This is a genomic window from Pseudoalteromonas sp. NZS127_1, from assembly GCF_015864295.1.
Taxonomy (GTDB): domain Bacteria; phylum Pseudomonadota; class Gammaproteobacteria; order Enterobacterales; family Alteromonadaceae; genus Pseudoalteromonas; species Pseudoalteromonas arctica.
Genome location: NZ_JADYXO010000008.1, coordinates 115,344 through 173,014, shown reverse-complemented (window position 1 = coordinate 173,014; position 57,671 = coordinate 115,344). Strand labels below are relative to the sequence as shown.

General features: G+C 38.3%; 51 protein-coding genes and 1 pseudogene (2 of these 52 cut by a window edge). 24 read left to right on the top strand and 28 right to left on the bottom strand.

Annotation, left to right across the window (positions count from 1 at the left end):
• From I6F50_RS09855 to I6F50_RS09845, 3 genes are all read right to left on the bottom strand, one after another.
• A protein-coding gene (locus tag I6F50_RS09855; protein WP_165728950.1) for an SDR family oxidoreductase crosses the window boundary here: on the bottom strand, nucleotides 1-348 show its start. The gene continues 393 nt to the left of window position 1, outside the view; the window shows 348 of its 741 coding nt (coding positions 1-348); the start codon lies at nucleotides 346-348; its stop codon lies beyond the left edge, outside the window.
• A gap of 10 nt (nucleotides 349-358) precedes the next feature.
• A complete protein-coding gene (locus I6F50_RS09850) occupies nucleotides 359-1,270 on the bottom strand; it encodes a haloalkane dehalogenase (protein ID WP_110924242.1) in 912 nt (303 codons plus the stop codon).
• Between the two features lie 67 nt (nucleotides 1,271-1,337).
• Complete coding sequence (locus I6F50_RS09845) at nucleotides 1,338-1,718, bottom strand: hypothetical protein (protein ID WP_165728949.1); 381 nt, start codon at nucleotides 1,716-1,718, stop codon at nucleotides 1,338-1,340.
• Nucleotides 1,719-1,871: 153 nt separating this feature from the next.
• Here I6F50_RS09845 and I6F50_RS09840 point away from each other — a divergent pair, with 153 nt between their 5' ends.
• The 4 genes from I6F50_RS09840 to I6F50_RS09825 all read left to right on the top strand — a co-directional run bounded on the left by I6F50_RS09840 (nucleotide 1,872) and on the right by I6F50_RS09825 (nucleotide 4,764).
• Complete coding sequence (locus I6F50_RS09840) at nucleotides 1,872-2,480, top strand: TetR/AcrR family transcriptional regulator (RefSeq protein ID WP_197160426.1); 609 nt, start codon at nucleotides 1,872-1,874, stop codon at nucleotides 2,478-2,480.
• 80 nt (nucleotides 2,481-2,560) lie between these two features.
• Nucleotides 2,561-2,992: a hypothetical protein gene (locus I6F50_RS09835; RefSeq protein ID WP_165728947.1), complete on the top strand. Its 432-nt coding sequence runs from the start codon at nucleotides 2,561-2,563 to the stop codon at nucleotides 2,990-2,992.
• Between the two features lie 81 nt (nucleotides 2,993-3,073).
• Nucleotides 3,074-3,454 carry an MmcQ/YjbR family DNA-binding protein gene (locus tag I6F50_RS09830; protein ID WP_165728946.1) on the top strand — a complete coding sequence of 127 codons (381 nt, stop codon included), beginning with the start codon at nucleotides 3,074-3,076 and terminating at the stop codon, nucleotides 3,452-3,454.
• 56 nt (nucleotides 3,455-3,510) lie between these two features.
• Nucleotides 3,511-4,764, top strand: coding sequence for a winged helix-turn-helix domain-containing protein (locus I6F50_RS09825; RefSeq protein ID WP_197142318.1), 1,254 nt, complete (start codon nucleotides 3,511-3,513; stop codon nucleotides 4,762-4,764).
• A 469-nt stretch (nucleotides 4,765-5,233) separates the two neighbouring features.
• Here the strand turns inward: I6F50_RS09825 and I6F50_RS09820 are convergent, their stop codons facing one another.
• Together I6F50_RS09820 and I6F50_RS09815 are read right to left on the bottom strand one after the other, a co-directional pair.
• The gene (locus tag I6F50_RS09820; RefSeq protein WP_165741147.1) at nucleotides 5,234-6,817 is read right to left on the bottom strand and encodes a sulfotransferase; all 1,584 of its coding nucleotides are present in this window, start codon (nucleotides 6,815-6,817) and stop codon (nucleotides 5,234-5,236) included.
• An 87-nt stretch (nucleotides 6,818-6,904) separates the two neighbouring features.
• Nucleotides 6,905-9,322 (bottom strand): TonB-dependent receptor, encoded by a 2,418-nt coding sequence (locus I6F50_RS09815; RefSeq protein WP_197176113.1) that lies wholly within the window; start codon nucleotides 9,320-9,322, stop codon nucleotides 6,905-6,907.
• A gap of 477 nt (nucleotides 9,323-9,799) precedes the next feature.
• Between I6F50_RS09815 and I6F50_RS09810 the strand changes: the two genes are divergently transcribed.
• Both I6F50_RS09810 and I6F50_RS09805 read left to right on the top strand, forming a co-directional pair.
• Entirely contained in the window at nucleotides 9,800-10,894 is a 1,095-nt protein-coding gene (locus tag I6F50_RS09810; RefSeq protein WP_166421440.1) for an NADH:flavin oxidoreductase/NADH oxidase, read from the top strand.
• A gap of 74 nt (nucleotides 10,895-10,968) precedes the next feature.
• Nucleotides 10,969-12,165, top strand: coding sequence for an MFS transporter (locus I6F50_RS09805; protein WP_197176111.1), 1,197 nt, complete (start codon nucleotides 10,969-10,971; stop codon nucleotides 12,163-12,165).
• Nucleotides 12,166-12,238: 73 nt separating this feature from the next.
• Here I6F50_RS09805 and I6F50_RS09800 read toward each other — a convergent pair whose 3' ends face one another.
• From I6F50_RS09800 to I6F50_RS09785, 4 genes are all read right to left on the bottom strand, one after another.
• The gene (locus I6F50_RS09800; protein ID WP_165740019.1) at nucleotides 12,239-13,102 is read right to left on the bottom strand and encodes a DMT family transporter; all 864 of its coding nucleotides are present in this window, start codon (nucleotides 13,100-13,102) and stop codon (nucleotides 12,239-12,241) included.
• Between the two features lie 232 nt (nucleotides 13,103-13,334).
• Nucleotides 13,335-14,078: a FadR/GntR family transcriptional regulator gene (locus I6F50_RS09795; protein ID WP_024591884.1), complete on the bottom strand. Its 744-nt coding sequence runs from the start codon at nucleotides 14,076-14,078 to the stop codon at nucleotides 13,335-13,337.
• A gap of 443 nt (nucleotides 14,079-14,521) precedes the next feature.
• Nucleotides 14,522-15,508 carry a Gfo/Idh/MocA family protein gene (locus I6F50_RS09790; protein WP_165740017.1) on the bottom strand — a complete coding sequence of 329 codons (987 nt, stop codon included), beginning with the start codon at nucleotides 15,506-15,508 and terminating at the stop codon, nucleotides 14,522-14,524.
• Nucleotides 15,509-15,546: 38 nt separating this feature from the next.
• Nucleotides 15,547-16,557 (bottom strand): AraC family transcriptional regulator, encoded by a 1,011-nt coding sequence (locus I6F50_RS09785; RefSeq protein ID WP_165740015.1) that lies wholly within the window; start codon nucleotides 16,555-16,557, stop codon nucleotides 15,547-15,549.
• 102 nt (nucleotides 16,558-16,659) lie between these two features.
• On the opposite strand from I6F50_RS09785, the gene I6F50_RS09780 reads away from it, so the two are divergent.
• Complete coding sequence (locus I6F50_RS09780) at nucleotides 16,660-18,264, top strand: GMC family oxidoreductase (RefSeq protein WP_165740013.1); 1,605 nt, start codon at nucleotides 16,660-16,662, stop codon at nucleotides 18,262-18,264.
• A 13-nt stretch (nucleotides 18,265-18,277) separates the two neighbouring features.
• Here I6F50_RS09780 and I6F50_RS09775 read toward each other — a convergent pair whose 3' ends face one another.
• From I6F50_RS09775 to I6F50_RS09760, 4 genes are all read right to left on the bottom strand, one after another.
• The gene (locus I6F50_RS09775) at nucleotides 18,278-19,093 is read right to left on the bottom strand and encodes a class I SAM-dependent methyltransferase (RefSeq protein WP_165740012.1); all 816 of its coding nucleotides are present in this window, start codon (nucleotides 19,091-19,093) and stop codon (nucleotides 18,278-18,280) included.
• A gap of 3 nt (nucleotides 19,094-19,096) precedes the next feature.
• Nucleotides 19,097-19,495 carry a hypothetical protein gene (locus I6F50_RS09770; RefSeq protein ID WP_165740010.1) on the bottom strand — a complete coding sequence of 133 codons (399 nt, stop codon included), beginning with the start codon at nucleotides 19,493-19,495 and terminating at the stop codon, nucleotides 19,097-19,099.
• A gap of 532 nt (nucleotides 19,496-20,027) precedes the next feature.
• Nucleotides 20,028-20,447, bottom strand: a complete 420-nt coding sequence (locus I6F50_RS09765; RefSeq protein WP_165729525.1) for a DUF3429 domain-containing protein — start codon at nucleotides 20,445-20,447, stop codon at nucleotides 20,028-20,030.
• Between the two features lie 288 nt (nucleotides 20,448-20,735).
• Nucleotides 20,736-21,173: a PACE efflux transporter gene (locus I6F50_RS09760; RefSeq protein WP_197176110.1), complete on the bottom strand. Its 438-nt coding sequence runs from the start codon at nucleotides 21,171-21,173 to the stop codon at nucleotides 20,736-20,738.
• 364 nt (nucleotides 21,174-21,537) lie between these two features.
• Between I6F50_RS09760 and ahpC the strand changes: the two genes are divergently transcribed.
• Both ahpC and ahpF read left to right on the top strand, forming a co-directional pair.
• Nucleotides 21,538-22,107 (top strand): alkyl hydroperoxide reductase subunit C, encoded by a 570-nt coding sequence (gene ahpC / locus I6F50_RS09755; protein WP_007581822.1) that lies wholly within the window; start codon nucleotides 21,538-21,540, stop codon nucleotides 22,105-22,107.
• 154 nt (nucleotides 22,108-22,261) lie between these two features.
• The gene (gene ahpF, locus I6F50_RS09750; protein ID WP_197176101.1) at nucleotides 22,262-23,836 is read left to right on the top strand and encodes an alkyl hydroperoxide reductase subunit F; all 1,575 of its coding nucleotides are present in this window, start codon (nucleotides 22,262-22,264) and stop codon (nucleotides 23,834-23,836) included.
• 130 nt (nucleotides 23,837-23,966) lie between these two features.
• On the opposite strand, the gene I6F50_RS09745 is transcribed toward ahpF, so the two are convergent.
• The 4 genes from I6F50_RS09745 to I6F50_RS09730 form a co-directional block, all read right to left on the bottom strand.
• Complete coding sequence (locus tag I6F50_RS09745) at nucleotides 23,967-24,227, bottom strand: hypothetical protein (protein WP_197160429.1); 261 nt, start codon at nucleotides 24,225-24,227, stop codon at nucleotides 23,967-23,969.
• A gap of 40 nt (nucleotides 24,228-24,267) precedes the next feature.
• A complete protein-coding gene (locus I6F50_RS09740) occupies nucleotides 24,268-26,289 on the bottom strand; it encodes an ATP-binding protein (RefSeq protein ID WP_197160431.1) in 2,022 nt (673 codons plus the stop codon).
• 209 nt (nucleotides 26,290-26,498) lie between these two features.
• Complete coding sequence (locus I6F50_RS09735) at nucleotides 26,499-26,720, bottom strand: penicillin-binding protein (protein WP_165729518.1); 222 nt, start codon at nucleotides 26,718-26,720, stop codon at nucleotides 26,499-26,501.
• A 15-nt stretch (nucleotides 26,721-26,735) separates the two neighbouring features.
• On the bottom strand, nucleotides 26,736-27,506 hold the full coding sequence (locus I6F50_RS09730; RefSeq protein WP_197160433.1) for an undecaprenyl-diphosphate phosphatase: 771 nt from the start codon (nucleotides 27,504-27,506) through the stop codon (nucleotides 26,736-26,738).
• 235 nt (nucleotides 27,507-27,741) lie between these two features.
• Between I6F50_RS09730 and I6F50_RS09725 the strand changes: the two genes are divergently transcribed.
• Genes I6F50_RS09725 through I6F50_RS09715 form a run of 3 tightly spaced genes read left to right on the top strand, consistent with a single transcriptional unit; the run spans nucleotide 27,742 to nucleotide 29,863 of the window.
• Nucleotides 27,742-28,029 carry a hypothetical protein gene (locus I6F50_RS09725; protein WP_024591874.1) on the top strand — a complete coding sequence of 96 codons (288 nt, stop codon included), beginning with the start codon at nucleotides 27,742-27,744 and terminating at the stop codon, nucleotides 28,027-28,029.
• Entirely contained in the window at nucleotides 28,026-29,621 is a 1,596-nt protein-coding gene (locus I6F50_RS09720; RefSeq protein WP_197160435.1) for a PepSY domain-containing protein, read from the top strand. Before I6F50_RS09725 ends, I6F50_RS09720 begins: the two co-directional genes overlap by 4 nt.
• Nucleotides 29,618-29,863, top strand: a complete 246-nt coding sequence (locus I6F50_RS09715; RefSeq protein WP_007581829.1) for a hypothetical protein — start codon at nucleotides 29,618-29,620, stop codon at nucleotides 29,861-29,863. The genes I6F50_RS09720 and I6F50_RS09715 overlap by 4 nt, the downstream gene beginning before the upstream one ends.
• 9 nt (nucleotides 29,864-29,872) lie before the next feature.
• On the opposite strand, the pseudogene I6F50_RS20305 reads toward I6F50_RS09715, so the two are convergent.
• Nucleotides 29,873-30,007: pseudogene (locus tag I6F50_RS20305) on the bottom strand (DUF6363 domain-containing protein); the annotation flags it as partial.
• Between the two features lie 366 nt (nucleotides 30,008-30,373).
• Here I6F50_RS20305 and I6F50_RS09710 point away from each other — a divergent pair.
• Nucleotides 30,374-31,246: an SMP-30/gluconolactonase/LRE family protein gene (locus I6F50_RS09710; RefSeq protein WP_197160436.1), complete on the top strand. Its 873-nt coding sequence runs from the start codon at nucleotides 30,374-30,376 to the stop codon at nucleotides 31,244-31,246.
• A gap of 34 nt (nucleotides 31,247-31,280) precedes the next feature.
• Here I6F50_RS09710 and I6F50_RS09705 read toward each other — a convergent pair whose 3' ends face one another.
• The 3 genes from I6F50_RS09705 to I6F50_RS09695 all read right to left on the bottom strand — a co-directional run bounded on the left by I6F50_RS09705 (nucleotide 31,281) and on the right by I6F50_RS09695 (nucleotide 34,280).
• Nucleotides 31,281-31,736: an NfeD family protein gene (locus tag I6F50_RS09705; RefSeq protein ID WP_197176099.1), complete on the bottom strand. Its 456-nt coding sequence runs from the start codon at nucleotides 31,734-31,736 to the stop codon at nucleotides 31,281-31,283.
• A 21-nt stretch (nucleotides 31,737-31,757) separates the two neighbouring features.
• Nucleotides 31,758-32,711, bottom strand: a complete 954-nt coding sequence (locus tag I6F50_RS09700; protein WP_166377104.1) for a slipin family protein — start codon at nucleotides 32,709-32,711, stop codon at nucleotides 31,758-31,760.
• A gap of 117 nt (nucleotides 32,712-32,828) precedes the next feature.
• Complete coding sequence (locus tag I6F50_RS09695; RefSeq protein ID WP_197139306.1) at nucleotides 32,829-34,280, bottom strand: diguanylate cyclase; 1,452 nt, start codon at nucleotides 34,278-34,280, stop codon at nucleotides 32,829-32,831.
• A 383-nt stretch (nucleotides 34,281-34,663) separates the two neighbouring features.
• Here I6F50_RS09695 and I6F50_RS09690 point away from each other — a divergent pair, with 383 nt between their 5' ends.
• Nucleotides 34,664-35,557, top strand: a complete 894-nt coding sequence (locus I6F50_RS09690; protein WP_007581834.1) for a cation diffusion facilitator family transporter — start codon at nucleotides 34,664-34,666, stop codon at nucleotides 35,555-35,557.
• 89 nt (nucleotides 35,558-35,646) lie between these two features.
• Here I6F50_RS09690 and I6F50_RS09685 read toward each other — a convergent pair whose 3' ends face one another.
• Entirely contained in the window at nucleotides 35,647-40,146 is a 4,500-nt protein-coding gene (locus tag I6F50_RS09685; protein WP_197176096.1) for an EAL domain-containing protein, read from the bottom strand.
• A 166-nt stretch (nucleotides 40,147-40,312) separates the two neighbouring features.
• On the opposite strand from I6F50_RS09685, the gene I6F50_RS09680 reads away from it, so the two are divergent.
• From I6F50_RS09680 to I6F50_RS09670, 3 genes are all read left to right on the top strand, one after another.
• The gene (locus I6F50_RS09680; RefSeq protein ID WP_197160439.1) at nucleotides 40,313-40,864 is read left to right on the top strand and encodes a hydrolase; all 552 of its coding nucleotides are present in this window, start codon (nucleotides 40,313-40,315) and stop codon (nucleotides 40,862-40,864) included.
• 148 nt (nucleotides 40,865-41,012) lie between these two features.
• Nucleotides 41,013-42,479 (top strand): methyl-accepting chemotaxis protein, encoded by a 1,467-nt coding sequence (locus I6F50_RS09675; protein ID WP_165728422.1) that lies wholly within the window; start codon nucleotides 41,013-41,015, stop codon nucleotides 42,477-42,479.
• Entirely contained in the window at nucleotides 42,463-42,987 is a 525-nt protein-coding gene (locus I6F50_RS09670) for a DUF6436 domain-containing protein (RefSeq protein ID WP_007581838.1), read from the top strand. Before I6F50_RS09675 ends, I6F50_RS09670 begins: the two co-directional genes overlap by 17 nt.
• Before the next feature lie 60 nt (nucleotides 42,988-43,047).
• On the opposite strand, the gene I6F50_RS09665 is transcribed toward I6F50_RS09670, so the two are convergent.
• Nucleotides 43,048-43,605: a TMEM165/GDT1 family protein gene (locus I6F50_RS09665; RefSeq protein WP_076924201.1), complete on the bottom strand. Its 558-nt coding sequence runs from the start codon at nucleotides 43,603-43,605 to the stop codon at nucleotides 43,048-43,050.
• A gap of 538 nt (nucleotides 43,606-44,143) precedes the next feature.
• Between I6F50_RS09665 and I6F50_RS09660 the strand changes: the two genes are divergently transcribed.
• Both I6F50_RS09660 and I6F50_RS09655 read left to right on the top strand, forming a co-directional pair.
• Nucleotides 44,144-44,293 carry a hypothetical protein gene (locus I6F50_RS09660; RefSeq protein WP_197160504.1) on the top strand — a complete coding sequence of 50 codons (150 nt, stop codon included), beginning with the start codon at nucleotides 44,144-44,146 and terminating at the stop codon, nucleotides 44,291-44,293.
• A gap of 462 nt (nucleotides 44,294-44,755) precedes the next feature.
• Nucleotides 44,756-44,950, top strand: coding sequence for a (2Fe-2S)-binding protein (locus I6F50_RS09655; RefSeq protein ID WP_002960627.1), 195 nt, complete (start codon nucleotides 44,756-44,758; stop codon nucleotides 44,948-44,950).
• Nucleotides 44,951-45,015: 65 nt separating this feature from the next.
• On the opposite strand, the gene bfr (I6F50_RS09650) is transcribed toward I6F50_RS09655, so the two are convergent.
• The 5 genes from bfr (I6F50_RS09650) to I6F50_RS09630 all read right to left on the bottom strand — a co-directional run bounded on the left by bfr (I6F50_RS09650) (nucleotide 45,016) and on the right by I6F50_RS09630 (nucleotide 50,646).
• Nucleotides 45,016-45,480, bottom strand: coding sequence for a bacterioferritin (bfr, locus tag I6F50_RS09650; protein WP_024593101.1), 465 nt, complete (start codon nucleotides 45,478-45,480; stop codon nucleotides 45,016-45,018).
• 12 nt (nucleotides 45,481-45,492) lie between these two features.
• A complete protein-coding gene (gene bfr / locus I6F50_RS09645; RefSeq protein WP_002958985.1) occupies nucleotides 45,493-45,963 on the bottom strand; it encodes a bacterioferritin in 471 nt (156 codons plus the stop codon).
• Between the two features lie 462 nt (nucleotides 45,964-46,425).
• Nucleotides 46,426-48,570 (bottom strand): TonB-dependent receptor, encoded by a 2,145-nt coding sequence (locus I6F50_RS09640; RefSeq protein ID WP_197160440.1) that lies wholly within the window; start codon nucleotides 48,568-48,570, stop codon nucleotides 46,426-46,428.
• Nucleotides 48,571-48,642: 72 nt separating this feature from the next.
• Entirely contained in the window at nucleotides 48,643-49,713 is a 1,071-nt protein-coding gene (locus tag I6F50_RS09635) for a PepSY domain-containing protein (protein ID WP_165728418.1), read from the bottom strand.
• 57 nt (nucleotides 49,714-49,770) lie between these two features.
• Entirely contained in the window at nucleotides 49,771-50,646 is an 876-nt protein-coding gene (locus I6F50_RS09630) for a cation diffusion facilitator family transporter (protein ID WP_165728417.1), read from the bottom strand.
• A 252-nt stretch (nucleotides 50,647-50,898) separates the two neighbouring features.
• On the opposite strand from I6F50_RS09630, the gene I6F50_RS09625 reads away from it, so the two are divergent.
• The 5 genes from I6F50_RS09625 to I6F50_RS09605 all read left to right on the top strand — a co-directional run.
• A complete protein-coding gene (locus tag I6F50_RS09625) occupies nucleotides 50,899-55,662 on the top strand; it encodes a PAS domain-containing protein (RefSeq protein ID WP_197160442.1) in 4,764 nt (1,587 codons plus the stop codon).
• A gap of 12 nt (nucleotides 55,663-55,674) precedes the next feature.
• The gene (locus I6F50_RS09620) at nucleotides 55,675-56,157 is read left to right on the top strand and encodes a GNAT family N-acetyltransferase (RefSeq protein ID WP_197119907.1); all 483 of its coding nucleotides are present in this window, start codon (nucleotides 55,675-55,677) and stop codon (nucleotides 56,155-56,157) included.
• Between the two features lie 80 nt (nucleotides 56,158-56,237).
• Nucleotides 56,238-56,744, top strand: coding sequence for a hypothetical protein (locus tag I6F50_RS09615; protein WP_197160444.1), 507 nt, complete (start codon nucleotides 56,238-56,240; stop codon nucleotides 56,742-56,744).
• Between the two features lie 14 nt (nucleotides 56,745-56,758).
• Nucleotides 56,759-57,370 (top strand): superoxide dismutase, encoded by a 612-nt coding sequence (locus tag I6F50_RS09610; RefSeq protein WP_197176094.1) that lies wholly within the window; start codon nucleotides 56,759-56,761, stop codon nucleotides 57,368-57,370.
• A gap of 75 nt (nucleotides 57,371-57,445) precedes the next feature.
• On the top strand, nucleotides 57,446-57,671 hold the start of the coding sequence (locus tag I6F50_RS09605; RefSeq protein WP_165728412.1) for a DNA-3-methyladenine glycosylase 2 family protein. 1,127 nt of this gene lie beyond the right edge of the window; 226 of the gene's 1,353 nt are visible here — the first part of the coding sequence; it begins with the start codon at nucleotides 57,446-57,448; the stop codon falls past the right edge of the window.

Genomic DNA, 57,671 nt, shown 5'->3' with positions numbered 1-57,671 from the left:
GATATTAATGTCGACCATGCGATCCCATTCATCAACCTTAACCTCAGCCATCGGAGCAATTGACATCAAGCCGGCATTATTGACCATGACATCTAAGCGTCCAAAAGTCTCAATCGCCTTGTCGACAAGCATTTTAACCTGATCGGATTTGGTGACATCCATCGTGACATATTCAGCTTCGCCACCCTCAGCACGAATATCATTTACGATAGCTGCTAGTTTTTCACTACGACGCGCACCCAATACGACTTTAGCACCTTTTTGAGCCAGAAAACGCGCAGTTGCTTCACCTAAACCACTGCTTGCACCCGTTATAACAATCACTTTATTTTCTATATTTGTATTCATTGGATATAGCCTATTTATTATTCATTTCTAAGTGAACAAGCGCTTTTTCTGCAATTTCAACACCGTATTCTTGAACAAAGTGTCCTGCTTCTGCAATTTTTAAGGGCTCAGGGCAGCCTTTAATAAAGCTTCTTAAGTACTCCATTGGGCCTTCGCCTAAAGCTGTATCTTTCATGCCTATCGCCATGAAACTTTGACCGTTCCAGTCTTTTGACCAAAACTCTCTTGCGCGTTTTCCGTGCTCAACACCATCCATCGTTGGCTCGACAGGCACCATGGCGGGAAAGCGTCTTACGCCTGCTTTATAGCTGTTATCTGGAAATGGCGCATCGTAAGCTATAACATCCATCACAGATACGGCTGGCCCTGCGTCACAGGCAAATAAACCACCGACTGGTATTTCAGGGGCATTTGCGCAGAAATCTCGCCACTGATAAAACCCTTCAGGGGCGGTTTCACCCACCGATATTGCCGTGTTCATAACAATCAAATTTTTGAATCGATCTTGCATATCCATTGGGATTGTTAACCCTAGAATTCCGCCCCAGTCTTGACAGACCAACGTAATATTTTTCAGATCAAGGCGTTCAATTAATCGCATTAAACTATCACGGTGAAAATCAAAGGTATAAACCGATTCATCAACGGGTTTATCTGAACGACCAAAGCCAAACAAATCAGGCGCAACAACACGATGACCAGCGCCCGTAAATATAGGAAGCATTTTTCTATATAAGTAGCTCCATGAAGGCTCACCGTGTAAACATAAAAAAGTGTTTTCAGATGAGGAATCACCCTCGTCGATGTAGGCCATGCGTAAAGACTCAAAACCAGCTAAATCATCAATGTAGTTAGGTTGGTAAGGAAAGGCCGGTAATACAGAGAATCTTTCTTCTGGTGTTCTTAATGCTTTAATCGTCATAATATTTCTCCTGAAAAGTAGTTTATTTAAGTTAATGTTATCAATGCTAAAATTATTAATTTATAAGTTACTGAGTTTTGCCTAAAAATAGGGATTTAAAGGGCTGCTCGGATGCTCGCATACTGCCAATGATGTAAACAAAGGCGGTAATAAGATCCATGACAGAAATATAGACAAAGATCTTTGGTGCCAAGCCTAATGAAGCGGCATATGTAACAATGATAAAGCCGACCATTCTTACCAATCCGTTCCAAACAATAAGAGGGGCACGGGTTTTAATGTCTGAAGTAGCCCAAAGTAACGCAGCGCCCATAAGCATAAAAGATACGCCCAATACCACCGTGATAATTAACGTGTCTGCTTGAGGTGCCATCAGCGCTGAAATAATCATGCCTAGTGCGATTGGAAAGTTGAATAGAGCAGTAATTTGTACGAATTTTTTAAACATTTTTAGTTCACTTATTTTATACTTATGAAGCGATCGCTTCAGAATTGAGTTAATTGTGAAGTGATCACTTTGTAATGTCAATAGGGCGAATTGACATTTTGAAGTGACTGCTTCAAAATAGAGTTAATTAATATTATTTTTAAGGGCCACAGAGTGAAAGCAGGACGAAAAAGAGCGTTTGATAAAGAAGTCGTTTTAGATAAAGCGATGCGGTTATTTTGGGCCAATGGGTTCTCGGGTACTTCTGTTGCTAATCTTTCTTCTGAACTTGGCATTAATACGTCGAGTTTGTACGGAACGTTTGTCAATAAAGAGCAATTGTTCAAAGATGCTTTGGCACATTATCAAAAACAATATGTAGAAGTTAACTACAGACACCTAGTAGAGCCCTCAGATGCAACATTAAAAGCGCGGTTACAAGCTTGTTTCTATGGACTTATTGAGCTATTCACCAGCGATGAAACGCCCCGTGGATGTTTGCTTGTAAAGAGTGTTAATGAATCAGATAGTGTTGCGTTTCCAGAAGATGCGGTTGTTTATATGAAGAAATTAGGAACAGAAACTCAGCAAACATTGACAGGTTTATTCGCGTCTGGCATTGCGAAGACGGATATGCCCCAAGGCCAAACAGCTCAAAAACTGACTAACTATCTTTTATCAGTAAGTTATGGGCTGGCTGTTCAAGCAAAAGTAGGTCTGGTTGAAGAAGAATTAAAGTCAGTCCTTGATCATGCTTTGAATTCTATTTTTGGTTACTCTTAGTTCAATAATTTAGATTGTTGCATGCATTACAGAATCTATCTTTTAATTAGCCATAAAAAATCAGAATAGACACGATATTTATGAATAACACATTAAAATTTAAGCAATTTATCGTCGTTATGTTACTAACGAGTATTTGGATCCACGTTGCCGAGGTAGCAAGAGCTATTTTAGTCGCGTTTCCTATGATGGAGGCCTTCTATGCCGGAAAGTTAGTCGTTGGACCAATGGCTGTCAGTAATGCATTGATATGGGGAATATGGGACACGATACTGGCGAGTACCTTGGTATTTATTTACTGGTTGTGCGCTCAAAGCTTTGGTCAGAATGTAAAATCGATCGTTATATCAGCCACTGTTACTTGCATGGCAACGCTGGGTGTTTTTTGGATAGGGTCTGTAAACTCAGGATTAGGAACGTGGGAAATGGCAGTTACTTTGGTCCCAATCGCATGGTTTGAAATGCTTATTGGCGTATTTTTAGCCAGTAGGTTATATGCGCGTTATCGCTAAAATATAAAGCGAGCTCATATATTTATAAGTCCATATAATGGGCTCTATAGCCAATAGACTATACAAACGAAGATCGACAATATGAACTATAAAGAATTTAATGATTTCTGTCGCGCATTAGAAGCAACCTCATATGTGGTCCAATGGCATAACTCTCATGTATGGAAAGTCGGCGGAAAGGTTTTTGCTATCGGCGGATTGGGAGGAGGGTTGGGAGAAGGTGATAAACCAGCCTTTATTTTTAAAACATCTGAACTGAATTTTCATTTTCTCAGTGAAATACCTGGCTATAAGCCTGCACCGTATTTTGCTTCTCGTGGAATGAAATGGATACAACACTACGAAAGCAACGATGATACTGATAACGACTTATCATATTACCTTAAAGAGTCTTATCGGCTTGTTTCATTAGGCCTGACAAAGAAAAAACAAAAAGAGCTCGGTTTAAACCAAACCCCTTAAAATAGGTTTAGGTTTACACGTTGCACGGATACTCGTTAATTATCTCTTAGGAAAATATGATTAAAATTAAACACCCTCAAGAGCTAGCGCGTTTACGCCGCCTTGCCCTGTCAGCACAAGGTTTGCTACAAACACAAGCTTTTGGCAGTGGTTTGGCTGGTGCGTGTAATGCAATTAACCATATTGGTTACGTACAGATTGATGCTATTTCGGTGGTAGAGCGTGCTCATCATCATATTCTTAACTCTAGAGTACCTAATTTCAAACCCGCTATGACCAATCAGTTATTACTCAATAAAGACATTTTTGAGTACTGGTCTCACGCTGCCGCTTTTTTACCGATTAAAGATTTTCGCTTCTCATTACCTTACAAACACGCGATTAAAAATGGTCAAATTCATTGGCATAAAGAGCGTGATAGCAAGCTGATGCAAGAATTATTAACTCGCATACGTATCGACGGTCCGTTGCGATCTCGAGATTTAGAGTCAAATGCTACAAAGCGTGCAGGTTGGTGGGATTGGAAACCTGCGAAAAAGGCACTTGAACAGTTGTATATGGAAGGTGACCTGATGGTTAGTAACCGAGAAGGTTTCCAAAAAACGTATGATCTAACTGAACGGGTATTACCTTCTGAGGTAAACTTAAAAATGCCCAGTATGGATGAGTTGGCCACGCACATTGTCGATCAACAGTTCCGCTGCTTGGGGGTTACCTCACTTAAAGGCTTGACTTATTTACGTCGAGATAACGAATTGCGCAACGCAGTGAAAAACTTGGTAGATGAACGATTAGTGCAAAACATTTTACAACAAGTGCAAATGAGTAGCGGTGAAATATTGTTAGTGGAAACCGAGGCGATTGAACGGCCCCTTCCCCGTCTGAATAACCGAATGTTGATCCTTTCGCCATTCGATAATAGTGTCATTCAACGTGATCGGCTCAAGTTGCTTTTTCAATATAACTATCAACTAGAATGTTATGTTCCTGCAGTGAAACGACAGTATGGTTACTTTTGCTTACCGCTACTTTATCGCGGTGAATTTGTTGGTCGTATGGATTGTAAAGTGCATAGAAAAACATCTCATTTAGAGATTAAATCACTACATTTTGAGCAACATAACTTTGAGCAGCATAACTTTGATCAAGCGTCAGTCATTACTGCCTTTGTAGACGCCATTATACCATTTTGTAGTTTTCAGAAATGTGACTCCGTTTCTTTAATTGAAGTCTACCCGAAACCGTTAAATGAAAAGTTACAAAGTGCATTAAAATCTATTATTAACGTTAATATAGGTCCCATAATATGAGTGCGCTGTTTGTCCTTGTTGTAAATCAACGTCTATCAAGGTTATAAGTGCAGTAACACTTTGTTCGTTTGACTCATTTACACTTTTAATCAAGCAGTGATAATGGGGTCGCGTCTTGCCTTTTGCCACTTTCAGTTTATGGCACTTTCTGGCCACTCGACAACATAAACGCGGTAAGTCGTGTTGTTGCTAGTCAATTCATCATTTTTGTCGGATGACGTGGCTTCGCCACTTATCCGACCTACGTCAAAAGGTAGGTTGGTTAAGCCGAAGGCGCCACCCAACAGAGTTTCAGATTTACGCCTTGAAGGTTCGCTATTGGCACTCTCTATTCACTCGACAACATAAAATATTGATAATAATTGGCCAGGTGTTTTACTGTGTCGGATGGCGCTTCGCTTATCCGACCTACACTTGCACAAGCGGGTTATTCTTGGTTCACACACCTAACTCCTAAGCTATAAAACCTTTACTCAAAACTGATATTTTGCTTTAAAAAGTAATCTTCAATTTCATCAGTATTCGGCTTAAACGCTTTCCAGCGGCCAATTGCTTTATTGTTAAGTGGTTGGCGTACTTGCACCTTGCTTGCGGTAGAAACCGGTGCGGTGTTTAAGTGAAAGTCTATACACTGTTCTTGCCATTCGAGGTTACAAAAGCTCACTAAGTCTTTTATTTGCTGCTCGGGCTGTGCGACTAACTCTTCGTATTTTACTAATTTTATATTGCTGTGCAGGGCGCTAAAGTGCTGCATTAGTTTGTAAAAACGGCTGTAAAATTTAGCGGTGTCGAGTAAATCGAGCGAGTACGCGTAGTAGGGGTTATTAATGGTGAATAACTGGCGATAGTTGCCAATACAGGTGTCCATTGGGTCGCGCAGCATACAAATTATTTTGGCGTTTGGCAGTGCTTTGGTTATTAAGTCGATATAAAAAAAGTTAAACGGGAGTTTATCTATAAAGTGCTTATGGCTGCCTGTTATTACGCGTGTTGCGTTTAAATAGGTTGACCCAAGTTGATTAAAATCAAGCTCGTAGGCTTTACTGAGCGTTTGAGTGTCGAGCACGTGAGGTGTTTGTGTTTGGCTTAGCTTTTTAACGCTTAGGCCAAAGTCTTGTAATTCACCGGCTGATTGCACGTCGCTGTGGCTCGATAAAATACGCTCAACTAATGTGGTGCCAGAGCGGGGCATACCTAATACAAAAATAGGTTCGGCCGTTGGGTTACCCTGTGTTAGCGCTTGTGTGTGCTGTTCACTTAAGCGTTTAATATGTTCAAATAACTCAGTTGAGCTTTTATGATCAAACGGCTGCACAGCACGTTTTGCTACTTTACCTTGCTCTAACGCGTTAAAAGCCTCTGAATATTCACCAGTATCTTGATACTCTTTTGCGAGTGCATGGCCTATATGCAATTTTGCATCGGGGTGTGTTACTTGCTCAAACACGTTTTTTAAGCGTTCAATATGGTTGTTTTGCTTACTTACTTTAGTTAAATCACTTAATGCAAAATGACTTTGATGATGCAGCGGGTTAAGCGCTATGGCATTTTCAAAAGCGTGTTGGGCTTTATCAAATAGCCCTAAAAACTTAGCGCTTACACCGTAGTTATAATAAAACGGGGATTGAGCTTTGTTAGCCGCTGTAGCCAGTTTAATAGCGCGCTCAAAGTAGTTAAGTGCGTGTTCGTGAATGCCTGCTTGAGTAAGTGCAACGCCAAGTGTGTCGGCATCAAGGGCTTTAGTTATTTGTTTTAATGGCACCGATAGTGCGGTGTTTTTTGCTTTTTGTAATTCGCCAGTAAGTGCGTAACATTTAGCAAGTTGCGCGGTGTATTCAATACTTTGGCCAAGGGTAAGAGCTTTTTCGATGAGCTTTATTGCTTTGTGTATTTGCCCAACAGTTAAATTAACCATAGCTAACAAAAAATACCCATCAGCAAAGTCTGGTTTGAGTGTAACTAACTCCACTAGGGCTTTGTGTGCTTGCTCTATTTTACCTTGGTTTAGGGAGTGTATTGCGCTTTGATGAAGTTGCTTTAAATTTGGCTGCATGGTTTTGGTAATTATTATTTTGTAAAAGAAAATAAAAAGGCTCAAATAAATTTGAGCCTTAAAACATTGTTTAAAAATTACTATAAATTATATTTCAAATTTGTAGTTAAATTTAACACCTACCGTAAGCGGGCGATTAATGTAATGGCCGTAGTTACGTTGTATGTCGGCGCCATTAGCTGATGTTATATCTGCATCTGAGCGACGAACGGATGTAACCGCGTATTTGTTGAATAGGTTATCAACATATAGCGTAGTTGACCATGCATCAGCCGTTAATTTAGCTGATATATTACTCAAACTGTAACCTGGTAGTGTTTCGCCGTTATCACGAAGTCCTACTCTTGAAAGCACGTCGCTTTGCGCGGTTAAACCGTAGTTAATATCAAGCGTTTTGTCGTTAAACACGTCTGTTTGATAGTTTACACCCATCGAAAATTGGTTTTCAGGTGAGCCAGGCAAACGGTCGCCGTCTTCTGCGCCACCGGTACCATCGGCATTAAACAAAAATGGTGCGTCTGATGTTAGTTCTGCTTTTGTGTAAGCGTACGTAGCGTAAACCGAAAACGAGTCAGATAAAATAGCGCGGGTTGAAATTTCTACCCCTTTTGCATTAGCGCTACCTGCGTTTGAAAGGTACGTTAATTGACCTATATCTGTAGCGCCCGTAATTTGTGCATCATCCCAATCTACGTTAAATAACGCGGCGTTAAAGTGTAGTTGGCTTCTAAACCATGTACTTTTAAAGCCTAGCTCGTAGTTTGTTGTGGTGTCGGCTTCATACAATAATTCGTCAGGTTTACCACAACCTGTTTGTTGATCCTCAATAATTGGATCAGGGCAAGACACTAACCCATTTGAGCCGCCAATTCTAAAGCCTTCACTTACTGTTACATAACCCATTACTGAGTCAGTGAACTGGTATTTAGCATTAAATTTAAATAAGTTACCGTTATCGCCTGCTTCGTCTTTTTCGTATGCAACGGTGGTTACATCAGGATCTACTCCACCATACAATGTATTTGCTAGCGGGAAGTCAAAAGCCGCTTGCGACTCTATATCGTATTTGTAAAAACGGGCACCAATGGTCATATCTAATTTGTCGGTAACTTGGTAGCCAACTTCACCAAATAGTGCAGACTCAGTGACGGTACTTTTTGTAAGCTCTAAGTATTCTAATGAGTCAGGTCTTAGCTGCTCGCCACCAAAGTTATCGATAGCGAATTGGTCAAACCCAGGCGTAAACTCTCGGCTTGACGCTTCGGTTTCTGTTTTGTTGTAAAAGCCACCCACAATCCAGTTAAAGTCGCTGTCGCCTTGCGACACTAAGCGAATTTCTTGAGTGAAGGTATCTTCTTCGTCAATTTCACGGGTAAACGTTGAAAACGAAGGAAACTCTTCATAACCGTAATCAAGACGAATAAGTAAGTCTGTTTGGTCGCGTTGGCCGTCGGCATCAAAGCTCGAAATACCGGTTGCTGATACGAGCTCTGCAAAACCTAGGTCGGCTTTTAGTTCAAGGCTTAGTAATTGATCTTTTTTCTCGCGAGGCTCTTCAAAGCGATAAGCCGATTCGTATTTACCTATTACGTCGCTTAAGCCGTTGTTTGCATTAAGGCTGTTGTAATGAACAATCGAGCGACCTTCGCTGTCTTGGTTTTGGTAAAAGTAGTTAAGCGTACCTTCAAACGATTCATTTGGTTTAAAGCGAACAGAAATACGACCAGTAGTGGTGGTTTCGCCGTTGGCGTCTTTTACATTTTTAAGGTTGTTATTAACTGCTGAGCTATCGCTCCAATCTGGATCTGGCAACGATACGCCTGGCTCGCGTACTACGTAACCGTAATCGATAAAACCTGGATCTTCATATACGTTTAAGCTGGCGCGTACTGCTAATTTATCTTCGATAATAGGAAGGTTAAATATAAAACCGCCTTCGCCACCTAAAGAGTCACTTTCTTTTGTTTGAAATAGGTCGCCGTATACTTCAAGCGATGTAAAATCAAGCTCAGGCTGTTTAAGCATGTAGCGAATTGCACCGCCTAATGTGCCTGCACCATAAAGGGTGCCTTGTGGCCCAATTAATACTTCAACACGCTCAATATCTACTAGGCGCATATCTACCGAAACAGGAATTTCGTTAATGTAAGTAGATACTGTGCCGCCATCTGATGATGGACCAGATGAATTAGTATTTAAACCACGAACAATAATAGGCGAGCCTGAGCGGCCACCTTGATCAGTAATTGTTAAACCAGGTACCCAGCGTGCTACATCCGCAAGCTCATTGATATTTTGATCTTTCATAATATCTGCATCAAGGGCTGTAATATTTAGCGGTGCATTTTGCACAGAGCCGCTGCGCCTTGTTGCTGTAACTTCGATTACTTCGAGTGATTTGTTTTTAGCTGCAACTTCTTCTTGAGCAAGTGCGGCATTAGGCAATAAAAATACGCTAGAAACAGCGCTCGAAATAGCCAAGGTTAACAAGCTTGGTTTAAACATAAAAAGTGATCCCCAGTTCAAATGTTTTACATTAGTAAATTAAGTTAAGCAGTTTATCAGGGAGTGAAGTAGCTTGGAATATCTAAATTGAATTTTAATTCACTTTTGTAGAATAAATATGGTTTGTATGTGGGGTTTTTATTTAGTTAATAGGCAATATAAGCAATAGCTTAGTGCTATTAGGTACAGTTAGGTTAAAAATCACACCCTTGTTTAAAGGTAAATAGTCATTCATTTTTTAAAGATGGCTTTATGACGCGCTCGTTAAACAAATTATTACATTAAAATTGATAGTTTATAATGTCATTAGTTATGCTTTTATCAGCACTATTAAAGTGTGTTTTTATCCCCATTAAGAGTGGTAGTCGTATTTATAAGTAACTGTGTAAGTTATTGAGTGAGCGTGTTTGATTGCCGCTTCGTATACTCTTTTTTGTTTTGTCCGCACTTTTTTGTGCGTGTTTTTAAGGATTAACAATGAGCCAACTATTTTCGCCTTTATCACTTGGGCAAGTAACGTTAGATAACCGTATTATTATTGCACCCATGTGCCAGTACTCAGCAAACAATGGCGCTGCTAGCGATTGGCACACTATTCATTTGGGCCAATTGAGTTTGAGTGGTGCAGGATTGCTAATTTTAGAAGCAACAGCAGTAAACCCAGAAGGGCGTATTAGCTACGGCGATTTAGGGCTTTGGAATAACGAAACCCAGCAAGCCCTGGGCAAAAGCCTAAAAGCAGTAAGACAATATAGCCCTATGCCTATTGGTATTCAGTTGGCGCATGCTGGGCGCAAAGCATCAACTGAAAAACCATGGGACGGTGGCGATGCTATTGCACCTGATGACGTTAATGGCTGGCAAACGCTTGCACCTTCGGCAGTTGCGTACGACGATAGCAGCCCAGTGCCAAAAGCAATGAGCCAATCTGACATAGATTCACTAATTAAAGATTTTGTAAGTGCAGCTAAACGCGCTGATGAACTCGGCCTTGATTTAATCGAGCTACATGGTGCGCACGGTTACCTGTTACACCAGTTTTTGTCGCCACTTTCAAACAAGCGCGATGACAACTACGGTGGTAGCCTAGAAAACAGAATGCGTTTATTGCTTGATGTGTTTAAAGCGGTAAGAGCGGTATTTCCTAGTGAAAAAGCGGTAGGTGTGCGTATTTCGGCAACTGATTGGGTTGAAGGCGGCTGGGATTTAGATCAATCGATAGTGCTTAGTAAAGCGCTTGATGAACTCGGCTGTGACTTTATTCATGTAAGTACTGCGGGTTTAAGTCCTGAGCAACAAATACCAGTAAAACCTAATTTTCAGGTACCGTTTGCAACAGCTATTAAAGAAGCTGTGAATATGCCTGTTATAGCGGTGGGTTTAATTACTGAGGCGCAACAAGCCGAGGATATTATTAGTGAGCAGCAAGCCGATGGTGTAGCGCTGGCGCGTGGCATTTTATATAACCCGCATTGGCCGTGGCATGCAGCTGCAGAGCTTGGCGCTACAGTAACTGCACCTAAACAGTATTTACGCTCAAGCCCACATGGGCAGCCATCACCAATTAAGTAAAACGAAGTTTTTTGTAAAAACCCAACCCGCGTTTGCTGGTTGGGTTTTATTATTTTTATAAAGTAGAGACACACATGACCCAACCAGGCGTTTCACCACAACCACTTCGCAATACTCTCGTTACTATTATTGCTTTGTGTTGCGGTCTTATTGTTGCCAATATTTACTACGCTCAACCTATTATTGAGTTGCTTGCCCCTGAAGTTGGATTAAGTGCGCACAGTGCTAGCCTTATCGTATCGCTTACACAAATAGGCTACGCTTTGGGGTTGTTTTTTTTAGTGCCATTAGCTGACTTAATTGAAAATAAGCGTTTAATGCTTATTACTTTAGCTGTGTCGTTTTTGAGTTTGGTGGGTACGGCACTTGCTGATTCACCTAATGTAATGCTTATTTTATGTTTAATGATAGGTATGAGCTCGGTTTCTGTTCAGGTGCTTATTCCGCTTGCTGCGCATTTATCGTCTGACGAGAAGCGCGGACAGGTTCTTGGCAATATTATGGCGGGTCTCCTGCTAGGTATTTTGCTGGCAAGACCTATATCGAGTTTAATAGCCGATCACTTTGGTTGGCGTGCTGTATTTTACTTTGCAGCAGGGTGTATGGTGTTTATTGCAGGCGTAATTTATTTTGCTATTCCAAGCAGGCAACCTACCCATAAAACAACGTATTTTAAGTTATTAAAATCGCTTAAACAGTTAATGATTAGCCAACCAGTGCTGCGCCAACGTTCACTTTTTCAAGCATTAATGTTTGCATCGTTCAGTTTATTTTGGACGAGCGTACCGGTTGTGCTTGCCCGTGAGTATGGTTTATCGCAATCAGAAATAGCACTGTTTGCACTTGTCGGTGCGGCAGGTGCTATAGCAGCCCCTATTGTTGGGCGTTTGGCCGACAAAGGCTATACACATCAGGTCTCTTTACTTGCAAAAGTTATAGCAGCTGGTTGCTTTTTACCCAGTTTGTTTGATTTACCTTACGGGATAGTAATTTTAGCGTTAACGGGTGTGTTTATTGATTTTGCTGTGCAAGCCAATATGGTACTTGGGCAACGCGCAGTTTACGCACTAGAGCCACAAAGCCGAGCACGTTTAAACGCTATTTACATGACCAGTATATTTGTAGGTGGTGCAGTGGGGTCGCTTATTGCCAGCCCGTTATATGAAGCAGGTGGTTGGACAGGTATTGCCCTGGTTGCTACGGGTATGCCGCTTATTTCGTTGATTGGGTATTTGGTTACAACTAACAAGCAAAGTAAGGCGGTAAGCTAATTACGTTGCTACAAAAAAGCCACTGCTTACGCGGTGGCTTTATTTTTTAGAATTAGTCGATTACAGTTTTTATTTAAGCAACCTGTTTTTTTGCGTTTGAAAACGAGCTACCAACAGATGCAACTATCACAAGTAAAATAGCTAGCCACTGCCATAAAGTAAGTAACTCACTTAAAATAATAAACCCTGCGAGCGAAGCTATTGCAGGCTCTAAACTCATCATTACGCTAAACCCTTGTGAAGGCATGTTACGCAGTGCAACCATTTCAAGTGTGTAAGGCAGTGCGCTTGATAAAATAGCAATACCAATACCCAGTGGGATAATTTCCCACGTAAACGCGGCGCTTTGCATAATGCCGCCGTATGGTACTAGCACTATAGCGGCAACGGTCATACCCAATGCGACAGTTGCTCCACCAGAGCTTTGTGTGCCCGTTTTTTTACCAAATAATATATAACCTGCCCAACATGCACCGGCACCAAGCGCAAGCGCTACACCCAATGGATCAAGGCTGTCTTGGCCGCTCATATCAGGAAGCAGAAGCAAAATACCGGCAATAGCACAGGCAACCCAAAATAAGTCACGTTTGCGGCGTGATGAAAATAAGGCAACAGCAAGCGGGCCTGTAAATTCAAGCGCTACACCAATGCCTAGTGGAATGCGTTCAATGGCGTAATAAAACAAAATGTTCATGCCGCCTAAACTTAAACCATACACAATTATAGGAATACGATTACCAGAAGTAGGTAAGTGTTTCCAAGGTTTAAACACTAAGCAAAGTATAAAGGCAGAAAAACCAAGCCTAAGGGCAGTTGTACCTTCAGGACCAACAATAGGAAAAAGCTGTTTTGCAAATGACGCGCCCGTTTGAATGGTCATCATAGCAAGCAGTACACACACTATAGCCAGTAAATAACTTTTTGAAGATGCTTGCATTTTAATCCTTGAGTTGAGTAACTCTATCAATTAGTTATGTAATGCAGGGAGTATAAAAGCTAAACCCGCCCGATATTAATGGCGGCATAGTATCTTTTTTTAAATTTATAGGTAAGTGTTTGCGACCAAAAATAGCGCAATTAAAAGTATATTAAATAGGGCGGGTAAATAAAGTAAGAGGTAAAGTTAGCAAACAGGCGTTTGCTAACTTTAATCAGTTGGTTAAAATGCCTTAGTGGGCACTTTTATTAACTAAGCCATCAAGCGAGTAGAGGCCTCGTTTTTCATCATTTTTGCGTTTAATTTCTTCAAGTGCGCGCGATTCTACGGCATCAAATAAAGCATTAATTAAGCGGTTAAAATGTTTGTGCATTGCGGTGCGCGCTGCATTTGCATCATGCGACTTTAGGGCTGTATAAATAGCGGTGTGTTCGTCCATAACGCACTCGTTATTGTTTTTACACACACTGCCATAGTCAGCAACAATTTGTGGGTTTGTTAAACGTAAATCCCACAAGTTAGACACTGCAAATTCAAGTGCTTTATTGCGCGTTGCTCTAGCTATAATTTCGTGGAACTCACGGTCGGCTTGCTCAACATAAAGGCCTTTTTCCATGGCAATTAATGTTTTATTTAGTTGCTCTAGTTCTTCTTCTGTAATGCTTTGAGCAGCTAAAGCGGCAATTTCGCCTTCAATTAATGCGCGAGCTTGAGTAAGTTCAAATGCACTGATCTCTTTTGATTTTATAGATGCATTTTTTTGTTCTACTACGTAAACACCAGAGCCGGTTTTAACTTCAACTCGGCCACGTACTTCTAATGCGATAATAGCTTCTCTAATGGTAGGGCGACTTACATCAAACATTTCTGCAAGTTCACGTTCAGGTGGTAAACGACTCCCAGCAGAAAATTCGCCTTGATTTATTAAAGACTCAATTTTATCAACTATGCGCCAAAATAAGCGACGATTACCCATACTTTACCTTCATTACCTTAAGGAATAATGGCCTCTGGGGCCTAAAAGTCAAAACCAACTGTTAATACCAGAGGTTACCTCAAAATTCACTATTATGTCAAAATTCTAACGCGATGTTATGGTTAAAAACCACTATACACCAATGGTTGTATTGTTGTATTACCAATTTAGTTTAAAATAATGCAATTGGCTAGCTTGATTGGTAATGTTTTTATGTGTTAGGTTAGTTTTAAGGTTATTGAATAATAAATATTGGTAATAAACCGATTTTGGGTTGTTAGTGTTAAGTTTGTTGTAGAAGTATTTGATTGCCCATGGATGGGGATCGCTATTTTTAAATGTGTTTGTAAAGTGTGTTTTGTAAAATGTGTCGTTGTACGAGAGCTATTTAAGCTTTCTTCTGGGCGTTAACTGTCGTTGGTTAACGCCCATATTTTATTTAGTTAGTCGTTAGGGTACACAACCCCAAGCTGTTTGCGAGCTTCATCAAGTACGCTCATTACGTTACTGGCTAAAATATGTGTATTAACGGGTGACTCAAGAATATTTTGCTTCACTAACGCCATAAAATGTTCAACTTCGTATTTCATAAAGTGCTCATCAAACGGCTGGGACATAACCTCTACCTCACCATTATTAGCAATAAACTCCACCTTTTTGAGTTGCGATACGGCTTCTATTCGTATGCGTCCAAGCTCGCCTTGTATTTCGGTTATGTTGTCGCCTTGCGATATTTTAGAGTAGCTAATAACGGCTTGTTTATCAGCGTAGTTTAGTAATACATCGCCCGCACCATCTACACCTGTATCAAGTAATACGCCACTGGCACTTACGCTTTGCGGCGCTCCCCAAAGTGCAATTAATAAATACAGTGGGTAAATCCCTAAATCAACTAAAGCACCATTAGCAAACTCGGGTAAAAACGTATTTGGACGCTCGCCATTTTTATATTTATCGTAACGCGATGAATATTGACTGTACTGGCCAATATATTTACGTGGTGTGCCAATTTTTACCATTGCCTGTTGCAGCCGTGCAAAGTTAGGTAAGTGAGTGGTCATCATGGCTTCCATGTAAAGGCGCTGATGTTTTTTTGCTGTAGCTATAATGCTTGCAAGCTCTTTAGAATTGGCTGCTGATGGTTTTTCGCCAAGGACATGTTTACCCGCTTCTAGGCACATAACGGCATATTGTTTGTGTAAGCTGTTAGGGGCGGCTATGTAGACAGCATCAACATTTTGATCTTGGCATACTTGCTCGATTGAGGTGAAAATTTTTGCTTGTGCATTTTGTGGGTGTTTGGCTAAAAATGCTTCGCCGCTTGATACTGCGCGCGAGCACACACCATATAAATTAAAATCGTTTAACGTATTTGCAGCGGCTAACAGTGTGTCGCTAATAAAATTGGTGCCAACAATAACAAAGTTCATGCTCACTCCTTAGCTTAAATAAAAAATAATAAGAGCGTTTAGTTTAACATTTTTTTAGTCCTATATGCTCGAGGAGAGCACCCAAACCAGCGTTTAACATTAACACTTAGCGTTGCTTGCTCCTGATACCCTAAAAGCTCAGATATGGTTGAGATTGTAAATTGGTTTTGCGCTAAATAGTGTGCAGCTAAAGCGCGACGAGTGGCATCTTTAAGTTTTACAAAACTCGTATTATGTTTGATAAGTTCTCGATGCAGAGTACGCGGGTGCATACCCAGCGCAGCTGAAATAGTTTGGTTACTACATTGATAAATAGGAAGCATAGGCCTAATTAGTGCACTAACTTGGTTGGGCAATGGTTGTGTGTGTTCTTTGTTTTTTGCCAAGAAGCTTAGCGCCGCTTGTACTTTATTTAGTTCAGGGTGATCAAGCTCAAGAGTTAAATCACTTTTTGAGATTACAATACCAGCGCTGTTGCGATGCTCTATAACGTTACAACCAAAGTAAGTGTTATAGGCACGAGTATTAGTACTTAATTTTTTTGGCAAAAATATATTAATTGGTTTGCAGCGGTTATTACTCAGCTTTTTAATAACAGCCAATGCTAAACCAATGGTTAGCTCAATCACTTGGTTGATGTTCGGTAATGGTTTTAAATTAATTTCGAATGATAAAAACAAGCTTTTATCATTCTCTAAAGGGTGCGAGTTTAAGCTAAGTGCAGGGCTGTGCAAGTGAAGGTATTTAATAACCCAATTAAGTGCATCACCTAAATTAGTACTACTTTTGGCAGCTATTGCAATATGTCCTAAAATATCAAAATTTTGTCTACTAGCGAGCTTAAGGCCAAAACTAGAGCAATTGAACTTACAAGCACAGTATTCTAAAAGCTCAGCGTAATCTCGATAAGGTAAATAGTGGTTGTCGAGATTTTTAAAGTCAACGTTACTAATATTACAGTTTTGCATTATTTCATGCGGATCGCCGCCAAATTCGCTAATTAGGGTATCTATACCTTGTAATGACGTGGCTCTGATTAGGCTGCTCATGGTTAACCTCAAATAAACGATGTCTAAAAATATCAAGTTTTGTTGAATTTTTCTATGCACTATTACTGCAAAAGCCGTTTAAAACTTTTATTAAGGTACACCATGAACAATACAACATTTGATTACATTGTGATTGGCGCAGGCAGTGGTGGCTGCGTGATGGCATCGCGCTTGTCTGAAGATAAAAATGTAAGTGTGTGCTTAATTGAAGCAGGCGGCAGCGATAAAAGCGCATTTGTACAAATGCCAGCTGGCATAGCAGCGAGTGTGCCTTATGGCATAAATAGTTGGCATTACAATACAGTACCTCAAAAAGAGTTAAATAATCGGTGTGGTTTTGTGCCGCGAGGCAAAGTGCTGGGTGGGTCGAGCTCTACTAATGCGATGGTTTATATTCGCGGTACTCAATACGATTACGACCAGTGGGCACAGCTTGGTAATACCGGCTGGGATTTTAATAGTTTACTCCCGTATTTTATTAAAGCTGAAAACAATAAAACCTTTATAAATAATGAGCTGCATGGCACTGATGGCCCCTTACATGTGCAAGAACTTAATAACCCAAGTGCAATTAACCAGTGTTTTTTAAACGGCTGTAAAGAGCAGGGCGTTAATTTAAGCGACGATATTAATGGTGCAGAGCAGCAAGGTGCACGGCTTTCACAAGTGACTCAGCATAATGGCGAGCGTTGTAGCGCCGCTAAAGCGTATTTAACACCTAACTTAAATAGAGCTAACTTAACGGTACTGACTAAAAGTCACGTTAATAAAATTATAATTAATGATAAAAGCGCCCAAGGTGTGCAAATAGAAAAAAACGGCAAAGTAATAGATTTACTTGCTAATAAAGAAGTGATTTTGAGCGCCGGTGCTATTAATTCACCGCAGGTATTAATGCTTTCGGGTATTGGCCCTAAAGCTCAGTTAAGCGCTCATAATATTAAAGCTCAACACGTACTAGAAGGTGTGGGTGCTAATTTACAAGATCACTTAACGGTAGTGCCGCTTTATAAATCAAAAACAAACAAGGGTACCTTTGGTATAAGCCCACTTGGTATTGCGAGCATTTTTAAAGGCTGCGTTAACTGGTTTAGTAAGCGAGAGGGGCGATTAACAAGTAATTTTGCAGAGTCGCATGCGTTTATTAAGCTATTTGAAGATTCGCCTGCATCTGACGTACAGCTAGAATTTGTTATAGGGCTGGTGGACGATCATAGTCGTAAATTACATACTGGGCATGGTTACAGTATACACAGCAGTATTATGCGCCCTAAAAGCCGAGGAACTATTACATTAGCTGACAGCAACCCACGTAGTGCTCCACTTATTGATCCTAACTACTTAAGCCACCCAGACGACATAGTTGCAATGCTTGCTGGCCTTAAAAAAACACTCGCTATTATGCAAAGCAAAGCCTTTGATACTATACGCGGTAAAATGGTCTATCCGCTTGATATAAATAATGATGATCAGTTAATTGAGTTTATACGCCAAACTGCAGATACCGAATATCACCCGGTTGGTACATGTAAAATGGGGCAAGACTCAATGGCGGTGGTCGATACTAATTTGCGAGTACACGGGGTAAGTAACTTACGCGTAGTGGATGCGTCGATTATGCCTTCCATTGTTACCGGCAACACAAATGCACCGGTAATTGCGATTGCTGAAAAAGCAGCTGATTTAATTAAACGCGGCAACGTTTAATTATTAAAGATACTTAGCTATAAAATTCGTTTAACCATTGTTGCCAATCGCTTTCAAGGTGCAGCATTTGCTGATGCTTTTTAGCGTTTAGGTGCTTGGTTTCGTCCTCGCTTGCCATGTAAGGTCCAACGCGACAAAGCGGGCAGTGGTTAGGTGTTAAATATGCTGGCTTTGTAAGGCGTGAGTTTAATTCACTAGTGTGTGTATCAATACCTTTTGGGCTGAAAACGTAAGTAATACCGCTGGTGTCTTTTACGTGTTTATCGCGGTCAACATTACGAATTTTATAACCTTCAAAATGATTAATATCAAACGGGGTTTGACCTAAATAATCAGCGGTTAAACCATTATTTAAACTGCCTTCAATATTCCACTCACGATACGGCTTTACATCTTTAGAGGTTATGTAACAAAGCATTGGGCCATCAGGGCTCAGCGCATATTCGTTAGCGTATTTAATAAACTGGTGCAGTAAAGCGCGGTTTAGTACATTCATACTGGTTTGGCGAGTGTTGTTTTCAAATGCTTCACGGCCAACAAACGCAGGTATAAGCGGAAACTGAAAAATAACCACATCAAAGCTGTGCTGATTTGCACTTAGAGTTTGCCAACACGCAGGGTTTGTTACATCAAAGCTATTAAGTACGGCAACGTTTTGCGCTTTTAAATCGTTAAGCGCATTGTCTTGGTACTTTTGCTCAATAGTAATTGCATCATCGTAGGTAGAGGCCACTAATATGTGCGGCTTTACGTTGTTATGTATGGCGCTCGAAAATGATAAGTCGCCATCGCCAACAGTGAGTATTCGCCAACCAGGATCTAAATACATAAATTAAAGCGGTTTAGTTGGTGTGTTATCAGCATCAGGCGTACTTTTTTGAGACTGTGCTGCAAGTAAACGATGAAACGCAAGTCTGGTTTTTAATCCTTCGATTGCGATTTGTTTAATAATAAGATTAAAGGTAATTAAAATGGCAAAGGCAATATGAATAGGCCCGTGGGTAAATCCTGCATTTGTATCGTAAAGCATTAAACCGAATAGCAAAAATAAGACGACTAAGAAAATTTCGAGTAATTGACTTGAATAAAAACTCAAACGACCTTCACTTTTATGATCTTTTTTTATGCGGATAGCACAAAAAAATGGGATCACTTTGATTTTAAATGCCGCGTTTTTTTCTACGTAGTTTTCGCCAAGTTCATCAAGTTGTTTTCGTAATTGGTCAATCATGGTGTGTCCTCAAATAGCAGTGCGCGGATATTACCTTATTACCACGCAATATTTAAGTTTACAGCTGTTATTTAACCTGAACTCTAGGGCCTGTTTATCTTTCGAGGTTAAATTTGCAGCAGACTGTTTGGTATTTAGGCAAGGCAAAGCCTATGTAGTGTGGTTATTCCCCATAAATAGGCGATAACGCAGCATAAATGCCAAACATGCGCTGCCCGAAGGGTTCTGCCTAGGGGCAATTTACTCTTTGTTGCTCGGTTTTTACTTAGCCCACTAGGTTACAAACCTCACGCCGCGATTAAATCGCCCCTAGATTGAACAAATTTTAATCCTGAAAGGTCAATAGGCCTTAGTTAAGAGATTTGCTAACTCGTTGAATTGTAGTGATATTTGAATTTATTTTCTCTAGCCAGAGATTTTCTGTGAGAACAAGGCGAATTTACGCGTCAATAGCGGGCCTATTGCAAGTAAATTCAACGCACTTAACACTGAAAATAGCTGCTTGAGATAGATTTATTATCCAGAGCTCAGGTTACTTAGGGTAAATACTCATACCAATAGTTAGGATGTGACAAACAAATACAACGGAGGTCAGCACAAAGCGCATTTTTTGATAATCTTTATGATAGGTTTTCCATTGTGGAGTGGCTTTTTCAAATATAAGTACTAACCAAAAACTAGCACCTAACCAAGCGAGTGCCCACTCTACAGGTAAAAATGATAAAAATGGAACTGGGATAACAGGTAATACCGCTTTAATTGCATTGCTATAGCTTTGCTCTCCGGCCCGCCACAAGTTACCTGCCATAAATGCTAAAATGGCGATACTGTAAAAAGTAAAAAACTCTAAGTTAACGCTGTTACTACCAAACACAAGCGGCCATGCCACGCAGCCTAAAAAAGGAAGTAGCCCTAGGTAGCCTAGTTGAATGTGATTAACAAATTTTTCCATAACAGTGTGCCTTGTGTTTGAACGTTTTTAAGCGCGGCTATTGTAGCAGTATTTTATAAGTAAAGTGGATTTACAATAAATGCGAGCTACTAAATAGTGTAGAGGTATTAATTGATTAAACGTTGTAGATAAAGCACTCGATCTTCATTGTTATTATTTCTTTAAATATAAAGTAATACAATATGTAGGGTAGGCTGATGATTAGCCTATTTTATTTTTACTGGGAGATGATACTTATCGTTTTATCAGATTAAAAAGCCTCTTAAAGAGGCTTAATTAAAAGGTGTTTTACTGCGTTGTTTTATCACTTTTGGCGGATTCTGGTAGGCCAAAAGCGCGGTCAAACGCCCATGTAAAAATAATTGCATAGATAAAGAAAAACGCAAACAGGCCAAGGTTTGCTATTAATGCATTTAGGGCTGATATATTTAACCACAACGACATTACAGGGATTAGTAATAATACCAACCCACCTTCAAAACCAATGCCGTGCAATAGACGCCTGCCTAAAGTACGCCCTCGCTCAGCTTGCTTTGCTTCCCAGCGTTCAAATAAAGCGTTAAATACATAATTCCAGCCAAGTGCAATACTTGATAAAACAATCGCTAAACCGATTGCTGAAGAGGCTGATTTGTCAAAAATAAAGCTGATAATAGGGCCAACAAAGGCAATGGCAAAAAATTCATATAAGACAGCCTGTAATACTCGGCGTTTTTTAGGAGCCATAATTAATCCCTGTTTAAGATACTTAGCTTAACAATTGATTGATACAGTTAAATTGTACCTCGCGTTTTAAATAATTGTACAGGTATGTTGCTGTAAGTACGCCATAAACGTATCTAAATTACCTGCGTTTATTGGCTATTTTTAGCTTGTTGGATATAAACCAAACAGTTGGCTGGCTTGTTGTTTTCCCCCATATTTATGGATATTGCTTGCAATCTAAAAAACAGATTGCTTTAATCTAAACAATCAATTTTATTTAATTTCCCATTAGCCTTATTGTACTAATCAAGCCAACGCAAAAGGTCGTTTAAAACGAAAGCGTTGATTACTTTTTAAATACATTAAACATAGATGAGGAAATACCATGAGCACTTCATTAATCAACACAAAATTACAACCATTCAATGCAACCGCTTACCACAACGGTGACTTTGTAGAATTGTCTGAAAAAGATGTTCTAGGTAAATGGTCAATCTTCTTCTTTTACCCAGCAGACTTTACATTTGTATGTCCTACTGAACTTGGTGATGTTGCAGATTATTACGCACAACTTCAAGAAATGGGCGTAGAAGTTTACTCAGTATCGACTGACACTCACTTCACTCACAAAGCATGGCACGATACGTCAGACACAATTGGTAAAATTACTTACCCAATGATTGGCGACCCAACAGGACGTATTACTCGTAGCTTTGGCGTAATGATTGAAGAAGAAGGCTTAGCACTTCGCGGTACATTTGTAATGAACCCAGAAGGCGAAATTAAAATTATCGAAACTCACGATTTAGGTATTGGCCGTAGCGCTAAAGAACTTGTTCGTAAAGTACAAGCGGCACAATACATTGCAACTCACGACGGTGAAGTTTGCCCTGCATCTTGGCAGCCAGGTGAAGACACACTTGCACCTTCACTAGACCTAGTTGGTAAAATCTAAGTATAGATTTATTCCTACTATAAGGGCAGGTAACTGCCCTTAAATCAACGAACATCCGTTTGTTGGTGCCTCCTATATCAATACACTTGTTTAAGCACATGCATTATTTGGCATGGGAGGCTTGCTGTTTAAATTTTCCTAAAAGGGTTAAGCCATGTTAGATAACAACATAAAAAATCAATTAAAAAGCCATTTCGAATCGCTTACTCAACCTGTTGAGCTGCTTATTGCCTTGGATGACAGCAAAAAATCAGCAGAAGTAGAAAGCTTAGCAAACGATTTAGCCTCACTGAGCGATAAATTTACGGTAATAAACAACCCCGACACAAGCGCACGTCGCCCGTCAATGGTTGTACATTCACCTATTAAAAACACTCATATTACGTTTGCAGGCGTACCTATGGGCCACGAATTCACAAGTTTAGTGTTAGCGCTTTTACATACTGGCGGACACGCAAGTAAAGCCAAAAGTGAAGACATTGAGCAAATACAATCGCTTACTCAAGAGCTCAACTTTGAAGTATATATAAGTTTAAGTTGCCAAACGTGCCCGCAAGTAGTCCAAGCACTTAATACTATGGCAGCAACAAACAGTAATATTAAAGCGACCATGATTGATGGCGCATTATTTCAAGATGAAGTAGAAGAGCGAAATATTTTAGCTGTACCGGCTGTGTATTTAAATGGCGAACCATTTAGCCAAGGTGCACTGAGTCTTACCGACATACTTAATAAACTAGATAGCAAAGGTGCACAGCGCCAAGCTGAGTCGCTAAGTAAAAAAGACAAATTTGATGTACTTGTAATTGGTGGCGGGCCTGCGGGCGCATCGGCTGCTATTTACTCAGCACGAAAAGGGTTAAATACAGGTATTGTTGCCGACCGATTTGGCGGACAAGTTGCCGATACACTAGCAATAGAGAACTTTATTTCGATTAAAGCCACTGAAGGGCCAAAATTGGTTGCCCAGCTTGAAGAGCACGTTAAAGAATACGACGTGGATGTAATGCATAATCAGCGCGCAGCAGCACTTGGTTATAACAATGGCTACGAAATTACACTAGAAAATGGCGCAGTACTTAAAGCTAAGTCGCTCGTACTTGCCACCGGTGCACGCTGGCGTGAAATGAACGTACCCGGGGAGCAAGAATATCGCGGCCATGGTGTGGCATATTGCCCACATTGCGACGGCCCTTTATTTAAAGGTAAACCTGTTGCTGTAATTGGCGGTGGTAATTCAGGTATAGAAGCGGCAATCGATTTAGCCAATATTGTACAAAGCGTTACAGTACTTGAATTTGCAGACACATTACGTGCAGATGAAGTACTTATCCGTAAAGCTAAAAGCATGGCTAATATTACTATTATCAAAAGTGCACAAACAACTGAAGTATTAGGCAATGGTAAAAAAGTAACAGGCTTAATGTACACAGATAGAGTGTCGGGAGAGAGCAAAGAGCTTGAACTTGACGGTATATTTGTACAAATAGGTTTGATACCTAATACAGAATGGTTAAAAGACAGCGACCTTGAATTAAGCAAATTTGGTGAAATACTGATTGATGCTAAAGGCGCGACGTCATTACCAGGCATTTATGGCGCGGGGGATGCAACCAATACTCCGTTTAAACAAATTATTATTGCAATGGGCAGTGGTGCAACAGCAAGCTTAGGCGCATTTGATTATTTAATTCGTCACTCTGAAGAAGCTGATCAAAGTGCTGCTTAACATTATTTAATAAAAAATTTAGTAAAAACTCTCTTGATATAACAGCAAGGCTACACCCATAGCTGTTTGTTGACCCAAGCCGCCCTTCTCCAAAGGCGGCTTTTTTTATTCTCAAAAATTAGTATGCAATTTAATCGCATCCACCACCAGAATCACCACCGCCGCAATCTGTATGGGAATGAGATGAGTTGCTACTAGAATAAACTGAAGAGTCACTCCCAGTATAAGCTGATGAACCGCGTGATGACTTAGCACTTATGAACGTAACTAAAAACAAAATACCCGATACGATTACAACGGTTATTGATGAATCCCACTGGTCAGTTGAAACGCCTTTAAATACTGCAACAATAAGTACTGTTAGTAATATAGTTCTAATTATGTTTTTCATTTTATGTTCTTATTTTTTACCAGTGGCAGTGCAGTAAAAATTAGCTGATTTTTACGGTATGCTCAAGCGCATTAATAACCGCTTTTTCAAGTATGGGTAGTTTAAACGGTTTTGATATAAACATATCCATACCGGCTTGTTTGCAGGCAAGTTTGTCTTGTGATGAAGTATTAGCAGTTATAGCCACTATGTAGGTTTCTTCATGCGAGCAGATGTTTTCTGATCTAAGCTGCTTTGTTGCCTCAAATCCATCGAGTATGGGCATTATGCAGTCCATAAAAATAAGGTCATAATGCTTTTGGCGACATTTTAATACAGCATCTTGGCCATCAACTGCTGAGTCTGCTTTAATATTAAGCTTGCCTAAAGAGGCATGAAGTACTAACCGATTGATGTCGTTATCATCGACTACAAGCACTGATAGTTCACTGCCGTTGATATCTAACGTTGATTTAAGGCTTTCTTGTTTTTGTTCTGTCCCTTTCTCAATAGGAATATTTACTAAAAACGTAGTGCCTTTATTAGGTGTACTGTCTACCTTTATTTTCCCGCCCATATATTCAACAAGCTCTTTTACTATTGCAAGGCCAAGGCCTGTTCCACCTTTTGAATTCTTAGCATCTACTTCTTGAGAAAAAGGAGAAAACAGTGATTCTAAAAAGTTTTTACTCATTCCTCGGCCTGTATCAGACACTTCAATATTTAAACTTAGCTTATTTTTTATTTTAGAAAGGCTGGTGTTTAATGTAACTGAACCATTTTCAGTAAATTTAAGTGCATTACTCAGTAAATTAGAAGCAATCTGGCTAAGGCGTGTGTTGTCGCTAAACGCCCAGCAGTTGTCATCAATTGTATTATTTACTTGTAGCGTTACATGCGTGTTTTTAAATAGAGGTGTATACAAAGAAGTTAAATCGGTAAAAATTGTTTTTAGTAAAAAGTCAGTAGGTTCAAGCTTTAGCTCACCATGATTAATTTTAGAAAAATCGAGCACTTCGTTAATAATACTAAGTAAAATATCGGCGCTTCTAAGTCCTATTTTAATTTTTTCAGCGCGAACTTCTTCACTGTGTTCATCAACTAATGTGGTTAGCATACCTGTAATGCCATTCAGTGGGGTTCTTAATTCGTGGCTGATTTTGGCAAATAGCATGCTTCTGTCTTCAAGTAGGCGCTCTGCTTGAGCTTGCTTTTGTTTAAGCTCTTCTCGGAGCATTACTGACTCGGTGACATCTTGGCAGGTGCCAAATAATCGGACACATCGGCCTTCATCAAATTCGGCCTCACCAAAGGTAGCCACCCATAAATGTTTATTTTTAGCGGTTACTATTTCTAGTTCTAGATTCCATTTTTTGCCTTTTTCTATGGCTAATTCTACCGCGCGAGTAATGCCTTCACGACTTGGACCTTCTTTATAAAACTCGACTGCAGAATTCATTTGCGGTTGAAATTGTTCATCCACCTCATGTATGAGGTATGTTTGCTCGCTCCAGGTAATTTTATCGGAGATTAGATCAACCTCCCACGTACCTATATTTGCAACGTTTTCTAACTTTAATAAAGTATTACTATTTTTTATGAGTTGTTCTTTAGTTTGGGTGCGAGCAAATTCCGATCCAAGCCATTGTGCAAATAACTCAATATAATCATAGGCTGCATCATTAAAAGCTGGAGAGCTGTTTATGGATGAAAAGTTAACGGTACCAAATGTTTTTTTACCAATTTTTATTGGCGCGCCAATATAAGACTCTAACTGAAAGTTTATATAACAGGGGTGGTTTGCAATTGCGCTTTGAGATGCTTTATGAAAGGCAAGTGCAGAGCCTGCAGCGAGCGTATGTACGCAATAGGTGCCTTGTAATTCAAACACGGTACCGGGTAAAAGTGAGTTGTCAGGGGTTTTGGCATATAAAACGGTGTAGCTGTTTTCATCTACTTTACTAATAATACCTAGCTCAAGGTCAAATACTTCTAACCCAAACACTAAGAGCTTATTAATTTTATTTTCAAAATCAAGAGATTGATTAGAAACTATATCGTGAAAACATCGTAAAAAATTCAAAAGAAAACACCCCGTAAGCTTTTGTTCAATTTATATAATACATAGGCCAATTAGGGCATTGGTATTAGTTTAAAATCCAGTTTAGCAGTTTTAATTACTAATAACTAAAATTGATACGTATTAAATTTTATAACCTTATGTTTTTATGAACTAAGTTAGTGGTTTATTAAAAGTATACCGCCGAGCATGTAATACTCAGCGGTATACTTTTAATACGTTGAATTTGGGGTATATTGCGGGTTGATATCGCCGCCCACTTCTTCTGGATCTACATCGTTAATAAGCAATGTTTCGCGTACAGCTTCTATGTGATCAAGCACTGTTTGGTAGCGTTCGCCATATTCGTACTTTGTAACTTCAATAGCTTTAGGCATATACGTAAAGGCTATTTTAAGTGCGTGGAGTGCTTCTTCGTTTATTTTTTCGCTCATGATTTTCCTCGAATTTTAAATGTAAGCTAGGGTTAATAAAATAACACCAAATACAATACGATAAATACCAAAACTTACAAAAGTGAAGTTTTCTAAAAATCGAATAAACAGTTTAATAGTAAAATAGGCAACAACAAAAGAGGTAATAAAACCCATAGCAAGGGCAGTTAGGTCATCTAAGCTAAACAGTTGGTAATGTTTAAGTAAGTCGTACCCTGAGGCTGCTGCAAGTACAGGTAAACCAAGTAAAAATGAAAATTCAGCGCTGGCTTTTCGGTTTAAACCACACAACATGGCACCAACAATAGAACTTCCAGCACGACTAGTCCCTGGAACTAACGCAAATACTTGTGCTACGCCAATCCAAAGAGCTTGTTTATAAGTAACTTGGGTTACATCGGTAGTTGTGCAGTGAGTCTCTTTATAACTGCGCTCCAATAGTAAAAAAATCACACCGCCTACAATAAACATAACACCTACTACTGGTACGCTAAATAGTGTTTTTATTACATCGCTAAATATAAAGCCAATAATACCCAAGGGAATAAATGCAATGGCAACTTTCACCCATAAATTGAAATGTTTAGGGCTGAACTTGTCTTTATAGTTTGCTAGTACCGCTAAAATGGCGGCAAGTTGGATAATTACTTCGAAGGCGAGGTTAGCATCTGTTGATTCAATGCCTAACCACTTTGACGCTACAATTAAGTGCCCAGTTGATGATATGGGTAAAAATTCTGTTATACCTTCAATAATACCTAAAATAATCGCGTTAATTATATCCACGGTTTACTGCTTCCTGAAAATTAAAAAGCCCGAACTCGGCTTAACTGAAATGACGCATTACTGCGTACCTAAATTGCGAGGCGTAGCATAAAAGCTCTTAAGGCAAACCAACAGTGTTTTTAGACTTAATTTGTTTAATAAATTGCATTAAGCATTAAATGCACAATATAATAGCAATTGTTATCATTTGCATGTGCTGTTTTGTATATGTTTGGGCAAATTTACTGAGCGAATAATGAATAATAAAAAAACGTTTACAGCTACACGGCGAAGGCACCTAATTGCGTGTGTATTAGCGCTAGTTACAGCGGTAATAATGATTCCGGGTATGACAACCTATTTACCGTTTCAAATGAATGAACAAATATTACTGCCTATTTTACTCTTTCCTATTATTTGGACTGCGTTGTTTATTTATGCGTATTTGGCGCAAAAAGTATGGCAACCTTTTGTAGTAATGATTGCATTGTGTGTATTACATGGTTTATTGAGTTTTTGGGCGTTAACGCAGGGGCAGGGATGAAGTCGATTACTTTAAAAAAGCTATTTTTATTACATAGCTGGGTAGGAATTATTACTGCGGTACTGCTATTTATTGTTGCATTTAGTGGGGCGTTAGCAGTTCTGTCGCGACCTGAGTTAAAAATATGGGCTAATCCAGAACTACAATCTAGCCAATACGTTGCCAGCGCGCAAATTAACCGACTAGTAAACGAATACCATAAAAAAGTACCTAGTGAATTTGGCGAAAACATTCATGTGTTTTTACCAAGTGGGCATAACTTTCATTTGTTAACGTTGGTATTTGAATCTCACCATGGCGATGAAAATTACGACCAAGAGGTGGCCAGAGTATTTCAATTTCATCCCGATACGTTGACGCTGGAAAATACTTACTATGGGCCTAGTAAAGAGTTTTACGCCAATAAAAAAACGGATGCACCAACTTATATAGGTGAGTTTCATGCAGATTTGCATTTAGGGCGACCAATAGGGTTAATACTCACTGGATTTTTAGGTTTAACGCTTTTAGTAAGTGCAGTGACAGGCTTGTTTATTCATCGCAAATTGATAAAAGAGCTCTTTACGTTTAGGCGAGATAAAGGGTTAGATATTGCAGTGAGCGATGCTCATAAGGTTATAGGTATTTGGGGCAGCGTTTTTAACATTGTAATTGGTTTTACAGGATCATTTTTAGGGCTCGCGACCATTATTTTACTACCAGCCGCTGCGTTTGTGAGCTTTGGTGGCGATCAAGATAAGTTAATAGAAACGTTTACCGCCATTCCTGAGCCTGTAGTTAGTCACATTAAGCAACCTACAAAAATAGACACTATTTTAGAGCATGCTCATAGTCGTTACCCTAAAGCAATAATTAGAGATGTAACCATAATGGCGCATAACGATGCGAACGCGCAGGTATATTTGCGTTTGTTAGGTGGCGAGGCTGTTGCTTCTCAGTTACTGCATTATCAGGGTAATGGTGAGTTTGTGCAGTCGATGAGTAGTTTTGGTGATATTTCAGGTGTTTCGATAAAAGTAATTGAGTTGATGTTTCCGCTGCACTTTGGGAACTTTGCAGGAGTGTTTGTAAAATTACTTTGGGTATTGCTTGGCTTAAGTACTGCGCTTTTACCTATTTCGGGCATGATGATGTGGCTAACAAAGCGCACACGTGGCAGTAGCCCTTCACTGAGTATGCAGGCATATGCACGCTGGAATCGTTTTATTATTGGCAGTTGTGGCGGTTTGGTATTAGCAAGCTTTGTGCTATTTCCTGTGCAAGTTGTACTTAATTATAGCGTTGTTGGTGTGGCGCAAAATAGCTTTTTTGGACCCGTGTTTTTTTATACGTGGTTGGCATGGTTACTCTTGAGTGTATTACCCATAGGTTATAAAAACTACTTTAAGCTGACTCTTTTATTATGCGGTGCTTCGCTTGCTTTAGTGCTGCCGCTTAACATTATATTTGGAGTGAGCAATGTTATTAACTTTAATAGTTCGCTTGTTGCGGTAGTAGATATAAGCTTTATGGCGGTGGGTGTTGCGTGTATATTTGTTGCCTTAAAAATAAAAAACACACAAAAATTACAAGTTGAGGTACAACCCGCATGAACGAGCTACTAATTACAATTGCGATGGTAAGTTTATTATTAATGATGCTCAACCTACGAAAAAACACACTTACATTAGCGACTAAAACATTTTTAAGTGCACTGCTATTTGGTTTAGCGCTGATATGTTTTATGAGTGTTTACGGTATTTTAGGCGGTGCAATATGCACCGTTGTAGGAGCTATGTTAGCTGGTTTACTAACCGCAGTTATTGCGGGTAAAGCACCGCAATTATTAGGTTAAATAATGCAGTTATTTAGCTAAAAAGGTCTTAGCAGTATCAACTCCCATGTTGTAACCACTATTAAGTATTTCAAACTTTTTAGTGGTACGCCCAACTTTAAAATTAGCCGGTGGTGCAATGATATTGATTTTGCAGTCACTAGGGCGTGTTGATCTTTGTGGATTGAAATTTGTTCAATCTAGGGGCGATTAAATCGCGGCGCGAGGTTTGTAACCTAGTGGGCTAAGTAAAAACCGAGCAACAAAGAGTTAATCGTCCCTAGAAAGAACCCAAAGGGCAGCGCATGTTTGGTATTTATGCTGCGTTATCGCCTATTCATGGGGAATAACCACACTACATAGGCTCCGCCTTGCCTAAAAACCAAACATACTGCTGCAAATTCACCCACCAAAGATCAACACGCCCTAGGGCATGTTGATAAATTAAAGCCAGGTACGTATCGCGAAATCAACTGTTTTCTGGTAAGGTTTGGGTTACAAGGCTTTGTTAATAATAAAGAATAATTACTTATGTTTGATCCTAGCGTAACCATTTTTGAAAGCACACAGAGTCAGCTTGCAGAAAGTCCTCTTTGGCACCCTATGCTGAATACTTTTTTTTGGGTCGACATAAATAAAAAATTACTTTTAAGCAAAAAAATACACAGCGAAAGCCAACTAAAAACAGTTAATATGCCTGATACACTAAGTGCAATAGCGTGGATTGATGAGCAGCACTTGTTGCTAGGTACAAGTACTGGTTTATACAAATACCATATTAATTCGTGCACTCGCCACCTTATTCTTAATATTGAAAATACGCAACTAAATAGGCGTTCAAACGACGGCCGCGCTGATCCATGGGGTGGTTTTTGGTTAAGTACAATGGACGTAAATGCTAAAAAGGGTGACGGTAAAATATACCGTTATTATAAACACCAGCTTAAAGTCGTTGTAAGTAACTTGAGTATCCCAAATGGATTGTGCTTTGATAAGCCACGTTTACGCGGTTATTACTGCGACTCTTTAACGAGTTGTATTTATGTATTAGATTTGGATGAGCAAACTGGCGAGCCTTGCTCTGAGCCACGTGTTTTTTATCAATTTAATAATACTGATGTTGACCCCGATGGCTGCGTAACCGACCAATTAGGTAATTTGTGGCTAGCTGTGTGGGGAATGGGGTGTGTTATGTGTTTATCCCCAGGCGGTGAGCTAATTAAAACAATAAAGCTTTGTGCAATAAAACCGACATGCACTGCATTTGGCGGTAAAAATGCTGAATTGTTACTTGTGACATCGGCATTTGATGAATCGATTAATAATACTGTTACTGAACAAGGCGCTGTATTTCAAATCTCAGGCATAAAAAACGGGCAGTTTGAGCCGCCCGTTTTACTGTAATTTATTATACACAGTGCTTGTTTTAAAGTGATGGTTAGCTTTTAGGCTTAACCCACATAACACCCACTTCTTTTTTGGTTACTAAAACCTCAGTACCGGCGCTAATTGGTTGCTCACTTTTGAGTTTCCAGCTAATACCTGAATATTGATGTGTAGTTAAACCTTGTTCTGTTACATCGCTAGTAAGTACAAAAGTAAGTTCAGCAAAATCACTATTCACTTGCTTTTTATCTACGCGATTTTGCATTTGTTTTAATGGTTTCCAAAGTACAACGGCCAAACCTGCTGTTACAATTGCATTACTCCAAAGGGCGGTGGTTAATGAGTCGGGTAAAATACCAAAACTCATTAATAATCCTGTGAGGAATAACGATAATCCAAAAAACAACAAAATAAATGTAGAAAGGCCAAGTACTGCTACTTCTATTATTAAAGCAACAATACCAAGTACCATAAGTGTTTGCGGTAAATTTTGCGTAATAAAATCCATACAAACCTCTTTATTTAGTTATTAACCCAAATTCTTTTTATTTAAACTATTAATAATTGCCATACCTTGCGCAACCATTGAACTTGCATCTGTCGCGTTGTCTGGCAGTAATACAATTGATGATTCACGAGCAATCGCTTCTTTAGCCGCGATTGCTTTAGTTGCTAAATCTAACTGAATTGCTTTTTGACCTTGCTCTGTATCTGCAGCTTCACCTATTTTAATAAGTGCATTTGCTTGTGCTTCTGCAACCGTAGTAATAGCTGTTGCTTCACCTTCAGCGCGTAAAATTTGCTCGGCTTTGTCGGCTTCAGCAGCAAGTACTTGTGCTTGTTTTTTACCTTCAGCAACGTTGATATTTGCTTGGCGATCACCTTCTGACTCTAAAATTTGAGCTCGTTTAACACGCTCAGCTTTCATTTGTGCTTCCATCGCTTCCATAATAGAGTTAGGCGGCACAATATCTTTAATTTCGTAGCGAAGTACTTGAATACCCCAAGGCTCAGATGCCTGGTTTATAGCTGCAACAATGTTGGTATTAAGTAAATCACGCTCTTCAAATGTTTTATCAAGCTCCATTTTACCTAATTCTGAACGCATTGTTGTTTGCGAAAGTTGTACAACTGCAAATGTATAGTCGTCAACGCCATACGTTGCTTTGTATGGGTCTAGTACCCTAAAGTACAGTACGCCATCAACTATAAGTGAGATGTTATCTTTAGTGATAGCTGACTGCGATGGTACATCTTGAGCTTGTTCTTTTAAGCTACGATCAGCCGAGATTCTATCAATAAATGGAATAATAAAGTTAAGGCCGGCTTCTTTAGTTGATTGGTATTTACCAAAACGTTCGATTAACCAGGCGCGGTTTTGTGGTACAAATTTAACGCTACTTTTTAAAAGCACGATAACAAAAACAAGTAAAAAAGCCTCAACAGTAAAAACCATATCGAGAATTTGTGTGACTGGATCCATTTAAACATTCCTTATAATAATTAAACGCTGAGTGGTTGTATTGTTTATAATTTCAGCGTGTATAGATTATCACTACAGCGAACTTTTAACCACTAAAACTCACTGTAGCGCGCCGACTTAGTCGGTTTTTTTAAAACTGGCTATTTTATTTCTGCCTGCTTCTTTTGCGTTATAAAGGGCTATGTCGGCGTTAGTTATAACTTCTTTAGGTGTTGTTTTTTGATTGGGTATAAGGCTATAAAATCCGATACTCAAAGTGAGGTATTTACTGGCACTTGAAAAGTTATGTTCAATTGCAAGTTCTGCAATTTTTTCCTGAATAAGAACTGCATATCTTTGACAATGATCTGTGTCGACTGCAGGTAAAATTATCGCAAATTCTTCACCACCGAAACGAGCTGCTAGATCACCTTCTCGTTTACACAAATCGTGCAGCGCTTTGGCTACTCGTTTTAGTACTTCATCGCCTAGCTGATGTCCATAGTTATCGTTATAACGCTTAAAAAAATCAATATCACACATTATTAAACTAATGGGTTCTTTATTACGTGCGCCGCGCTTAATTTCGCATTTTAAAGTTTGATCAAAACAGCGTCGGTTAGCAATGTTTGTAAGGCCATCAGTATTAACTTGTTTGTTAAGTTTATGATTGGCATTAATGAGTTGCTGCTGAGCTTGTTGTAGCTCTTGCTTGTAATTTAAATTTTTGAAAGCATTAGCAAGCATTTCACCTACTAACCTTAAGCGAATAAGGTCTAAATCAGTCCAGTTTCGCTTTTGAACAACGCAATCACAGCCTATAAAGCCAACGAGCTCTTTGTCATAACGTAGACCAATGCAAAGTACTGATTTTATTTTTTGTCGCTGGAAAATTGTTTTTTCGCTCATTGCTTGAATGGGTAACGACGTTACATCGTTAACTCTAAATAAGTGAGTACGTGCCATCAAACTAAAAAAGTAGGGGAGATCGCTTTTCGGAAGGTTTTGTAAGTCCTCTTTAAATGCTTGTATATCATTATTGACCCATTCGTGGGTGTTATTTATGGTTTTACCATCCTCGGCAAACTTAAAAAGATAACTTCTATCTGCGTGGCAAACGGTACCAATAGCTTTTAATGCGTAGTTGATATGCTTATCAACGTCGTCGTTTTGAATATCAATTAAGTCAGTTGATATGTTCGAAATAATATTATCAAAATCATATTGTTCATCTACATTATTATTCAATACATCGATTATAATAATGGAGCTTGAGTTAGGTAATTTTGCAAATTTTACATTGAGTAGCAATTTAGATACCTGTTTTGATAAAACAAACTGGCATTGGTTATTTGCAGTGAAATAATCAAAGAATAGCTCCTCGACTAATAGTTCTTTTTTACTGTGATGATTGGTTAAAGTGATGTGTGAAAAATCAATTTTATTAAAATGTGATTTATTTCTTAAGCCAAACAAGTCCTGTGCTTGGCTGTTAACTTTAAATATATTTTCATTGGCATCATAAAGTAATACACAAAACGGCAGTAACTCCAAGTTTCGCCATATTTCATTTGATAGGTTATTACTCACTCAACTCTCCATGTGTTTAAGCCACAATTAAATTGTTATCTATTGTATTTTTATTGTTTTTACTTGGGCGTGTTAATCGTCCTTAGATCGAGCTCAAAAGGCAGCGCATGTTTGGTATTTATGCTGCGTTATCGCCTATTTATGGGGAATAGCCACACTACATAGGCTCTGCCTTGCCTAAAAAACAAAAATACTGGTGTAAATTCAACCACCGAAGTTCAACAAGCCCTACTAATTATTAGCACATTTTTTTTGATTTACTAAGTTTTTAGTGCGTTTGAGGGCAGTACGTATTATAATTGATACTGTATATCATTACCCTTTTCTACTCTAAGCCATCTTTGGTTTATTTGCACTTTAAGTATAGGTTATTCAAGCATTTCATGACAGAAATCACTACACACCAAGCTTCTCGTCGTCGGTTACTTATTGCACTAGCAATTACGTGTTCGTTTATGGTAATTCAGGTTATAGGTGCTTATTATTCTAATTCGCTTGCTGTACTTGCCGATGCGGGGCATTTGTTTGTTCACAATAGCTCGTTATTCATCGCACTGATTGCATCAAGTCTCGCTATTCATTTTGCTAAAACCTATAACGATGGTCATCAAAGAGCCGAGCTTTTGGGTGGTCTGGTGAACGGATTTTTATACCTAGCAATCAGTTTAATTATTTTGTATGAAGGTGGTGAGCGCTATATACACCAGCATGAAGGAAATGAGCTGGCTATTAATAGTTATTTAATGTCGGTTATTGCTGCTATTGGTTTTTTGTTTCATGGTGCTGCTGCATGGGTTTTATATAAAGGCCGCAAAGCGAGTATTAATGTTTACGCGGTATTTTTACATTCATTCTTTGATTTGATTTCTACCGTATCGACATTTGTGGCTGGTATTCTTATATATTTTACGGGCTGGGTTGTTATCGATATTTTATCGAGCATGTTAATCGCCTCTTTCGTGTTGTTTACCGGTGTTAAGGTCATTATTAGTTGTATAAAAGGTTTACGCTTAAATAAGGCCAAACTTCCTAAAGTTGCAGATATTGAAAGTGAGATTACAGATATGGAGCATGTTCACAATGTCCATAACGTCACTGTAACGCGCAAATATAAGGGGGTAGTAGTCGGGGCGCACGTTGTACTTAAAGAGCATTGTACTATTGAAAAACACGATGAAGCATGTCGTATGAAGGTAGAACAACTGTTAGCTGAAAAATTTAATGTACGCAATAGTGTATTACAAATAGAAAGCCACGAATGCCATCACATCCATTAGTAGCATCTAATTAATATAAAAGCGTGTAATAATGATTAGCACGCTTTTAATGTTTCAAATCAAATCAAATCAAATCAAATCAAATCAAATCAAATCAAATCAATGATATTGCTAAAACAATCGCTTTTACGTAAGTCTTTAGCATCCATTGGCCTTGCAAAGTAATAACCTTGCAGTACAGTACACCCAACCTCGGCTAAAAAGATCATCTGTTCGCGCGTTTCTACTCCTTCTGCAATACAGTAAAGATCTAGGTTTTCGGCCAATGAAAGAATGGTCTTAATAATCGATTCATCCCCTTTATCTATACCAATACTGTTTACAAAGCTTTGATCTATTTTAATAACATTAATAGGAAATTGGCTCAAGTAGGTGAGTGATGAGTAACCAGTACCAAAATCATCAAGTAGTAATTTAAACCCAGCAGCTTTTAAGTTTTGTAGCTGCTTGGCTGCTTTGAGTTTATCTTCTAGTAAAATACTCTCTGTTATTTCAAGTCTTAATTGTCTTGGATGAACTTGAGAGTCCGCTAATATGGACATTAACCGCTGGGTTATGTTTGTTTTTAAAATGTGTTTAGGGGATAAGTTTAAAGATATATAAAACAATGGGTTTGCGCTGAGTATAGGTGCAATTTCAATAAGAGCTCGTTGCAATGCTTGCTCAGTAAGGAGTTCTATTAAACCAGTTTCTTCTGCTACCGGTATAAAAAGTGCTGGCGATACCAACTGTCCTTGATTTTTCCAGCGCATGAGTAACTCCACGCCATTTATTGTTTTTTCTTCTATGTCGATAATGGGCTGATAGTGATTAAAAAATCGGTTGTCTTTTACTGCATCTTTTAAATCATTTTCGAGCAGTAACTTTTGTTTTATCAGCTCATTCATTTCATCGCTAAAAAACTTAAAGTCGTTTCTCCCGCCTTGTTTAGCGTGCATCATCGCAACATCGGCATTACGGATAAGTATATCGGTGGTTACAGCATCGAATGGGTATAAAGCGACGCCAATACTGGCTGAAATATTAATAGAGAAGTCTTCAATAATTACTTTATTAGCTAACTCATTACTAATTTTTCTTACTGTATCGCGAAGAGACTGAAGCGATTTTATATTTTGAATCAGCACTAAAAATTCATCACCACTTTGACGGCCAAGTTTTGCGTTTACGCCAAGCATACCGTTTACTCTTTGGGTAATATTACAAAGTAGCTTATCGCCAACTGCGTGGCCAAAAGAGTCGTTAACAGGTTTGAACTTATCTAAATCAATAAATAATAATGCGCATTGTGTATTACTTTCATTGGCATGTTTAATCGCGTCTTCAATATTTTTATACATTAAACTACGATTAGGTAGATGCGTTAGAGGATCAAAATTAGCCAAATAGCGCAGTTCGTTTTCTGCACGTTTTTGCTCAGTTAAATCTGTAATAACAACCACGTAGTAGCTTGCAGTATCTTTTGTTACGGCTGTGGCGCTTATATGTATTGGATGTTCGTTACTTTTTGCTGTTTTTATATAAGCATCACTTTGCCAGTTTTCTGTAGCTTTTAATTTTTTTAAAATATTTGCAAACTCTCTACACTTATCTTTACCAATGGCCCTAATAAATAATTTTGGGCTAATTTTAGTGGCTGCTTGTTCACTTGAAAACGTTTCAATAAAACTGTTGTTCGCAGAAAATGGCATTAAATGCTTATCGAGTATAAGTAACCAGTCGTTTATTTGGCTAAACGCTTCACCTAGAATTTTTGCTTGTTGCTCATTAGCCCGTTGCTCCGTGATATTGGTATATATGCCAGAAACATATAGCGGCTCATTTGTTTGAGGATCGTATATAACTTGTCCTGTATCTTGATACCATAACCAATGCCCATTTTTATGCTGTAGACGATAAGTTGCTTGCCAGTTTTGTTGTTTTTTGTACTTGAAGTAGTTTTCCCATTGGTTTTCAAAACGACGTCGGTCATCTGGGTGTATAAGCGCTAAAAATTGTTCTATGTGTACACGTACAGGCAAGCCTGTATAGCCTAATTCACTTCCTCTGAGCGTACTTACGGAAGCATCTTTAAAATTATAATCCCACACGCCACTTTTGTTATTTTTAAGCGCGAGTTCTGTTTGCTTTTGCGAATGAATAATCGCTCTATGGGCTTGTTCAATTGCAACTTGGCGGCTGCGGTATTGCCAAAAAATGAAAAACAACACGGCAATTATTAAAACTACATAGGCGACAATAGCAAAGGGCGACTTCCATGGTGCGTAGGCCACGTTGATATTAAGTGTGGCAGGTTCGCTTGTAACAATACCATCGCGATTATGTGCTGATATTTTTAGCGAATAACTACCGGGTTGAAGTTTTGTGAAAAACACTTGGTTAGATTGTAAGTCTTCATATGTAAGGGACGTTGGCCCTGAAAGAATTACCTTATAATATGCTTTGTCTATATTGGGGTAAGAAAAGTTAGAAAAACTAACTGTAAGGCCCATGTCTTCATAACTGAGATCAAGTGGTTGGCTAAGGTATTTATGAGGGTAATAATCGAGCTCTTTGGTAAAAAGATTTATATCGGTAATCGCTACACTATTTTTTTTAAATAATTCTTTTTCATCAAAGTCTAAGGGGTCAAAAAGTAGGGCGCCCGCATTACTACCAAATATAAGCCTGCCATCGTTTAATGTTGTTGCTGCTATAGAAGTAAATTGGTTTATATTCAACCCGTCTTTTACTGAATAACTCACCACATTGAGTGTATCTAGGTTTATTTGATATAAACCATTGTCGGTACTTGCCCATAAAAAACCATTTTCATCAGGAAGTAACGAATAGATAGAGTCAGTATTAAATGAATTTTTTAATCCTATGTAGTGTTTTCTCTCATAAGTAACTGGGTCAACACCAAGCAAGCCTTCGTGGGTGGTTGCCAACCATAAGATATTTCGTTTTGAGTCTAAGTAAAAATTTTCTACAGTGTAAAAAATATCTTCTTTAGGATTAAATGACTGAAATATAGTCGTTAAAGTTTTCGTTTTTTCGTTGTACCTAAAAAAACTTTTTGATGTGCCAAGTACAAACTCTTCAGGATGTGTGTCGAGGGGTTTATAAAAAGCATAAGAAAATAAAGGGTCAACTTGCTCTTTGAGTCCTTTAATAATTCTTGTTTTTCCGGTTGTTTCATTAAAAATATAAAAATTATCATCAGACATAAATGCATATTTATTTGCATCAACTTGGGCAAAACCAAATAAGTTGAGCTGGTTAATTACATTATTGTCTGTGTCTTTATTTTCAATAACTTTACCCGTTTGCTTATCAAAAAGTTTAAAACCATCATAAGTAACAAGCCAAAGAAATTGATCGTTTCCAATTGAAGACGCAAAAATATCAAATACCGCAGATGCTCCGTATATTGCTTTTGAGTCGGTCGAGCTTAAATATACTTCACTTTTATTTGTTGATTTGTCATAGCGCGCAATTCCATCTTCTGTTCCTAGCCATATAATATTATTTTTATCTTGGTAGGTGGCATGAACAGTATTGTTACCGGGTAAAAAAATGTGTTTAAACCGTCGGGTTTTAATTGGCCAGGTAAACACGCCTTGGGTTCTAGATGCGAGCCAAAGCACGCCGGACTTATCAATCATTAGATCGTTGATTGAGTTTTCATTAATATTAAACTTACTTTTTTCATAATTTAATATGAACTCTAACTCTTTGGTTTCGCGGTGATAACTAAATAATCCACTTTCGGTTGCTACAAACTCGCCGTAAACAGTATTGGCATAATCCCATATATTATAATCAGGAATTAATGTTGTAACATTTGCTGCAGATATATTTTTGTTATTATCAAATGCTAATTGATACATACCTTCGACAGTACCAACAAGTAATCCTAATTCATTATCAACACTTAAAAATTTGACGTTTATATTATCTATCGTATTTTTTTCAGGGGGATGAAGAGGGATTTTTACAAGTTCTGAATTATCTATATTTGCAGTGTATAAACCATCATTTGTACCAATATATAAAGTGTTTTTATATATCGTTAATGACCTAATGTAGTCCCTTTTATTTGGGAGTGCTAGCTTAAGTGTAAAGTGTTTACTCGTCTCATCAAATGTATATATTTGACCATCTATGGCGAAGTAAAAAGTATCTTGTTGCTGAGTCATTGCGGAGATTGGAGAAAACATCTTTTTTTCTTTATCTATTTGACCAGAATAGATTTTTTCGGTTTTTAAAGTGAGGGGATCTATTATATACGCACCAGAAAGATCAGTTGAGACAATGATTTTTCCGTCTTCGGCTTTAAATAATGCATAAATATAGTGTTTATCTAAGCCAAAGCCACCATTAAAAGTTTTTACTTTATAACCATCAAAACGGTTTAAACCCTGTTGGGTTGCTATCCATATGAAGCCAATGTCATCTTCTTGCGACTGCAAAACGTAACTTTGCGAGAGACCTTCGTCAGTAGAAATTCGTTGTAATTGTTGAGCATAGTTTTGTGATGCAAAAGTGCTTTGGATGCATAGTAAAAAAACAATGGTGATATGAAAAAAAAGTTTGCTCAAACGCACTTATAAACACTCTCAGTGGAGGATAGGATGATACTTAGCTAGATAGTAAATATAGCATAAGTTTTTATTTTTTAATTGCAAATAATATACTTAAAGTTAAAAGCTCTATTTTCAAATAGTGAGCTAATCTATATAGATAACAGTTAATATTCATAAGGAGAGTATAGTGGTTTTATCTAATATTGATGCAAAAAAAAGCGTGTTATTAATAATAGACTTACAAGAGTTGCTTGCTCCTGCAATTAAAGACTTTCCGAATATTTTAAAAAGTACATTGCAGTTAGCGCAGGCGGGTATTATTCACGGCGTCCCAGTCTTAATAACCGAGCAATATGTCAAGGGGTTGGGCGAGACTAATCAGCAAATTAAAAATACGTTACCTAATGCTACGTATTTTCATAAAACGTACTTTAGTGCGTGTGCAGAGCCTGGCTTTGTTGATAAGTTAAAAAGCTATGGTAAAAAGCAAGTTGTTGTTGTTGGCACTGAAGCGCATGTGTGTGTTTTACAAACATGCTTAGATTTAATAGAAAATGGTTTTGAAGTTATTATCGTACACGACGGAGTTGGCTCGAGAAATCCGCAACATAAAAATTTGGCGATTGAACAGCTACGCCAAGCTGGTTCGGTAATTTCATGCGCTGAAATAGTTATTTTTCAATGGACAAAAAAAGCAGCAACGCCTACGTTTAAAAAAATACTGCCTATAATTAAGTAGACCGTATGTATATAATGTAAATTAAATGTATTATTTTTTGACGTGTCGGTAGTTTATTATTGTGTTCAGTAAACTGAAACTCGTTTTGATACGTATATTGCAGACTGCTTTATAAAACAACAATGCAAACAACAATTTTAAGGTTCTTATGTCTAGTATTGGCCGGTTATTTACAATTATTTTTAGTCTTTTGTTTGTCGAATCTATCGCTATTGGCTTGTATTTCGACACATTAGCGCAGGCCTTTATGATAGGTTTGCCATTGTGTTTATTACCTATATGGCTTTTAAACACACAAGGGGATAGTCCTGTTACCCCTCATGTTGTAGCTGCCGCCATAATGATGTTTTCTTTTTTGCACATACAACAAACTTTTGGGCTGATTGAAGTCCATTTTGAAATATTTATTTTAATGCCCATGTTAATTGTTTTTGTACAGTGGCGAGTGTTTATTACTACAATTGTATTTGTAGCTGTTCATCATTTATCTTTTTATTATTTACAAACTCAAAATACAGGATTTTATGTATTTGACCCTGATAGGCTTGCTTTTACTACGGTGCTTATTCATGCTGGATACGCAATAGTTGAAGTGTTAGTTGCAGGCTACATTGCCGTAATGTTGCAACGCGAACGTCGTGCTGGCTTATCTTTAAGTTATGCGACAGAGCAAATAATGAAAGACCCTGAAAACATTAAACTCTCTCTTCGTGCTGATGACACTAAAAGTGAGGCTGTAACAGGGTTTAACACGTTACTAGATTACTTATCTGATGTTATTAAACAGGTACAAACTCAATCAGAATCACTGCAAAAAAACTCACAAGAGCTTATACATGTTCATGATCAGCTGGCCGGTGGTGCAGTGCAGCGTACACAACAAACTGATGATATTGCTAATTCTGGCGCTCAAGTTGCTAATGGTTTTAAACTTGTAGAAGAAGAAAGTGAGGTACTTAAGCGCCAAGTTGATCACATTACACAATCTGCAGGTGATGCATTAAAAGAAGTGCTTCAAACAGACGCTAAAAGTAGAGAGTTGTTAACACTACTTAACCATACCGAAGAAAAAATAAACCACTTAGTGGCAGCGGGCGATGTTATTTCAGGTCTTCTTAATGAGATATCAGGTATTGCTGAGCAAACAAACTTACTTGCTTTAAATGCCGCTATTGAAGCTGCCCGTGCAGGCGAACATGGTCGAGGTTTTGCTGTCGTTGCTGATGAGGTAAGATCTTTAGCTAACCATAGTAAAGCAACAACAGATAAAATTAGTCTAACATTAAAAGATCTTGTTAATAATAGTAAAACGTCAACACAATCAATGAGTCAGTGTGTGAATTTTGTAGTCGATTTAACAAGTATTAGTGCTGCAATGAAAGAGAATATTTCAGCAATGAGCGAGCAAATAGCCGCAGTATCTTCAAGCTCTGACTCAGTTGCACAAGTTGTAGCTGAGCAGGCAGGTAATACTGAATTAATAGCAAGCAGTACTGATACTATGCGCCAAAATCAGTACCAAGATACGCAAATAGTGCAGCAGTTAACCGCTAAGGTGCAGTTAATCGATGTAAGTATTGATGTGTTAGAGCAAAGCATTGCCAAGTTTAAATAAATCTAACACTTTCGTATTTTCGCTTATAGCTACATGGCTTATTTGTGTTGTTGCAGGGTTAGTTTATTTTCAATTAGAGCAGCTTAAACCGTTTGATAGCTCAAAAGTTTTATTGCAAAAACACTGGTTTAATAACTTTAAAAAGCAATTGGATTGGGTTGATACTGGTGAGCCGTCTTTAGTGCTTATAACAGAAAAAAAATGCGGGTGTACTATACAAGCTAAGCCGCATATTTCATCGTTAACCTCTTTTGCTGCCAATAAAGCTATGAAGGTTGTACAAGTTGAATTAACACCAAAGCTTAAACACGTTATTCCGGCAACGCCTGCCGCCGTTATTATTAATAAAAACGGTGAGTTTGTTTATGCTGGGCCGCTCTCTGAAGGGTTAGCTTGTGCCCAAGGAAGTGGTTTTGTTGAAACTGCGGTCACTAATTTAGCTGCTGGTTTTAACTCAAATCTCTTAATTACACAAACCAAGGGATGTTACTGTGTAAATAATGCATAAATAACGTATCGATAAACTAAAGCTCGCACTTAAATCAATAGTTGCGAGCTTTAATATTGATTAAATTGTAACTAAGCCATAAATACCTAATGACACAAACACACAAGCAGCAATAGCACGTACGGTGTTTAGAGATATTCTTTTTAGTAATGCATTACCAGCGTATATAACAGGCACGTTAGCAATTAGCATACCTAACGTAGTTCCTACTGTTACCCAAAACACAGACTGATATTGTGCCCCTAACAACACCGTCGCTATTTGTGTTTTATCACCAATTTCTGCAATAAAAAATAATACAAAAGCGACTAAAAAAGCCCCGTAGCTATCGTATTTACTACTTACAGCTTCGTCTTTGTCTGGAACTAATAGCCAAAGGCCAACAACAATAAAGCTGATGTTTACAAGCCAAGGTAAATATTCAGAAGAAAAACTATTACTTAACCACTGCCCAAACCACGCTGATAAACCATGATTGAGTAAGGTTGCGGCTAAAATACCAAGAATAAGCGCGCCTTTATTACGAAAACGGGCGGCTAACAGGAGCGATAAAAGCTGGGTTTTATCGCCTATTTCGGCAAGTGTGACAGTGACGGTTGAGGTTAAAAAAACTTCCATTATTGATTCTTACAGGCGGGAATACTAAACCAAGGCAAACAACTATCTCCCGCCATGAGGATAGTGTCTACCTAGGTCTCGCCGATAACGCTTGCTACAACATTACAAACTTACCATGCACATGAGGTGCAATTATGTTGATAAGTTTACTCATTACTGAGCGGGCTACTCCCCTAAGAGGCGGGCATTATTCCACAAAACTTTTGCGTGGTAAATATTAAGAATCGAATATAGTTAATTTAGTCGGGAGTAATAAAGTTAGCTTTTGGCAATGAGCTGATAGTCAGGAAAGAGCGATGACCGGTCATTGAAAAAGTTAAATTTATTCCTGTGTTTCGAGTAGAAATCTAATTTTGTCCAATAACATTATTAAACGCCGCTTTGGGGCAAAATAAGATCCTTAATTCCTAGCTGTTTAATTACTTGTTTACAAAAGTAATTGTTGGTGAAATTATCAGGGTATGTAATCCCCCGTTTTGATATGCTATAAACCACTAAAATGCTGTTCAATAAGCAGTTATGCATAAAGGATTAAGTAATGGAGTCAATTCCACCATACGAAGGAAAGCCAACGGTTTACCTTGATCAGAATGTTTTAGATTTTTTCACGAAACAAGGATTAGGTGAATTCGGCCAAATGCTTATAAAAGATTATCAAGTAGTTTATTCAGATTGTAGTGGTCAATAATATTTGGCCACATTTTTCGAATTTCTGTTTCTGACCTGTGATTCATTTGGAGCTAAACCAACATTATAGCAATGCGGGAAAATAGGAGAACGTTTTGCCTTTTGTCACTTTCATTTTGAATGTCCGCTCATGGCACAAACCGGAAGTCACCCACCCATAAATTTCGTATTTATACATTAAGGTTTTTAAAGCCTTAAAGTAATTAACTCTGAACCATTCAAATATTTACCTAAACCTAATCTTACTTAGGTTTAAGGTAGACTCCAATTAATAAATCTCAATCTGAGTGCCACACCTTGCTTAAAATTAAAACTATTCTCAAGCTGCCGCGAATTCTCAACTTAAGTGGCGCTGGCCAAAAAAAAGTTTAAAATAATACATATTAGTTAAATAACAATTGATAACCATTTTCGTTTAGATTAGTATGTACGCACTAAATGAAATTGAGAGTGGTTTGTATTCATGTATATTTGTCTATGTCACGGTGTGACTGATAAAAAAATTGAGCAAACAATTGACGATGGTGCAACGACCATGCGTGAATTAACTAAAGAGCTTAAAGTAGGCAGCCAATGCGGTAAGTGTTGTGGTTGTACTAAAAAGATCCTTAATCGCAGACTTATCCAGATTGCGGATGTAACGGATCAAGTTGCTTAATTACATATAAAATTTAGATATAAAAAAAGCAGCTTTTTAGCTGCTTTTTTTATGCTTGTTACTATTTACAGTTGAGACTGCAAGTAGTTTTTAATACCCGTATTTTTAATAAGCAATTGTTGAGTTTCTAACCAGTCAATTTGCTCTTCTTGCTCATTTAAAATGTGATCAAGGGCTTCGCGGGTAATGTAATCTTTTTTGCTTTCAGCCAGTTTTACTGCGCTTTGCAACTCGCCAATAGTATCAAGTTCAAAACTCATATTAGCTGCAATCATTTCTTCGCTGTTTTCACCAATACGTAATCGGCCTAAGTCTTGAAGATTTGGTAAGCCTTCTAAAAACAAAATACGTTCGATTAAACGATCGGCGTTTTTCATTTTTTGAATTGATACTTTGTAATCTGCTTTGTCTAGTTGAGTGAAACCAAAATCTTTAAACATGCGTGCATGTAAAAAGTATTGGTTAATACCAACAAGCTCATTAGCGAGTACTTTATTAAGCGCTGCAATAACGTCTTTATCGCCTTTCATAATATGCTCCTACTAAGCCATTTGTGCTTGATGATAGTTTTCAGAACCAATCTTATCAATTAAGCCAAGTTGCTGCTCTAACCAGTAAACATGGTCTTCTTCGGTATCAAATAACAGTTTTTCTAAAATGCTACGAGATTGATAATCTTGTTGTTCTTCACATATTGCGATTACATCTTTAACACACGCAACTACTTCAAGCTCTAGTGTTAAATCGTTTTGCATCATGCTTTTTACATCGTTACCGATAAGTAAATCACGGCGCTTAGTCATATTTGGTACACCTTCTAAAAACAAGATGCGCTTAATAAGCCAGTCTGCGTGATCTTTTTCTTCTTCCATTTCGTGGTTAAGGCGCTCGTATAGCTTGTTTAAACCCCAGTCGTCATACATGCGCGAGTGTATAAAATACTGATCGATTGCTGCTAATTCGTTAGCTAACAATGTATTAAACGCATCGATTACTTTTTGATTACCTTTCATGATAAATCGCCTTAACTATTTCAATTGCATGCAGTGTAGTACAAATAGCCTATATTGCAAGTTTTCTCTATAAAAATCATTGCGTTACTATTGGTTTTGATTCTTATTTAAGTTTGCGTTACTGCTTGGTTTATGGACAGTTTTTTATTTGTATTAGCATCTTATATAAGGTCATGATTGATAGGTAAAAGCGAGACGTTTATTTATGTGGTTTTGTTAATTAACCTGAACTCTGAATAATAAATCTATCTCCAGCAGTTATTATCAGTGCTAACTGCGTTGAATTTACTTGCAATAGGCTAGCTATTGACGCGTAAAGTCGCCTTGTTTTCACTGAGAATCTCTGGCTAGAGAAAATCAATTTAAATATCTCCATGATTCAATAGGTCAGTAAATCTCTTAACCAGAGCTCAGGTTAAGTATATAGGCATGCAGGGCATGCCTATAGTGTTTATTCATTCATTAAAATTGATATTTAGCCCCCAGCGTTGCCGTTGTGCCTAATCCTTTAATGTTATATCCACCGTAGGTGTAAGCCTGTGCGCGGGCAGGGTAGTAATCACTATTGAACAGGTTTTCTATCCCAAAATACCCACTCCACCTGGCGTTAACATTGTATTGGCCACTTAAGTTAAATGTGTTGTAGCTACTAACGGGGCCCTGATCGCCAGAGTATTGGCCTTGCGCATTTTTATCAAAACGCTTTCTGTCGCCTACATATAAAAAGCTCATTGCAAGTGATAGTTCGTCATTTGTTTGCCACGTTAAATTAGCAGTGGCTTTAGGTGGACTAATTTGAGCTGCCCCTAAGTACTCATCAGCTTCAGTGTTTTTACCTTCAACATAGCTATAAGTTGCGCTTAATTTAAGGTCTTCGGTAATAGTGTAGTTAACTAACCCTTCGTAACCCCATATTTCTTGTGGTGCGCGTACAGGTTCGTAAACACCCGTTGTTTCATTATACTCATTACTTGTACCAAGCTCTGAGGTACTTCTGTAAAGAGCAAATTCAAAACGCACGTTTTCAAACTGTGAAGTAAAACCAACTTCGTAATTATCGATTATTGAAGCTTGGGTTTGAATTAGCGCAATATCGTCAACGGTCGCTGCGCGAAGTAAGCGACCAATATCAGAAATATCAGAGCCCTGTGAGTAACTAAAGAACGGGCTAAATGCATCTGTTAAGTTATATTTAATACCGGCATTATAGGTTGTTGCATCGTAATTAATGGTGTCGCCACGCACATTTAATGGTACTGAACATTGCGATGCGGTTTTGCAAAGTTTTAGCGTTTGGTAGTCACTTACGCTCAAATCAATGCTTTCGTTTCTTACACCCGCTTTTACAATAATGTCGTCGTTTATTACCCATTTGGTTTGTAAAAAGCCAGCCACACTTTCCATGTCCATTTCTGGCACCCACACACGGCCATCTACTAAAGGTTGCGATGTTTTATCGTTTAAGGCATCAATACCGTAGATTAGGGTGGCTGTTACGTTTTCAAAATCAAACTGGCTATTAAATGTAGCTCTTGCACCTTGCTTATCTGATTTAATAACCGATTGACCACCGCTATAACCTTCATCAAGATTGGCTAAAGCGGTTGAGAAAAAGAATACGTTTTCTATATTTTGTTTATACAGATCGAGGGTCATTTGTGTGTTTTCAAACAACGCGTAATCAACATATTTTAGGGTTATATTTTCGTTGCCTTCTGGGCCTTGCGGTTTACCTTGTTTTTGAAGCGCTAAGGGGACGTGTATAGCGTATGTTTTTTCCCCTATATTGCCATCGCCAGTCACATCGCCTAAGTCTGTTTTTTGTTGTGAGCTGTAAAAGTTGTAGCTAAACTGAAGTTGTTTTTCGTCGTCAAAATCATAAGTTAGTTTGGTAAAATAGTTTTGAGTTTCAGAGTCGGATAAACCATATTGTAAGCCTAAAATATCGCCTTCGGCGTCGCGTTGTACGCCGTTTTCTTCATAGCTTGCTGTTAACAGATAGCTTAGCTTATCGAGCTTATCGAGCTTACCGTTTACCGCAGCCGATATTCTGCCACCGCCGCTCTCTGCTAATTTAACAGCGCTAAAGCGACTTGAAATACTAATCTCCCCTTCAGGCTTACCATCACTGCGAGCCTGTTTTGTTATGTAGTTAATAATGCCACCTGAGGCACCATTACCATAAATAGACGTTGCGCCTTTTATGACTTCAATGCGCGCTATGGCACTTGCATCAAGCGTTTTTACGCCTAAAGAGCCATTACGAAGAGGGGTTGATTGCGGTACGCCATCAATCATTATTAATGGCGCGCGGCCGCGTAGTGTTTGTCCTGAATTACTTGAACTGCCGGTATCGGGAGCTAGCCCTGGAACCATTTGCGCGAGTAAGCTTCCCAGTTCTGAGCTTACTTTTAAATGCTGTTGTATTTGTTGCTGATTTATAACGGTAATCGAGGCAGGTACTTCGTCTATGCTTTCTGATATGCGGCTGCCAGATACAATGACATGCTCTAACTGATCAGAAGTGTATTCATTTTTATTATTTTCATTTGCTAACGTGTTAGTACTTATTGCAACAGCAATAAGGCAAAGCGAAGTTTTTAACATAGGGTGTCTTAGTTGATAATAGTTCCCGTAATGGTAATTATTATCAACTAATGAGGCAAGTGTTAATGAGATTTATTTCCATTTATGGCGTTTTAACCAAAAATACACACCGCTTACAATAAAAAATGCGAGTGAAAGGGCTATTAATAACCATAAAAACTGCACAATAGGGCCTGCAAAATCACCAATGTGAAACTTATACTTAAAGTTCCATGTTTGTGTTGTGAAGTTGGTTTTACTGGCGTCAAATGAGTTTAATACTTTACCAGTAAATGGGTTAGTCCAAACCCAGCTGTAAGCGTGGCTTTCGCCAGGGTTTTGCATTCTCAGTGCTATTGCTTCGTCGGCTTTTTTAGGTAAATAAATTCTATATACTTTGCCATCTGGAAATACGTTCTCTGCATTTTTAATTGCTTTGTTATAGTCTAAAGTAGCCTGAGAGGGCTGTATTATTTTCGGTGCTTTAGGCCTTTGTTCTACTTTATTAAACGTTACAAATTCTAATACCGATTGAGTTTGTGTTTTCCAATTAAATGCCATGCCAGTGAAGGCAATAAGTACCAGCGGTATAAAAAAGTAAACACCCAGTACGGTATGTAATTGATACATGAGCACTCTAAATTTGGCTTTTGGTTTTATAGCTAAACGCTTAATTCTGTTTTTAGGTTTTACCCATAAATAAAAGCCGAGTAATACATTTATTAAAAGTAGCAATGCACACACCGACATCCAATTTCTAAAGGTTTTTTCACCCTCACTGTCTTCAAACAACAGCCAACGATGTAATCCCATAGCAAACCCATAAATCGTATCGGTTGATTCATAGACGTTTAGCACTCTCCCTGAGTAGGGATCAACACTGGCGTAGTATTTATTAGCTAACCTAAATTGCCATGCGGCGTTTGGCGCTTGTTCGGGCATAAAAAAGGTGATTTTTTGCTTAGTTTGAGCTTGTACATTTTGTATAAGCTCATCGTAAGGCATTAAATTTGCTTGTGGTGTTACTTGCCATTTTGCGGGTTCTATTAAGTGCTGTATGTCTTTTGCATAAATCATAACAGCACCGGTTAAGCTCACTATTAATAAAAATAGTCCGCTAATAAGGGCAAGGCCTAAATGAATTCTACGTAACCAAAGTTTCAAAAACGGTATCTCATTATGAGTTAATGGCAATATTGTAAATGATAATACGAGCTGTTTTCAATTAAATAGTTGTGTATTTGGTTGGATTTCTATTATGCAGTTTTCGATATTAAAATTGTCGTGTAAAAAGCTTTTTACGGCTGGCAAATCAATTGCTTGCTGAGTGCTAATAACAAGCTCGCAGTAGTTTTCTTTATCGTCTAGTTGCCAAAGCTTAATACTGGTTACAGATTCGATATTAAATTCACTACCAATAGCATGTGATATAGCATGTGTGTCGATGTTATTGGGTGCTGCTTGCATTAAAATTTTGCAGCTTTGCTTTAATAGTAAAATGCCATGATAAATTACATAGATAGAAATAAGTACAGTGGCAATTAAATCGACAATGTACCATTGGTATAAAATAATTAAGGTGCCCGCAATAATTACCACAATAGACGCCATTGCATCAGATACGTTATGGATAAAAGCCGCCTTTATATTTATGCTGTGATTTGCACCTGCTCGGTAGGTTAAAAATGCGGTTGCTAAATCGATTACCAATGCTATTGCTGCCACCCACACAACTATCCAGCCATTAATTGGTTGAGGGTTTAAATAGCTCGAAATGGCTTCAAAAATTAAATACACGCCAATTAATATTAATGTACTGCTATTAAAAAGTGTGGCGAGTATTTCTGCGCGTTTATAGCCAAAGTGATGAGTGCCGTCAGCAGGTTTATTACCAACTTTACGTGCAACCAAGGCTATAAATATAGCGGCAGCATCACTTAAATTATGAAGGGCATCGGCTATAAGTGACAAACTGCCCGAAAATATCCCGCCAATAACTTGGGCTACGGTTAGCAATACATTAATAACCACAGCAACGGTGAGTTGTTTATTGCTTTGGTTTTCGTCTACATGACTATGTGAGTGATCGTGCGCCATAATGCTCTCAAATGCTTTGATTGAATATTGCTTATATCATGGGTGATTTAAAACAGCTACAGGAGTTATAGTGTAAATGAACGCAATTGTAAGTTAGTAATAAAGACGTACTTTTTTTGAATGCGCGAATTTAAGATTGTAACGCTAAATGTCGATTTTTTAAGGAGTTTACAGCTCAAAACTTGCGTCTTTATATATTTAGTGCATTAATGTAAGTAATATTAAATGATTAAAAGCTGCTGGGTATTAAGCATGGACAAAGGTTTAAACTTTGGTGAATTAACAGGTAAAGGACAATCTGTTCGAAGTAAGTTAATTATAACCTTTATAATTATAGCCTTAGGGCCACTTTGTATACTTACTTGGTTTAGTCTTGAACACGTAAATCGCACCCTTAAACAAAATGCAGACACTGAACTAAACGAGCTTAATAATATAGGCAAGCAATTTGCTGATATTTGGTTTGCGGACCATGTTAAAGACTTATATTTGCTTAGGACACAGCTTGATATTAGCCCTGCTAAAAAGCAAAAATTAATCAGTCAATTTGTTGAGCAGTACGACTTTGTTAATAATGTAGAGCTTATTGATGTAGACCTCGTTAATTCACTCCCCAAATCCCCCTTTTTTAATGTTATTAAAGACCAACGTTTTAACGACATTCGTTCTGGTATTAAAAATACAGGAGAAATTCAATTTCAGTCAATGACTGTCTCAGGGCGTGAGTATCATATTATTGGTTTACCGGTATTAAATGGCGAAAATAAGTTACAAACCATATTGCTCGCAGATATAAATTTAAACGGCTTATTGAATAATCTAAGTAAAATACACACAGCTAATAAAGACATAACATTTTATGTTATGCACAATAATAAAATTCAAAAAAGTAATAATACAGACGATGCCCAACCACTATTTTTCTCTCAGAATGGCTCACCAATACAACGTGTTTTTTCTTATAGTAATAAAGATGAAGCCACTTTATATGGGTATATTAATTCTTTAGAGTTTTTAAATGAATCTGGTTGGCAATTACTTGTATCAAAACCAAAAGACGTTGCATTGCAAGGATCTAATTATTATAAGCAGCTCGCTATATTAACAAATATGGGGGCATTACTACTTATATTAACGTCGTCGTGGTGGTTTGGTCGTCGGCTTTCTCGTCCTTTAATTAACTTAGCTAAAATTGTTGAAAACATTACCAAAGGTGATGTGGTTAAAGTGCCAATAATAAACGACAGCATAGAGTTTAATCAGCTTTCATTAGGCCTGCGTAAGTTAGTGGCCGTAAAAGCAGAACAGCAAAGCATACTGCAAAAACAACGCTCTGCACTTCAAATTGCATTAAAACAATTAGCTGAGCAAAAAAGCGCATTAGATGAACATGCCATTGTTGCAGTAACTGATCTGCATGGCACCATTACTTTTGTAAATAAGAAATTTTGCGAAATTAGTGGCTATGATGAATATGAATTAATAGGTCAAAACCATCGTATTTTAAATTCAGGAAAGCACGAAAAAGAATTTTTTAAAAATATGTATAAAACCCTCAAACGCGGAGATGTATGGAACGGGCAAATATGCAATAAAGCGAAGCATGGTGGTTTTTATTGGGTAGATACGACCATTGCGCCATTTTTAGATGAAAGCGGTAAACCGCAAAGCTATATTGCTATTCGTACCGATATGACATTTCTTAAACTGCAAGAACTAGAACTTGAGCAGCATAAAACACAGTTGCAGTTAGTGATAGATACAACTGCTGTAGGTATTTGGGATTGGTATATTGATACTAACGTAGCTGTTTTAAATAACCGTTGGGCTGAAATTATAGGGTATAAACTGAGTGAAATAGAGCCTTGTACAATACAAACTTGGTATAAATTTATTCACCCAGAGGATTTAATTGAATCAGACTTAAAGCTAAAAGCGCACTTTGCTGGTGAAACAGATTACTACGAAAGTGAAGCGCGTATGAAGCATAAAAATGGCCACTGGGTGTGGGTGCTTGATACAGCTAAAGTGGTTGAATGGAATAGTGATGGTTCGCCTAAGCGAATGATAGGTACTCACTTAGATATCTCAGATAAAAAAGCAACTGAACTTGAACTGCAAGGAAGCCGAGATAGATTTGCATCTTTGGTATCAAATATACCGGGTATTATTTATCGGTGTAAATTTGATGATAAATTAAGCACACTTTATATGAGTGAGCAAGCAAGTGAGATAACAGGCTATTCACCTGATGAGTTGATAGGCAATGATGCTCTAAGCTTTTTTGATTTAATATGCGAAGACGATTCTAAAAAAATAAAAGCTGAAATTTTACGCTGTGCCAGTGCTAAGCAGTCATGGTCTGTTGAGTATAGAATTACAGCTCGCGATGGCTCTTTGCATTGGGTAAATGAAAAAGGCCAAGCAATTTACGATGAAACTGGTAACGTTTTGTATTTAGATGGATTTATTTTAGATATTACAGAGCGATACAATACGCAATTAAAAATAAATCGTCAGCAAAGCTTGCTAGAGTCAATGAGTAAGCAAGGGCAGATTGGTGCATGGGAAATTGACTTAGAAGCACATACTCTTTATTGGTCTGATGAAGTTAAAGTTATCCACGAAGTACCAGAGGGATTTGAGCCGAGGATAGATACCGCAATTGATTTTTATAAACCAGGAGTGCACCGAGATACTATAAATACTTTGTTTGAATGCGCAGTAACATTAGGTGAAAGCTGGAGTGTTGAACTTATTATTTTAACCTATGCTGGGCAAGAACGCTGGGTTAAATCGATGGGGCAAACAGAGTTTAAAGATGGTAAATGTGTGCGTGTTTTTGGCTCATTTCAAAGTATTGACGCACATAAACGCCTTGAACTCGAAAGCGAAAAAGCAAACCGCTATAACAAAAATTTAGCCGCGCTTACAGTCGCACCTGAAGTGCAAAATAGTGATGTAGAGCAAGTTAAAAAGCTAGCGGTTAAATCTATGTGTGAAGTGCTAAATATTGCACGTGCGTCGGTATGGATTTTTAACGAACAACGAGACGTGATGGCGTGTCATAGCTTATATATAGATGGGCTAGGGTTTGTAGATACAGATGCTGTTTTAACTGCTAAAGACTATCCTGCATATTATAACGCCATTTATGAGCAAAACTTAGTGGCTATTGATGATGTTTATACTCATCCGGCAACTGTTGATTTTATAGAAGCGTATGCAAAACCACTCAATATTAAATCAATACTTGATGCAGTTATAGCAACAGGCGATGGTAATTTAGGTATTTTATGTGCTGAAACTGTTGGCGAGCACCACTATTGGACGCAAAGTGAAGAAACGTATCTTCGATCATTAGCTACTTTAGTGGGAAGTACTTTAATTTCTCAGCAACGTAAAGTAATCAGTGAGGAGCTTAAAGTAGCGCTTGTAAAAGCAGAAGATGCAGCCATTGCCAAGAGCCAATTTTTAGCAACCATGAGTCACGAAATAAGAACGCCAATGAATGGTGTACTCGGTATGCTAGAGCTTGTTCAATTAGAGTCATTACCTAAACCAATAGAAACTAAAGTCGATATAGCCAAAACAAGTGCACATTCTTTATTGGGTGTCATTAACGATATTTTAGATTTCTCTAAAGCTGAAGCGGGTAAAATTGAGCTTGAAGAAATTAACTTTAATGCCCGCGATTTAATTGGTGAAGTTGCTGCCGCGCAAGCATTTACAGCTCAAGACAAAGGGATTGAAATAATTTTAGATTTGGTTGCACTTGAACCTTCGCAGTTATGCGGTGATCCTGGGCGAATTCGCCAAGTACTTACTAATTTACTAAGTAACGCCGTTAAGTTTACGAGTAAAGGCGAGGTTGTTGTAAGTGCGAAAGTTAATAAAGTGGCTCAAGGCTTAGAATTTATTGTCAGTATAAAAGACTCAGGTATAGGGATCAGTTTAGAAAAACAGCAGCAATTATTTACTCCGTTTTCTCAAGTAGATGCATCAACAACGCGTGAATACGGGGGCAGTGGCTTAGGGCTGGCTATTTGTAAGCAGCTTTGTGAGCTAATGGGTGGGGCAATTTCTCTTAGTAGTGAAGCCGGCGAAGGAAGTACCTTTACTGCCACTATAATGCTGACCCCTGGCGATCAAAAAGAGCGTTATATTCCTAATATTAATATGAAAGAGTTAACGGTTTTAGTTGTTGATGATAACGAAACAAATCGGATAGTAATTTTACAACAGCTTGAGCATTGGGGCGCTAAGGTTGCGCTTGCATGCGATGCACATCAAGCACTTGATATGTGCGCGCAGCAATATGAAAGCAAAAATTGTATGTACGATATTGCAGTGCTTGATATGCAAATGCCAGGAATGGACGGCATAGAGCTTTGTAAAGCACTAAAAGCACATGCACATTATAAATCAATGCCACTTGTAATGATGACTAGTATTGCTGGTATGGAAGGCGCTCAGCGTTATTCTGACGCTGGCTTTCAGGCATATTTTCCTAAACCTGTGACCACTGCCGATTTAATTTCTGCACTGTCGGTTATAACGAGTAATGATGCAGGCGAGACACTTCCACTTGTTACGTCAGGCTATATTTCGTCACTTAAAAAAGAAAAGGTGCAGGAATCTGCCCAAATACTACTTGTAGAAGATAATCCCATTAACCAACAGGTGGCTAAATTAATGCTCAAAAAGCTTAATTGTGACGTTACGATTGCCGGGAATGGTCAATTGGCAATTGATATATTAAAAGCGCATGATTCAGGATTCTTTAAGCTTGTACTTATGGATTGCCAAATGCCAGTTTTGGATGGCTTTGGGGCAACTGCAGCTATACGCGAAGGGGTCGCGGGTGAGCAGCACAAAAATATAAAAATTATTGCCATCACTGCTAATGCAATGGACTCCGATAAAGAGCGCTGTATAACTGCTGGAATGGATGATTACTTGAGTAAACCTATTCAATTAGATATTTTAAAAGATAAATTAGAGCTGTATATTTAAGGTCAAAATACAATGAGTAAACCCGTTATAATACGTGATGCAAAACCAAGTGACGCAAAAACAATTTTGCACTTTATTACCGAACTTGCCACATACGAAAAAGAACCTGATGCGGTAAAAACAGATGAACAAGCAATTCTAGATACTTTGTTTAGCGAAGGATCAACCGCGCACAGCATAATTTGTTTAGAAGGCGATGAGCCAATTGGTTTTGCAGTATATTTTTATAATTACTCTACCTGGTTAGGTAAAAATGGCCTGTACCTAGAAGATTTATATGTAAGCCCTGATAGTCGTGGCAATGGTGCAGGCAAAGCCATTATGAAGCACTTAGCTAATAATGCGATTAGTAATAACTGTGGCCGTTTTGAATGGGTGGTCCTTGATTGGAATAAACCCGCTATCGATTTTTACAATAGCATTGGTGCAAAGCCACAAAACGAATGGATTATATATCGCTTAACAGGGCAGGAATTATTAGATTTCGCTAAATAGTTAATGAAAATCATTTGCATTTGCGTTGTTGGGTGTGTAAGTTAAATACACACTCAATAATTAAATGTGCAGATGATTATATGATCTCAAGTCAAAAACAGCCCCAGCCAGATCTACTCTATCTTGAACAAGCATTAAGCCCTTGGCAGTCGAACATAATGCAAGGTAATTATGCATTTGAACAAGGTGCTTTACTCGAAGCACGCGATAAATACTTATTAGCCCAAACACTCGCAGATCATCTCCTTCAGCAGTTTTTATACGCTCAGATTAATAATAATGCCATTCATGCTATTGAGCATTGTATACCCGCACTTGTTGTTGCTTCACATAATTTAGCTGATACCTATATTGCTATGCAACAGCCTGAAAATGCATGTAAATGGTTATGCGAAGTACACTTAACACTCTCTTCATTAATTAAGCATACTCATTACGATATACAAAAAGTGAGTAAGCATCATTACATTAAAACTTCCTCTGAACTTGTATCATTTGCAAGACGCTATCATTTTTTACCTGAGCTAATAGAGCAAGTGAATTTTTGCTTATGCTCTAAAGACTCAACAAACAGCCTGCTACATTAAAATAAGGAGTATTTATGGCGTTTACATTGCCAGCACTTGATTATGAATATGATGCGCTTGAGCCTCATTTAGACAGTAAAACGATGCATATTCACCACACATTGCATCATCAAACGTATATCAATAAAGCCAATGCTGCTTTAGCAGATACTGTATATGCAAACGCAAATGCTGAAAAATTACTTAAGGGAATAAACAGCCTGCCTAGTAATTTGCAAAAAGCAGTACAAGAGCATGTAGGAGGGCATTTTAATCACAGCTTATTTTGGCAAATAATGAGCCCACAAGGAGGAGGTCAACCTGAAGGTATTGTGGCTCAGGTTATTAATGAGCAACTAGGCAGTTTTGATAGATTTAAAGACCAATTTACAGCCGCGGCAATTAGCCAATTTGGTAGTGGTTGGGCGTGGTTATGTGTAACGCCGGATGAAAAGTTGATTGTAGAAAATAGTGCTAATCAAGATTGCCCTTTAATGCAGGGAAATATCCCTATTTTGGGACTTGATGTATGGGAGCATGCCTATTATTTGAAGTATCAAAATAAACGTCCTGATTATATTGCTGCATTTTATAATGTAATTAATTGGCAAGAAGTACAAAGGCGTTATTTATTGGCTATTGGTTGAGTGCCGAATATGGCTAGTAATACAGTTTTTTTTGTATAAGCTAGGCTCTATAAGGTTTAATTTATAGAGCCGTTTATGGACACTTCACATTGGCAAAAAGCACGTCAGAGCCGCGATCCACGTTTTGACGGGCTTTTTTATGTTGCTGTTAAAAGTACGGGCATATATTGCAGACCAATATGCCCAGCTCCTACCGCACACGAAAAAAACGTCACGTATTATCAGTTTGCACATAATGCAGCCCAAGCTGGGTTTAGGCCATGTATACGATGCAGACCCGATAGCGCACCAGGCAGCGCTG

Bases quoted from the DNA above. Each gene is read 5' to 3' on its own strand.
- I6F50_RS09850 (WP_110924242.1), bottom strand. From the start codon at position 1,270: ATGACGATTAAAGCATTAAGAACACCAGAAGAAAGATTCTCTGTATTA.
- I6F50_RS09845 (WP_165728949.1), bottom strand. From the start codon at position 1,718: ATGTTTAAAAAATTCGTACAAATTACTGCTCTATTCAACTTTCCAATC.
- I6F50_RS09835 (WP_165728947.1), top strand. From the start codon at position 2,561: ATGAATAACACATTAAAATTTAAGCAATTTATCGTCGTTATGTTACTA.
- I6F50_RS09830 (WP_165728946.1), top strand. From the start codon at position 3,074: ATGAACTATAAAGAATTTAATGATTTCTGTCGCGCATTAGAAGCAACC.
- I6F50_RS09825 (WP_197142318.1), top strand. From the start codon at position 3,511: ATGATTAAAATTAAACACCCTCAAGAGCTAGCGCGTTTACGCCGCCTT.
- I6F50_RS09820 (WP_165741147.1), bottom strand. From the start codon at position 6,817: ATGCAGCCAAATTTAAAGCAACTTCATCAAAGCGCAATACACTCCCTA.
- I6F50_RS09815 (WP_197176113.1), bottom strand. From the start codon at position 9,322: ATGTTTAAACCAAGCTTGTTAACCTTGGCTATTTCGAGCGCTGTTTCT.
- I6F50_RS09810 (WP_166421440.1), top strand. From the start codon at position 9,800: ATGAGCCAACTATTTTCGCCTTTATCACTTGGGCAAGTAACGTTAGAT.
- I6F50_RS09805 (WP_197176111.1), top strand. From the start codon at position 10,969: ATGACCCAACCAGGCGTTTCACCACAACCACTTCGCAATACTCTCGTT.
- I6F50_RS09800 (WP_165740019.1), bottom strand. From the start codon at position 13,102: ATGCAAGCATCTTCAAAAAGTTATTTACTGGCTATAGTGTGTGTACTG.
- I6F50_RS09795 (WP_024591884.1), bottom strand. From the start codon at position 14,078: ATGGGTAATCGTCGCTTATTTTGGCGCATAGTTGATAAAATTGAGTCT.
- I6F50_RS09790 (WP_165740017.1), bottom strand. From the start codon at position 15,508: ATGAACTTTGTTATTGTTGGCACCAATTTTATTAGCGACACACTGTTA.
- I6F50_RS09785 (WP_165740015.1), bottom strand. From the start codon at position 16,557: ATGAGCAGCCTAATCAGAGCCACGTCATTACAAGGTATAGATACCCTA.
- I6F50_RS09780 (WP_165740013.1), top strand. From the start codon at position 16,660: ATGAACAATACAACATTTGATTACATTGTGATTGGCGCAGGCAGTGGT.
- I6F50_RS09775 (WP_165740012.1), bottom strand. From the start codon at position 19,093: ATGTATTTAGATCCTGGTTGGCGAATACTCACTGTTGGCGATGGCGAC.
- I6F50_RS09770 (WP_165740010.1), bottom strand. From the start codon at position 19,495: ATGATTGACCAATTACGAAAACAACTTGATGAACTTGGCGAAAACTAC.
- I6F50_RS09765 (WP_165729525.1), bottom strand. From the start codon at position 20,447: ATGGAAAAATTTGTTAATCACATTCAACTAGGCTACCTAGGGCTACTT.
- I6F50_RS09760 (WP_197176110.1), bottom strand. From the start codon at position 21,173: ATGGCTCCTAAAAAACGCCGAGTATTACAGGCTGTCTTATATGAATTT.
- ahpC (WP_007581822.1), top strand. From the start codon at position 21,538: ATGAGCACTTCATTAATCAACACAAAATTACAACCATTCAATGCAACC.
- ahpF (WP_197176101.1), top strand. From the start codon at position 22,262: ATGTTAGATAACAACATAAAAAATCAATTAAAAAGCCATTTCGAATCG.
- I6F50_RS09745 (WP_197160429.1), bottom strand. From the start codon at position 24,227: ATGAAAAACATAATTAGAACTATATTACTAACAGTACTTATTGTTGCA.
- I6F50_RS09735 (WP_165729518.1), bottom strand. From the start codon at position 26,720: ATGAGCGAAAAAATAAACGAAGAAGCACTCCACGCACTTAAAATAGCC.
- I6F50_RS09725 (WP_024591874.1), top strand. From the start codon at position 27,742: ATGAATAATAAAAAAACGTTTACAGCTACACGGCGAAGGCACCTAATT.
- I6F50_RS09720 (WP_197160435.1), top strand. From the start codon at position 28,026: ATGAAGTCGATTACTTTAAAAAAGCTATTTTTATTACATAGCTGGGTA.
- I6F50_RS09715 (WP_007581829.1), top strand. From the start codon at position 29,618: ATGAACGAGCTACTAATTACAATTGCGATGGTAAGTTTATTATTAATG.
- I6F50_RS09710 (WP_197160436.1), top strand. From the start codon at position 30,374: ATGTTTGATCCTAGCGTAACCATTTTTGAAAGCACACAGAGTCAGCTT.
- I6F50_RS09705 (WP_197176099.1), bottom strand. From the start codon at position 31,736: ATGGATTTTATTACGCAAAATTTACCGCAAACACTTATGGTACTTGGT.
- I6F50_RS09700 (WP_166377104.1), bottom strand. From the start codon at position 32,711: ATGGATCCAGTCACACAAATTCTCGATATGGTTTTTACTGTTGAGGCT.
- I6F50_RS09690 (WP_007581834.1), top strand. From the start codon at position 34,664: ATGACAGAAATCACTACACACCAAGCTTCTCGTCGTCGGTTACTTATT.
- I6F50_RS09675 (WP_165728422.1), top strand. From the start codon at position 41,013: ATGTCTAGTATTGGCCGGTTATTTACAATTATTTTTAGTCTTTTGTTT.
- I6F50_RS09665 (WP_076924201.1), bottom strand. From the start codon at position 43,605: ATGGAAGTTTTTTTAACCTCAACCGTCACTGTCACACTTGCCGAAATA.
- I6F50_RS09660 (WP_197160504.1), top strand. From the start codon at position 44,144: ATGGAGTCAATTCCACCATACGAAGGAAAGCCAACGGTTTACCTTGAT.
- I6F50_RS09655 (WP_002960627.1), top strand. From the start codon at position 44,756: ATGTATATTTGTCTATGTCACGGTGTGACTGATAAAAAAATTGAGCAA.
- bfr (WP_024593101.1), bottom strand. From the start codon at position 45,480: ATGAAAGGCGATAAAGACGTTATTGCAGCGCTTAATAAAGTACTCGCT.
- bfr (WP_002958985.1), bottom strand. From the start codon at position 45,963: ATGAAAGGTAATCAAAAAGTAATCGATGCGTTTAATACATTGTTAGCT.
- I6F50_RS09640 (WP_197160440.1), bottom strand. From the start codon at position 48,570: ATGTTAAAAACTTCGCTTTGCCTTATTGCTGTTGCAATAAGTACTAAC.
- I6F50_RS09630 (WP_165728417.1), bottom strand. From the start codon at position 50,646: ATGGCGCACGATCACTCACATAGTCATGTAGACGAAAACCAAAGCAAT.
- I6F50_RS09625 (WP_197160442.1), top strand. From the start codon at position 50,899: ATGGACAAAGGTTTAAACTTTGGTGAATTAACAGGTAAAGGACAATCT.
- I6F50_RS09620 (WP_197119907.1), top strand. From the start codon at position 55,675: ATGAGTAAACCCGTTATAATACGTGATGCAAAACCAAGTGACGCAAAA.
- I6F50_RS09615 (WP_197160444.1), top strand. From the start codon at position 56,238: ATGATCTCAAGTCAAAAACAGCCCCAGCCAGATCTACTCTATCTTGAA.
- I6F50_RS09610 (WP_197176094.1), top strand. From the start codon at position 56,759: ATGGCGTTTACATTGCCAGCACTTGATTATGAATATGATGCGCTTGAG.